The 57,671-nt window shown below is 55.1% G+C and carries 52 protein-coding genes and 1 other RNA gene (1 of these 53 only partly in view); 32 read left to right on the forward strand and 21 right to left on the reverse strand.

From position 1 onward, the window contains the following. A protein-coding gene (locus SIB88_RS10130) for a glycerate kinase (RefSeq protein ID WP_412557987.1) crosses the window boundary here: on the reverse strand, positions 1–593 show its start. It extends 670 nt beyond the left edge of the window; the window shows 593 of its 1,263 coding nt (coding positions 1–593); its start codon is at positions 591–593; its stop codon lies off the left edge, out of view. A 55-nt stretch (positions 594–648) separates the two neighbouring features. Continuing rightward, on the reverse strand, positions 649–1,398 hold the full coding sequence (locus SIB88_RS10135) for a FadR/GntR family transcriptional regulator (protein ID WP_068518147.1): 750 nt from the start codon (positions 1,396–1,398) through the stop codon (positions 649–651). Positions 1,399–1,673: 275 nt separating this feature from the next. Here SIB88_RS10135 and SIB88_RS10140 point away from each other — a divergent pair, with 275 nt between their 5' ends. The 4 genes from SIB88_RS10140 to SIB88_RS10155 all read left to right on the forward strand — a co-directional run bounded on the left by SIB88_RS10140 (position 1,674) and on the right by SIB88_RS10155 (position 4,514). Then, positions 1,674–2,474, forward strand: a complete 801-nt coding sequence (locus tag SIB88_RS10140) for an N-formylglutamate amidohydrolase (RefSeq protein WP_068518146.1) — start codon at positions 1,674–1,676, stop codon at positions 2,472–2,474. 1 nt (position 2,475) lies between these two features. After that, on the forward strand, positions 2,476–3,645 hold the full coding sequence (locus SIB88_RS10145; RefSeq protein ID WP_250283005.1) for a carboxylate-amine ligase: 1,170 nt from the start codon (positions 2,476–2,478) through the stop codon (positions 3,643–3,645). A gap of 100 nt (positions 3,646–3,745) precedes the next feature. Then, entirely contained in the window at positions 3,746–3,991 is a 246-nt protein-coding gene (locus SIB88_RS10150; RefSeq protein ID WP_007090950.1) for a DUF2312 domain-containing protein, read from the forward strand. Between the two features lie 76 nt (positions 3,992–4,067). Next, positions 4,068–4,514 carry an MmcB family DNA repair protein gene (locus SIB88_RS10155; RefSeq protein ID WP_206927332.1) on the forward strand — a complete coding sequence of 149 codons (447 nt, stop codon included), beginning with the start codon at positions 4,068–4,070 and terminating at the stop codon, positions 4,512–4,514. 58 nt (positions 4,515–4,572) lie between these two features. Here SIB88_RS10155 and SIB88_RS10160 read toward each other — a convergent pair whose 3' ends face one another. Next, positions 4,573–8,055, reverse strand: coding sequence for an indolepyruvate ferredoxin oxidoreductase family protein (locus SIB88_RS10160; protein ID WP_412557988.1), 3,483 nt, complete (start codon positions 8,053–8,055; stop codon positions 4,573–4,575). Positions 8,056–8,449: 394 nt separating this feature from the next. On the opposite strand from SIB88_RS10160, the gene SIB88_RS10165 reads away from it, so the two are divergent. The 4 genes from SIB88_RS10165 to SIB88_RS10180 all read left to right on the forward strand — a co-directional run bounded on the left by SIB88_RS10165 (position 8,450) and on the right by SIB88_RS10180 (position 12,607). Continuing rightward, complete coding sequence (locus SIB88_RS10165; protein ID WP_412557989.1) at positions 8,450–8,893, forward strand: VOC family protein; 444 nt, start codon at positions 8,450–8,452, stop codon at positions 8,891–8,893. Positions 8,894–9,078: 185 nt separating this feature from the next. Continuing rightward, entirely contained in the window at positions 9,079–9,741 is a 663-nt protein-coding gene (locus tag SIB88_RS10170) for a Crp/Fnr family transcriptional regulator (protein ID WP_250283014.1), read from the forward strand. Positions 9,742–9,926: 185 nt separating this feature from the next. Further along, positions 9,927–10,790 carry an MBL fold metallo-hydrolase gene (locus tag SIB88_RS10175; protein ID WP_068518285.1) on the forward strand — a complete coding sequence of 288 codons (864 nt, stop codon included), beginning with the start codon at positions 9,927–9,929 and terminating at the stop codon, positions 10,788–10,790. A gap of 44 nt (positions 10,791–10,834) precedes the next feature. Then, positions 10,835–12,607 carry a SulP family inorganic anion transporter gene (locus SIB88_RS10180; RefSeq protein ID WP_412557990.1) on the forward strand — a complete coding sequence of 591 codons (1,773 nt, stop codon included), beginning with the start codon at positions 10,835–10,837 and terminating at the stop codon, positions 12,605–12,607. A gap of 56 nt (positions 12,608–12,663) precedes the next feature. On the opposite strand, the gene SIB88_RS10185 is transcribed toward SIB88_RS10180, so the two are convergent. From SIB88_RS10185 to SIB88_RS10245, 13 genes are all read right to left on the reverse strand, one after another. Next, positions 12,664–13,839 carry a benzoate/H(+) symporter BenE family transporter gene (locus tag SIB88_RS10185; protein ID WP_412557991.1) on the reverse strand — a complete coding sequence of 392 codons (1,176 nt, stop codon included), beginning with the start codon at positions 13,837–13,839 and terminating at the stop codon, positions 12,664–12,666. A 145-nt stretch (positions 13,840–13,984) separates the two neighbouring features. Then, entirely contained in the window at positions 13,985–14,833 is an 849-nt protein-coding gene (locus SIB88_RS10190; protein WP_228195892.1) for a hypothetical protein, read from the reverse strand. A 232-nt stretch (positions 14,834–15,065) separates the two neighbouring features. Then, positions 15,066–16,229: a peptidoglycan -binding protein gene (locus SIB88_RS10195; protein WP_068518136.1), complete on the reverse strand. Its 1,164-nt coding sequence runs from the start codon at positions 16,227–16,229 to the stop codon at positions 15,066–15,068. A 4-nt stretch (positions 16,230–16,233) separates the two neighbouring features. Further along, the gene (locus tag SIB88_RS10200) at positions 16,234–17,418 is read right to left on the reverse strand and encodes a flagellar motor protein MotA (protein ID WP_068518135.1); all 1,185 of its coding nucleotides are present in this window, start codon (positions 17,416–17,418) and stop codon (positions 16,234–16,236) included. A gap of 12 nt (positions 17,419–17,430) precedes the next feature. Next, positions 17,431–18,717, reverse strand: a complete 1,287-nt coding sequence (locus tag SIB88_RS10205) for an OmpA family protein (RefSeq protein WP_412557992.1) — start codon at positions 18,715–18,717, stop codon at positions 17,431–17,433. A 266-nt stretch (positions 18,718–18,983) separates the two neighbouring features. Continuing rightward, positions 18,984–19,793 carry an inositol monophosphatase family protein gene (locus tag SIB88_RS10210; protein WP_412557993.1) on the reverse strand — a complete coding sequence of 270 codons (810 nt, stop codon included), beginning with the start codon at positions 19,791–19,793 and terminating at the stop codon, positions 18,984–18,986. A gap of 53 nt (positions 19,794–19,846) precedes the next feature. Beyond that, entirely contained in the window at positions 19,847–20,413 is a 567-nt protein-coding gene (gene efp, locus SIB88_RS10215) for an elongation factor P (protein ID WP_068518132.1), read from the reverse strand. Between the two features lie 197 nt (positions 20,414–20,610). Further along, a complete protein-coding gene (gene thiE, locus SIB88_RS10220; RefSeq protein WP_412557994.1) occupies positions 20,611–21,252 on the reverse strand; it encodes a thiamine phosphate synthase in 642 nt (213 codons plus the stop codon). Between the two features lie 63 nt (positions 21,253–21,315). Continuing rightward, positions 21,316–21,744 carry a hypothetical protein gene (locus SIB88_RS10225; protein ID WP_412557995.1) on the reverse strand — a complete coding sequence of 143 codons (429 nt, stop codon included), beginning with the start codon at positions 21,742–21,744 and terminating at the stop codon, positions 21,316–21,318. A 13-nt stretch (positions 21,745–21,757) separates the two neighbouring features. Next, positions 21,758–22,480 carry a spermidine synthase gene (locus tag SIB88_RS10230; protein WP_412557996.1) on the reverse strand — a complete coding sequence of 241 codons (723 nt, stop codon included), beginning with the start codon at positions 22,478–22,480 and terminating at the stop codon, positions 21,758–21,760. Positions 22,481–22,604: 124 nt separating this feature from the next. Beyond that, on the reverse strand, positions 22,605–23,612 hold the full coding sequence (gene gap, locus SIB88_RS10235; protein ID WP_068518128.1) for a type I glyceraldehyde-3-phosphate dehydrogenase: 1,008 nt from the start codon (positions 23,610–23,612) through the stop codon (positions 22,605–22,607). A gap of 113 nt (positions 23,613–23,725) precedes the next feature. Further along, entirely contained in the window at positions 23,726–25,708 is a 1,983-nt protein-coding gene (gene tkt / locus SIB88_RS10240; protein WP_412557997.1) for a transketolase, read from the reverse strand. A 122-nt stretch (positions 25,709–25,830) separates the two neighbouring features. Further along, on the reverse strand, positions 25,831–26,061 hold the full coding sequence (locus SIB88_RS10245; protein ID WP_114112609.1) for a hypothetical protein: 231 nt from the start codon (positions 26,059–26,061) through the stop codon (positions 25,831–25,833). A 68-nt stretch (positions 26,062–26,129) separates the two neighbouring features. Here SIB88_RS10245 and SIB88_RS10250 point away from each other — a divergent pair, with 68 nt between their 5' ends. The 4 genes from SIB88_RS10250 to SIB88_RS10265 all read left to right on the forward strand — a co-directional run bounded on the left by SIB88_RS10250 (position 26,130) and on the right by SIB88_RS10265 (position 28,003). Further along, complete coding sequence (locus tag SIB88_RS10250; protein WP_068518125.1) at positions 26,130–26,396, forward strand: hypothetical protein; 267 nt, start codon at positions 26,130–26,132, stop codon at positions 26,394–26,396. A gap of 3 nt (positions 26,397–26,399) precedes the next feature. Beyond that, a complete protein-coding gene (locus SIB88_RS10255; RefSeq protein WP_068518124.1) occupies positions 26,400–26,738 on the forward strand; it encodes a cell division protein ZapA in 339 nt (112 codons plus the stop codon). Between the two features lie 161 nt (positions 26,739–26,899). Then, positions 26,900–27,060: non-coding RNA, 6S RNA (gene ssrS, locus SIB88_RS10260), on the forward strand. 127 nt (positions 27,061–27,187) lie between these two features. Beyond that, positions 27,188–28,003, forward strand: coding sequence for a TIGR00282 family metallophosphoesterase (locus SIB88_RS10265; protein ID WP_068518123.1), 816 nt, complete (start codon positions 27,188–27,190; stop codon positions 28,001–28,003). 112 nt (positions 28,004–28,115) lie between these two features. Here the strand turns inward: SIB88_RS10265 and SIB88_RS10270 are convergent, their stop codons facing one another. Both SIB88_RS10270 and SIB88_RS10275 read right to left on the reverse strand, forming a co-directional pair. Then, complete coding sequence (locus tag SIB88_RS10270; protein ID WP_068518122.1) at positions 28,116–30,338, reverse strand: methyl-accepting chemotaxis protein; 2,223 nt, start codon at positions 30,336–30,338, stop codon at positions 28,116–28,118. A 377-nt stretch (positions 30,339–30,715) separates the two neighbouring features. Beyond that, positions 30,716–32,890 carry a methyl-accepting chemotaxis protein gene (locus SIB88_RS10275; protein ID WP_068518121.1) on the reverse strand — a complete coding sequence of 725 codons (2,175 nt, stop codon included), beginning with the start codon at positions 32,888–32,890 and terminating at the stop codon, positions 30,716–30,718. Positions 32,891–33,377: 487 nt separating this feature from the next. Here SIB88_RS10275 and SIB88_RS10280 point away from each other — a divergent pair, with 487 nt between their 5' ends. The 15 genes from SIB88_RS10280 (at position 33,378) to SIB88_RS10350 (ending at position 48,220) form a co-directional block, all read left to right on the forward strand. Then, positions 33,378–34,124: a YebC/PmpR family DNA-binding transcriptional regulator gene (locus SIB88_RS10280; protein WP_068518120.1), complete on the forward strand. Its 747-nt coding sequence runs from the start codon at positions 33,378–33,380 to the stop codon at positions 34,122–34,124. A gap of 84 nt (positions 34,125–34,208) precedes the next feature. Continuing rightward, a complete protein-coding gene (ruvC, locus tag SIB88_RS10285; protein ID WP_068518119.1) occupies positions 34,209–34,784 on the forward strand; it encodes a crossover junction endodeoxyribonuclease RuvC in 576 nt (191 codons plus the stop codon). Further along, positions 34,781–35,476 (forward strand): Holliday junction branch migration protein RuvA, encoded by a 696-nt coding sequence (ruvA, locus tag SIB88_RS10290; protein WP_101248060.1) that lies wholly within the window; start codon positions 34,781–34,783, stop codon positions 35,474–35,476. The genes ruvC and ruvA overlap by 4 nt, the downstream gene beginning before the upstream one ends. After that, positions 35,473–36,546 carry a Holliday junction branch migration DNA helicase RuvB gene (gene ruvB, locus SIB88_RS10295; protein ID WP_068518117.1) on the forward strand — a complete coding sequence of 358 codons (1,074 nt, stop codon included), beginning with the start codon at positions 35,473–35,475 and terminating at the stop codon, positions 36,544–36,546. The genes ruvA and ruvB overlap by 4 nt, the downstream gene beginning before the upstream one ends. Then, a complete protein-coding gene (locus SIB88_RS10300; protein WP_412557998.1) occupies positions 36,546–37,007 on the forward strand; it encodes a YbgC/FadM family acyl-CoA thioesterase in 462 nt (153 codons plus the stop codon). The genes ruvB and SIB88_RS10300 overlap by 1 nt, the downstream gene beginning before the upstream one ends. A gap of 7 nt (positions 37,008–37,014) precedes the next feature. After that, positions 37,015–37,746: a protein TolQ gene (gene tolQ / locus SIB88_RS10305; RefSeq protein ID WP_068518115.1), complete on the forward strand. Its 732-nt coding sequence runs from the start codon at positions 37,015–37,017 to the stop codon at positions 37,744–37,746. Between the two features lie 2 nt (positions 37,747–37,748). Then, positions 37,749–38,204 (forward strand): protein TolR, encoded by a 456-nt coding sequence (gene tolR, locus SIB88_RS10310; RefSeq protein ID WP_412557999.1) that lies wholly within the window; start codon positions 37,749–37,751, stop codon positions 38,202–38,204. 6 nt (positions 38,205–38,210) lie between these two features. Beyond that, a complete protein-coding gene (locus SIB88_RS10315) occupies positions 38,211–39,188 on the forward strand; it encodes an energy transducer TonB (RefSeq protein WP_206927347.1) in 978 nt (325 codons plus the stop codon). Positions 39,189–39,228: 40 nt separating this feature from the next. Next, on the forward strand, positions 39,229–40,599 hold the full coding sequence (gene tolB / locus SIB88_RS10320; RefSeq protein ID WP_068518112.1) for a Tol-Pal system beta propeller repeat protein TolB: 1,371 nt from the start codon (positions 39,229–39,231) through the stop codon (positions 40,597–40,599). Between the two features lie 129 nt (positions 40,600–40,728). Further along, positions 40,729–41,223 carry a peptidoglycan-associated lipoprotein Pal gene (gene pal / locus SIB88_RS10325; protein ID WP_068518111.1) on the forward strand — a complete coding sequence of 165 codons (495 nt, stop codon included), beginning with the start codon at positions 40,729–40,731 and terminating at the stop codon, positions 41,221–41,223. A 294-nt stretch (positions 41,224–41,517) separates the two neighbouring features. Next, a complete protein-coding gene (ybgF, locus tag SIB88_RS10330; protein ID WP_412558000.1) occupies positions 41,518–42,519 on the forward strand; it encodes a tol-pal system protein YbgF in 1,002 nt (333 codons plus the stop codon). 21 nt (positions 42,520–42,540) lie between these two features. After that, entirely contained in the window at positions 42,541–44,007 is a 1,467-nt protein-coding gene (gene tilS / locus SIB88_RS10335) for a tRNA lysidine(34) synthetase TilS (RefSeq protein ID WP_412558001.1), read from the forward strand. An 84-nt stretch (positions 44,008–44,091) separates the two neighbouring features. Then, entirely contained in the window at positions 44,092–46,035 is a 1,944-nt protein-coding gene (gene ftsH, locus SIB88_RS10340) for an ATP-dependent zinc metalloprotease FtsH (RefSeq protein WP_412558002.1), read from the forward strand. Positions 46,036–46,047: 12 nt separating this feature from the next. Then, positions 46,048–47,163: a dihydropteroate synthase gene (gene folP / locus SIB88_RS10345; RefSeq protein ID WP_288349925.1), complete on the forward strand. Its 1,116-nt coding sequence runs from the start codon at positions 46,048–46,050 to the stop codon at positions 47,161–47,163. 331 nt (positions 47,164–47,494) lie between these two features. Further along, a complete protein-coding gene (locus tag SIB88_RS10350; RefSeq protein WP_228195907.1) occupies positions 47,495–48,220 on the forward strand; it encodes a response regulator transcription factor in 726 nt (241 codons plus the stop codon). 137 nt (positions 48,221–48,357) lie between these two features. Here the strand turns inward: SIB88_RS10350 and SIB88_RS10355 are convergent, their stop codons facing one another. Both SIB88_RS10355 and SIB88_RS10360 read right to left on the reverse strand, forming a co-directional pair. Beyond that, a complete protein-coding gene (locus SIB88_RS10355) occupies positions 48,358–50,388 on the reverse strand; it encodes a 7TM-DISM domain-containing protein (RefSeq protein WP_412558003.1) in 2,031 nt (676 codons plus the stop codon). A gap of 1 nt (position 50,389) precedes the next feature. Continuing rightward, positions 50,390–52,429 (reverse strand): ATP-binding protein, encoded by a 2,040-nt coding sequence (locus SIB88_RS10360; RefSeq protein WP_412558004.1) that lies wholly within the window; start codon positions 52,427–52,429, stop codon positions 50,390–50,392. Positions 52,430–52,674: 245 nt separating this feature from the next. Here SIB88_RS10360 and glmM point away from each other — a divergent pair, with 245 nt between their 5' ends. From glmM to SIB88_RS10380, 4 genes are all read left to right on the forward strand, one after another. Next, the gene (gene glmM, locus SIB88_RS10365) at positions 52,675–54,024 is read left to right on the forward strand and encodes a phosphoglucosamine mutase (RefSeq protein WP_068518104.1); all 1,350 of its coding nucleotides are present in this window, start codon (positions 52,675–52,677) and stop codon (positions 54,022–54,024) included. Between the two features lie 66 nt (positions 54,025–54,090). After that, positions 54,091–54,888 (forward strand): bifunctional hydroxymethylpyrimidine kinase/phosphomethylpyrimidine kinase, encoded by a 798-nt coding sequence (thiD, locus tag SIB88_RS10370; RefSeq protein WP_412558005.1) that lies wholly within the window; start codon positions 54,091–54,093, stop codon positions 54,886–54,888. 49 nt (positions 54,889–54,937) lie between these two features. Beyond that, entirely contained in the window at positions 54,938–55,486 is a 549-nt protein-coding gene (locus SIB88_RS10375) for a DinB family protein (protein WP_412558006.1), read from the forward strand. 9 nt (positions 55,487–55,495) lie between these two features. Continuing rightward, on the forward strand, positions 55,496–55,855 hold the full coding sequence (locus SIB88_RS10380; RefSeq protein WP_412558007.1) for a hypothetical protein: 360 nt from the start codon (positions 55,496–55,498) through the stop codon (positions 55,853–55,855). A 48-nt stretch (positions 55,856–55,903) separates the two neighbouring features. Here the strand turns inward: SIB88_RS10380 and SIB88_RS10385 are convergent, their stop codons facing one another. Further along, positions 55,904–56,779 (reverse strand): AEC family transporter, encoded by an 876-nt coding sequence (locus SIB88_RS10385; RefSeq protein ID WP_068518100.1) that lies wholly within the window; start codon positions 56,777–56,779, stop codon positions 55,904–55,906. A 250-nt stretch (positions 56,780–57,029) separates the two neighbouring features. Here SIB88_RS10385 and SIB88_RS10390 point away from each other — a divergent pair, with 250 nt between their 5' ends. Next, positions 57,030–57,671 (forward strand): D-glycero-alpha-D-manno-heptose-1,7-bisphosphate 7-phosphatase, encoded by a 642-nt coding sequence (locus tag SIB88_RS10390; RefSeq protein WP_412558008.1) that lies wholly within the window; start codon positions 57,030–57,032, stop codon positions 57,669–57,671.

Genomic DNA, 57,671 nt, shown 5'->3' on the forward strand with positions numbered 1-57,671 from the left:
GTCGGTCCCGATGCAATGATCGCCGGATCGTCGCCGGGTACATCTGACACCAGATAGGTAATCATGCGCGCCGGTGCGGCAGCCTTGGCAAGGCGTCCGCCCTTGATCGCCGAAAGATGTTTGCGCACGCAATTCATTTCCGAAATGGTCGCGCCACTGCGCAGCAATGCCTTGTTGATCGATTGCTTGTCATCAAGGGTCAGTCCCGGACCGGGCAGGGCAAGCAGGGCCGACCCGCCGCCCGAAATCATGCAGACCACCAGATCATCGGGGCCCGCCGATTGAACGATTTCAAGAATGCGTTTCGCGGCTTCTTCGCCCGCAGCATCCGGCACAGGGTGCGATGCCTCGACGATTTCAATCTTCTCACAGGGAACAGCGTGGCCATAACGCGTGACAACAAGTCCTTCAAGATCGCCTTTCCATTCCTGCTCAAAGGCGCGCGCCATGTTGGCCGATGCCTTACCAGCACCAATGACAATGGTTTTTCCTTTGGGTGGGGATGGCATGTTGCGGGGGATCTGAACACCGGGATCAGCCGCCTTAAGGGCTGCATCCATCAAAGCCAGAAGTTTCTCGCGAGACGTCGTCATATCGGGGTTCCCTGAATGTATTTTATGATGTTTTCGGCCTTGTTTCGGGGGGCGATCAGGTCGCCTGTTTGTCCGAAGCCGTTTTAAAGAAATCAAGCACCGCCTGAAGGTGATTGGACATTGCCTTTTCGGCGGCATCCGGGTCACGGGCGGCGATTGCTTCGATGATGTCGCGATGGTGGTCCTGAACCATGCGGTCAAAGGACGGGCCGCTCATTGAATTGAAACGGATTTCAGTAAGGGCAGCCTGCAACACGTCATGAAGCATCTTCATCACGTGATAATAAATGATCGACCCGGTGGCACGTCCGATCATCATATGCAGACGATGGTCATCATCGGCGCGATATTTTGCCGCACGTCGCGGGTCATGGGCCTGACGGAAGGCCAGCCGCAACAGTTTGATATCCTCGTCACTGGCATTGATGGCCGCACGCCGTGCCGCCCATGTTTCAAGCGTGCAGCGGATTTCCTGCAAATCGCGCAGGTTATTGATCGAATCGCGCACAAGATCGGTCATCGCCGTATCCATATCGATCCCGGTCGATGACAGAATTTCGGTGCCGCCCCCCTGAACCGCGCGCAAATAGCCGCGGGTCTTAAGTTTTTGCAGGGCCGCACGCACCGAAACCCGGCTGACCTTCATGCTTTCGGCAAGCTGGCGTTCACCGGGCAGGCGGTCCCCGGGCAGGAAGATACCATCGGCAATCTTTTCAAGAATTTGATCAGCAACCTGATCGGCAATCCGTTTGGGACGTTTGGCGTCCTGGTTATCGGATGCCGGGCTTGATTTGGCAGACGGCATGTTGGGTTTACTCCAATCGTGTTCTTCGGCGCCAACGCAGGTGAAAATCTGGTTCTGACCATAATGGTCATACCACTTTACGGGATGTTGGGGGCCGACGCAAAGCGTCGATGTGTGAAGTGATGCGATATTGCAGGGCTATCTTGTCTCTTGGGCGATAAATTGATAGTTCAACAAGTGCCTGAACGATTGCCAGTACCGTTTTCACCCTGTCTGGAACTGTTCAGCCTGACCTGCCACCTTTACCCAAAATACTGACTTTCAGGAGAATACGCGTGTCTCACCATGCAGGGGCCCTGTTGGGCCAAGATGATCCGGCCCCGTTCGAAGTTCTCAACGAAAATGGCAAAGGGCATTCGCTTTTTGTTTGCGACCATGCATCGCGCGCTATTCCCAAAAGTCTTGGCACCCTTGGCCTGCCCGAAGAGGAACGCAAACGTCATATCGGTTGGGATATTGGTGCGCGCAAAGTGACCGAAATTCTGGTTGAACGGTTCGATTGCCCGGCTGTTCTTGGCGGGTATTCCCGTTTGGTGATTGATTGCAACCGTCAACTTTGGGATCCGACCGGCATGCCGGAAATCGCCGATCAGACGGTTGTTCCGGGCAACAAGAATGTCTCGCCGACCGAACATATGAAACGCATCCGCGAGATTTTCCTGCCCTATCACGGTGCGATCGAAGAACGCATTGCGAATTTCCACGCGCATAAAATCGTCCCGGCCCTGATTGCGATCCACAGCTTCACCCCGGTGTTCCAGGGCTTTGAACGTCCGTGGGAAATCGGTGTTTTGTGGGATCAGGATGATCGTATTCCGGTACCGCTTCTGGCCAAGCTGCGTGAACAGAACCCGGATCTGACCATTGGCGATAACGAACCCTATTCCGGGCAGCACATGGCCGATTACACCATTGACCATCACGGCGAAGCCGGCGGGCTTCCCTGTGTGTCGATTGAAATCCGTCAGGATCTGATTGATACTGACGAAGGTTGCGAGAAATGGGCAAAGATCCTTGGCGATGCCTTTGTCGATATTCTTGCCGACCCGAACCTTTACAAGATTCGGAGAGATTGATTTGGTTGGGTCCAGTGCGCGCGAACCGGGATTTTCCATCGGGATCGAAGAAGAATTCTGGCTTGTTGATCGCCAAAGCCGCGATCTTGCCAAAGACCCGCCCGCCGATTTCCTGAAAGACGCCAAGGCAGAACTTGGCGATCAGGTTTCCAGCGAATTCATGCGCTGTCAGATCGAAACCGGAAGCACGGTCTGCAACAGTGCGGCCGAGGCCCGTGCGCAACTTGTCCATATGCGTTCCACCCTGTCCGGGGTGGCTGCGAAATATGACATGGCGCTGCTTGCGGCCTCGACCCATCCGTTTGCGCAATGGGACAGTCAGAAACATACCGACGGTGAACGCTACAACACGATTGCGCGTGACCTGCGTACCGTGGTTGATCGTTTGCTGATTTGCGGGATGCATGTCCATATCGGGATCGAGGACGATGATCTGCGGATCGAACTGATGGCGCAGGCAAGTTACTTCCTGCCACATCTTTTGGCCCTGACGACAAGTTCACCGTTCTGGCGGGGCAGGGATACCGGCCTTCAGACATTTCGTTTGTCGGTGTTTGACAACCTGCCGCGCACGGGCCTTCCGGAAGTTTTCGGGTCGTGGGCGGAATATCGCCGCCATGTCGATATGCTGATCCAGGCAGGCGTGATCGAAGACGGCACCAAGCTATGGTGGGATTTGCGGCCCTCTGATCGCTGGCCGACGCTTGAAATGCGCATTGCCGATGTTTGTACCGATCTGGAAGATGCGATTTGCGTGGCATCGATTACCCGTTGTGTGATGCGCATGCTGTATCGTTTGCGGCGCAATAATCAGCGTTGGCGCATTTATTCGAACATGCTGGTGCGTGAAAACCGCTGGCGGGCCTGCCGATATGGCAGTGATGCCGGGGACAAGGCGGGACTGATTGATTTCGGGCGCGGGGAAATCGTGCCCTATGCCGATCTGGTCGAGGAAATCCTTGAACTGATCCGCCCTGATGCCGAGTATTTCGGCTGTGTTGCCGAGGTCGAACATGCCCGCGAAATCATCCATCGCGGCACCAGTGCACGCCGTCAGCGCGAGATCTATAATGCCGCCATCGAACGCGGGGCCAGTGTCAATGATGCCTTGCTGGCGGTGGCAGATTGTCTGATCGAACGAACCGTGCCGGGATCAGGCAATCTGTCCTGATGGCACTTGTCAGCGGCCAGTGCATTGAGTATCGTCGCGCCGCATTGAAAATTTCGCGCACCGGGTATCCGCTGTGCAATCCATCATCGGAGAAGAATTGATGACCGAAGTCGGTGGTATCGCAGCCGATCAGCTTGCGAGCTATGTTGAGCGTATCGAACGTCTCGAAGAAGAAAAGGCCAACCTGATGGCCGACATCAAGGAAGTCTATGGCGAAGCCAAGGCCCTTGGCTATGATGTGAAAATCTTGCGCCAGATCATCCGTCTGCGCAAAATGGAAGACCACGAGCGCACCGAACAGGAAGAAATCCTCGAGGTCTACAAACGCGCACTGGGAATGAGCTGACAGTTCCTGTCAGGAGACATTCGCGATCCCGAGAAGCCCGCTTTCGAGCGGGCTTTTGTTTTTGTAGGATTTCGTCATGGAAACGCAAACCCGTCCCCAAATCACTGCCGAAGTCACCAATGGCGTCTGTCGGCTTTTGTATCATCATCAGATGTCCTGTCTGACCGAGCTTCGGTTGGGGAATGGTCGTCGGCTGGATGTTTTGGCATTGGGGGCCAAGGGGGAATTGTGGGCAGTCGAAGTCAAATCCTCGGTCGAGGATTTCCGGGCTGATCAGAAATGGCAAAGCTATCTTGATTATTGTGACCGCTTCTTCTTTGCCGTGCCGATGGATTTTCCGCGCGATCTGATACCTGATGATGTCGGCTTGATTGTCGCAGATCGATTTGAAGCCGCGATTATTCGACAATGTGAGGAATCCTCACTTTCGGCGGCGCGACGTAAAAAGCTTTTGATTTCGTTTGGTCAAACGGCGGCGGCCCGTCTTCAGGGCGGGGGCAGTGACGCGGTGTTTGTGACCTGAGCGGCATAAACAAAAGGCCCCGAAGATTACCTCGGGGCCTTTCGTCGATTGCAGGGATTTACTCCGCTGCCTTGAGGTGCTCTGGCGGGTTGCGGAACTGTTCGATCAGTTCGGCTTCGCGTTTCTTGACCTTGGCGATATTGGCGTCCTTGACATGTCCATAACCGCGAATTTGTTCCGGAAGCGCCAGCAACGCATTGGCAATGCGGAAGTTATCCGCAGTCAGGCCGTCGATAACTTCTGTAACGAGCTTCTCGTAATCGGCAATCAGCTGGCGTTCCATCTTGCGTTCATGTGTACGGCCAAATGGATCAAGCGATGATCCGCGCAGGAACTTGAATTTCGCAAGTATGCGGAAAACACTCATCATCCAGGGGCCATAGGTCGATTTTTTCAGCTGACCGCTTTCCGGGTCCTGGGTCGCAATGGCCGGCGGGGCAAGGTGGAAGTTGATCTTGTAATCACCGGTAAAGTTTTTCGCCAGTTTGGCAAGGAACCTTGGATCGGTGTAAAGACGCGCGACTTCGTATTCGTCCTTGTAGGCCATCAGTTTGAAGTAATATTTGGCAACCGTGCGGGACAATTCATCACCACCACCAAGCCGCTTTTCAGCAGCAGCAACCTTGTCAACCAGGGCAACAAAGCGATCCGCATAAGCAGCATTCTGATAGTCGGTCAGGAAAGCCCGACGTTTGGCAACGATGTCGGAAAGCTCGGTTGCGATCGGATGGGCTTCGGCTTCGTTCGGGCCGACCACATCAATTACCCGTTTGGGATCGTGGGCATAAAGGCGGCCCCAGTGGAAGGACTGCTTGTTCATGTCCACACCAACACCGTTAAGCTCGATCGCCTGCATCAGGGCTTCTTCACTGATCGGGATCAGACCGCGCTGCCAGGCAACACCCAGCATGAACAGGTTGGTCGCAATCGAATTGCCCATCAGGCGGGTTGCAATGTCACTGCCTTCGACAAAATGCACCGCATCCGCCCCACACGCATCATTGATGACTTTCATATGCTCGTTGGTCTTGAGCTGGAAGTCCGGATTGCGGGTAAAGGCACCGGTGACGGTTTCATGGGTGTTGATCACCGCCTGTGTAAAGTTGCGGCGCATCTTGGCAAGGCCTTCGTAACTTGCCGCAACCAGAAGATCACAGCCCAAAACCACATTGGCTTCACCGGCCGGAATGCGGGCGGCATGCAGTTTGTTCTGGTCATTGGCAAAGCGGATATGACTGACAACCGCACCGCCTTTTTGCGCCAGACCCGCCATATCAAGCCCGACAATGCCTTTGCCTTCGATATGGGCTGCCATGCCAAGCAACGCACCAATGGTCACAACACCCGTACCACCAACCCCGGTGATCAGAACCGACCACGGATCATCAATATCGGGCAGGGTCGGACGTGGCAGGCTGGCAAATACCGCATCACCTGATTTATCGCCTTTGGCCGCGGCTTCGGGCTTGCGCAAGGAGCCGCCTTCGATGGTGACAAAGCTTGGGCAGAAGCCATTCAGACAGGAGAAATCCTTGTTACAAGCCGACTGGTCAATCGCACGTTTGCGGCCAAATTCGGTTTCGACCGGCACAACCGCAAGGCAGTTGGACTTTTCACCGCAATCGCCACAGCCTTCGCAAACCAGATCATTGATGAAAACGCGCTTGGGCGGATCGACCATCAGTTTGCGTTTGCGACGACGGCGTTTTTCCGCAGCACAGGTCTGGTCAAAGATCAGGATCGAAACGCCTTCGATTTCACGCAGTTCTTTTTGGGTGCTATCAAGCTCATCGCGGTGGCGAATATCAACACCCGGCGCAAAGTCCGATCCCATCGGATATTTGTCAGGTTCGTCCGATAGAACAATGATGCGTTTTGCACCCTCGTCATACATTTGCCGGGTGATTTGCGGTACGGTCAACGGACCGTCAACCGGCTGTCCGCCTGTCATGGCGACCGCATCGTTAAACAGAATCTTGTAGGTAATATTCACACCCGACGCGACGGCGGCACGCACGGCCAAAGACCCGGAATGGTAATAGGTCCCATCGCCCAGATTCTGGAATACGTGCTTTTCATTGGTAAAGGGTGCCTGACCGATCCAGGTCACACCTTCGCCGCCCATATGGGTAAAGGTTTCGGTCGAACGGTCCATCCAGTTGACCATGTAATGGCACCCGATACCGGCCATCGCACGGCTTCCTTCGGGGACCTTGGTTGAACTGTTATGCGGGCAACCCGGGCAGAACCACGGAATACGTGCCACATCCGGGCGTGGTTCGGCGATTTCCTTTTCCTTTTCGGCCAGCCAGTCGATGCGTTCATGAATGGCCGGACTGTCATAGAACCGCTTGATACGTTCGGCCAGAACCACGGCAATACGTGCCGGGGTCAGTTCATCCATCGATGGCAGGATCCATTCGCCTTTTTCATCGAATTTGCCGATCACGGTCGGGCGGACATCTTCGCGCCAGTTATAAAGCTGTTCCTTGACCTGGTTTTCCATCACCGCGCGCTTTTCCTCGACAACGATGATTTCTTCCAGACCCATGGCGAATTCACGTACATCGTCACGGTTGAGCGGCCAGCTCATCCCGACCTTTAGAACCTTGATGCCGATCTTTGCGGCGTCTTCCTCGGAAATGCCAAGATCGTCAAACGCCTGCATAACATCAAGATATGCCTTGCCGGTGGTAATGATGCCAAGCCGCGCATTCGGGCTGTCGATCACGGTTTTATTGAGCTTGTTGGCACGCGCATATGCCAGTGCGGCATACAGCTTGTACTTCATCAGGCGGTGTTCCTGCTCCTTTGGCGTATCGGGCCAACGGATATGAAGCCCGCCTTCGGGCATGACAAAATCGGTCGGGATAACGGGCGTGATGCGGTCCGGGGCAACATCAACCGCGGCCGAGCTTTCAACGGTTTCGGCGATGGTTTTCATCGCGACCCAGCACCCGGAATAGCGGCTCATGGCCCAGCCATGAATACCGAAATCAAGAATATCCTGCACACCTGACGGGTTCAGAACCGGGATCTGTGCGTCAATAAACGCATATTCGGTCTGATGGGGCAGGGTGGATGATTTGCAAGAATGGTCATCCCCGGCCAGAACCAGAACACCGCCATGTTTGGATGTACCAGCATGGTTGGCATGTTTGAACACGTCACCGGACCGGTCAACACCCGGGCCCTTGCCGTACCACATACCAAAGACGCCATCATATTTGGCGTCCTTGTACATATTGACCTGCTGGCTACCCCAGACGACGGTTGCGGCAAGGTCTTCGTTTACACCGGCCTGAAATTCGATCTGTTGTTTGGTCAGGAACTTCTTGGCCCGCCAAAGCTGCTGATCCAGTCCGCCCAGCGGCGATCCGCGATACCCCGAAATACAGCCTGCCGTATTCAACCCGGCGCGCGCGTCAAGCTGGCGCTGCATCAGGGGCAGGCGCACCAGGGCCTGAATGCCTGTCAGGTAAACCCGACCCTCTTCCAGGGTATATTTGTCGTCCAGACTGATTGCCGCCAATTGTGCCATGACCGGTCTCCCTTGGGATCTCTCTGATATTCGGGTCATTCGGGTCTTACGCACTGCATTTTATTATATGGGATGTGGTGCAGTGTTTCGGTATGACCTGTTCTCTCATTCATTCGGGTCGGTTTGCGGGACCATCACCGAATACAAGAATGGTAATGAATACTGACCTTTTTTCAAAATGAACTCGCATCGCAATGCGTAAAACGCCCGATTGCATCGGTTGACGTTGGGTCAACTTATTATTTACTTATTCCGGTACCGATTTGCGCGCAATATAATTGCGTCTCTGTTGCGATGCGATATTCCAGCGATGATCGAGTCTGTCTTCTGGCCGGGAAAAACAATGTGTTATGGTCAGACAGATTTTAATGCAGCAATCAGTGGGGGGCATAAGATGGAACAGCGTGTTTCGCTGATTACCTTGGGCGTTGCCAATCTGGATCGTTCGCGCCGGTTCTATGAAAACGGCCTTGGCTGGAAAATGACCGAAATGGTCGAAGGGCAGGTGGTGTTTTACCAGCTGTCCAATGGTCTTGCCCTTGGCCTGTTCGGGCGTGATGCGCTTAAGGAAGACGGCAAGTTCGATGATGATACGGGGGCCAGTTTTGCCGGTCTGACCCTGGCCTTTAACGCGCGCAGCGAAGAAGAAGTCGATCAGGTCATGGCCGAGGCCGAGAAAGCCGGGGCCAAAATCCAGAAGCCGGCCGAAAAGGTGTTCTGGGGCGGGTATTCCGGATATTTCCGCGACCCGGATGGGCATGCCTGGGAGGTTGCCTTTAACCCGTTCTGGGAAATCGATGATCGTGGCAATCTGATCATCCCGACCAACAAGGAATGATCAGATTTTCCGGGCGACCCCGTATTTGGTTGTCGTAAAGGCGGAAACTGGCCGCGGGTTCCGGGGCTGCCCTCCATCCCCGGATTTGGGTTCAGTTCTTTGGTCTTGCATTTGCGGGGCCAAGAAGACAAAACACAAAAGGTTTTTGTTGTTTTGAATGGTGCGGGAAACAGACAGGATAAAATATGTCGCACGCAGACTGGATCATGCAGTTTCCCGGATTGTCGCGTTTGTCGACGGAGCTTCGCCAATATCTGACCGATAACAGCCGGGTTATTGATATTCCGGTCGATACCGTGATCTTTGGCCCGGGAAAGCCACCCGAACAGTTATTGTTGCTGCTAAGTGGCACGGTGCGGGTTCAGAAAACATCTGAAACCGGTCGTGAAATTGTTCTGTATCGTGTGCATGCCGGTGAAAGCTGTGTGTTAACCACAGCCTGTCTGATGGCGTATGAAGATTATTCCGCCGAAGGCATCGCAGAAACCGGATTGCAGGCGGTGGCCATTCCCCGTGATGTGTTTGATCGCATGGTTGCGGATTCACCGGAATTTCGCCAGTTCGTCTTTATGGCCTATTCGCGCCGCATGACCGATCTGTTTGCAGTGGTCGAAGAAATCGCGTTTCGCAGGCTCGATATCCGACTGGCGCAAAAGCTGATCGAATTGTCATCCGAACAGCAAACCATCCAGACAACCCACCAAAAACTTGCAGGCGAGCTCGGCACCGCGCGCGAAGTCATTTCCCGCCAGCTTGCCGAATTCCAGCGTCGGGGCTGGATCGAACAGGCGCGCGGAGTCATCCATATTCTTGACCGCGATCAGATCAAGGCGTTGGCAAAACAGTAAAGGCACCTGCTTTCAGGCTTCTGTTTCATCAATAAAATCAAAAAATTATAATATTTGAATGTGTTTGGTGACTTGGTCACAGACGCGCTTCACCATGACTGGGTAGGATGATCTCAACAGTGTTTAACGGCGCCGGATCTGTGCGCCTGACCGAAGGAGATACCATGTCCCCGTATCCGGTAAATATGTCTGTAAAGCCAGACGTTCGCGCATTCTTTGACGACGCAACCAACACCATCAGCTATGTGGTCAAGGACCCGGAAAGCAACGCCTGTGCTGTGGTCGATTCCGTCATGGATATCGACTATGCCGCGGGCCGCATCAGTTTTGATCACGCAGACGCCATCATCAAGGATATTCGCGAACGCGAACTTGATCTGCAATGGATCATTGAAACCCACGTTCATGCCGATCACCTTTCCGCAGCCCCCTATATCCAGCAACAGCTGGGCGGAAAGCTGGGCATCGGGGCCAATATCCGGGTTGTTCAGGAAACCTTTGGCAAGATCTTCAACGAAGGGACCGAGTTTCAGCGCGATGGCAGCCAGTTCGACAAGCTGTTTGAAGATGGCGATACCTATCAGGTTGGATCCATGACCTGCTTTGCGATCTTTACCCCGGGCCATACGCCGGCCTGCATGGTGCATGTCATGGGGGATGCCGCCTTTGTCGGCGATACGCTGTTCATGCCTGATGGCGGTTCGGCGCGCGCCGATTTCCCGGGCGGGGATGCCGGTGTTTTGTATGACAGCATTCAAAAGGTGCTGTCACTGCCCGACGAGATGCGCCTGTTCATGTGCCATGACTATGGCCCCAATGGCCGTGACATCCGCTGGGAAACCACGGTTGGTGACGAACGCCGGTTCAACATTCATGTTGGCGCGGGCAAGACACGCGAAGAATTCATCAAATTCCGCACTGAACGTGACGCACAGCTTGATATGCCGCGTCTGATCCTGCCATCGCTGCAGGTCAATATGCGTGCGGGCCAACTGCCCAAGGATCAAAGCGGTCGCCTGATGCTCAAGGTTCCCCTGAACGGGTTGTAAGGCTGCGCCTTTAACCTTTGCAATATGATCGAAAGTCACCAAACATGACCTTGCCGCGTCTTGGGAAATATATCCCCGTCCTTGACTGGGGCCGCAGCTATGACCGGACTGCGTTCGGCAATGATATGGTTGCCGCCATCATTGTGACGATCATGCTGATCCCGCAATCGCTGGCCTATGCGCTTCTGGCGGGATTGCCGCCAGAAGCCGGGCTTTACGCATCGATTGTCCCGATCATTCTTTATGCCATTTTCGGCACAAGCCGCGCATTGGCCGTCGGGCCGGTGGCCGTGGTTTCGCTGATGACGGCCGCGGCGATCGGCAATGTGGCCGAGACAGGTACGATGGGCTATGCGGTGGCGGCCCTTACACTTGCGGCGCTTTCCGGGGCGATCCTGCTTGCGATGGGGGTGTTCAAGCTTGGTTTCCTGGCCAACTTTCTGTCCCATCCGGTGATTGCCGGATTTATCACCGCATCGGGCATTCTGATTGCGACAAGTCAGATCAGGCACATTCTGGGCGTGGATGCTGGCGGGCATAATCTTTGGGAAATGGTGACATCCCTTGTTGCGCATCTTCCGCAAACCAATCCGATGACCCTGTTGATTGGCGGGCTTGCAACGCTGTTTCTGTTCTGGGTGCGCAAGGGGCTTAAACCCGCCTTGCGCAAGATCGGCATGGGGCCACGAATTGCCGATGTCGTGACAAAGGCCGGACCGGTTGCCGCGGTCATGGTGACGACATTTGCGGTTTGGCAGTTTCATCTGGCCGATGGTGGCGTCAAAATTGTCGGCGACGTGCCCCAAAGTCTGCCGCCGCTGACCATGCCCGATTTTTCGGTCGGACTGGTGTCGGATTTGCTGGTGCCGGCCATTCTGATTTCTGTAATCGGATTTGTTGAATCGATCTCGGTTGCGCAAACCTTGGCGGCCAAGCGCCGCCAGCGCATCAACCCGGATCAGGAACTTATCGGCCTTGGTGCGGCAAATATCGGGGCGGCCTTTACCGGTGGCTATCCTGTGACCGGTGGTTTTGCCCGTTCGGTTGTCAATTTCGATGCCGGTGCGCAAACCCCGGCGGCCGGTGCCTTTACCGCAATTGGTTTGGCGATCGCGGCTATCGCACTTACGCCGCTTGTCTATTTCCTGCCCAAGGCAACGCTTGCCGCTACGATCATTGTGGCCGTGCTGTCGCTGGTCGATTTTTCGATCCTTAAAACCAGCTGGCAATATTCAAAGGCCGATTTCGTCGCGGTGCTGGCAACGATCCTTTTGACGCTGGGCTTCGGTGTTGAAGTCGGGGTGACGTCGGGTGTTGTGCTGTCGATCGGGTTGTTCCTGTATAAAACGTCACGGCCCCATATTGCCGAAGTCGGACTGGTGCCAAGCACCCAGCATTTCCGCAACATCAAACGTCACAAGGTGATTACCGATCCATCGATCCTGACGATCCGCATTGACGAAAGCCTGTATTTTGCCAATGCCCGTTTTCTTGAGGATTACATCTTTGATCGTGTGGTCGGGGATGACCGGCTCAGGCATGTCATTCTGATGTGTTCGGCCATCAACGAGATTGATCTGAGCGCACTGGAATCGCTTGAAGCCATCAATCACCGGCTTGATGAAATGGGTATTGCCCTGCATCTGTCAGAAGTCAAAGGCCCGGTGATGGACCGTCTGAAATGCGCCCATTTTCTTGATGATCTGACCGGAAGGGTTTTTCTGTCGCAATATGACGCCATGCGCGAGCTGCTTGGCAAATTATCGGTGTCTGATGCGATTGACACGAATGACAATTCATCTGCCAAAACCGGCTGAAAACATAAAAAAAGCCCGGCATTCGATTTGCCGGGCTTTTTCGCAATTCAGAATATCTAGCGGTTTCTGAGATGGGTCAGAAGATAAATCAGACCACCGGCAAGCAATCCCCAGAATGCCCCGGAAATTCCATAGAATGTCAGTCCGGCGGCCGTAACGATAAAGGTCACGGCGGCGGCCTCGCGGGCGTCTTCCTCGCGAAAGGCGGCAACGGCTGATCCGGCAAAGGCGCCAATCAGGGCCAGACCGGCAACCGCTTCGATCAGGATACCCGGTGCAAGACTGATAAAGGCCGTGACAAGACCGGCAAGCAATCCGAACACGATATAGAAAACACCGCCCGATACAGCCGCCCAATACCGTTTGGTCGGATCAGGATGGGCATCCTTGCCCGCGCACAGGGCCGCGGTGATGGCCGCCAGATTGACCGCGTGACCACCGAACGGGGCCGAAAGCAGTGAAAAAATACCTGTCACGGTAAAAAGCGGGCCGGGCGGGGTGTCATAGTCATTGGCGCGCAAGACCGCCGTGCCCGGAATGTTTTGCGATGCCATGGTGACGATAAACAATGGAAGCGCAATACCGACCAGACCACCAAGCGTGAAAACCGGCATCACAAATTCGACCGGCGGGGCGATCGATCCGCTTAAATCCGACAGCGCATTTTCCGGGAAATCGACCCCGAAAATCATGACGGCGATAAAGGCCAGCAAAGCTGCAGGCACCGCCAGAAGACGATTAAATCGCCCGACCACCAGCCAGGCAATCGCAATCGGCAGGCCAAGCAACGGATCAAATGCAACCGCCTTGACCGGGGCCAGACACAGGCCCAGCAACACCCCGGCCAGCATCGCATTGGCAAGGGGCGCAGGAATGCCGGCAACGGCCCGGCCCAACGGTTTCCACACGCCGCTTATGATGATCAGGATTGCACAGACGATAAACGCACCGACCGCAACCGCAAAGCCGCCTTCGATCGCACCGGATGTGGCAAGCAAAGCCGCCCCGGGCGTTGACCAGGCGATGCTGATCGGAAGACGGGTCTTGAGCGACAGCACAATCGCACACAGCCCCATGGAAATCGAAAGCGCCATCAGGCCCGACGCGGCTTGTTGCGGTGTTGCACCAACCGCACTCAACCCCTGAAGGACGACAGCAAACGAACTGGCAGACCCGACAAAGCCTGCCAACAGGCCCATGAAAATACTCTGGGGCGAAATATCGCGCAGCATGGTGGCTCCGGAATATGGATGTTTTGATATCAAGGTGACGCGGTTTTCGACCCTAGCGGGAAGTCCTTGATCCCACCAGAAAAATTAAGGCCCTGCACCATGAGGTTGCAGGGCCAGATTCGGTGTTTCGGATTTTTCAGGTTATTCACGAACGCAGTTCAAACTGCACTCTGCGTTTTTCGGTGTCCGATCCGCTTGCGACAAAGTTTTGTCCTGGGCGGTTCGTCCAAATGCCGTCAGCGTGAAGGCCATTTGTGCATTCCAATTCCCAGCTACCTGTCAGCGTCGTTTTCTGTGCATTCACCGCTGTTCCTGTGCATTGCGCACTTTCATCTGGGAGCGAGAATTTAAACTCGACTTGCGCTGCTGTTTCGCGGGTAACGGAGCCAGAAAATTCATCAACCAACCCGGCCCAGGAACCATTGATTGTTGTTAGTGGCAATTTTTTCGCGCCCGGCAGCGGGTTCACATCGGAAAATGCAGACGCAATGTTCTTTTTGTCATTATCAGTAATCAAGTCGATTTTCTGCACAAGTTGCTCAGGCGATGCGATCAGCCGGTCACCGCACGTACCGAACCGAACGATAGCATCGGGAAGGCCACGGTCATTGTCGTATGGAGTTGGGCCCTTAAATCGCTTGGCAAAGCCGCCAACGCTACATTTTTCGTTTTTGGCAAGCCATCCCCGTGTTCGCGGAGAAATCACATCAAGTTCAGTGAAATCTTCTTGGGAAACCGGATATCGTTTCGCCAGTTTTGTGAAAATTTCCACATCCGCCAAACGTCGTTCGGTACTGCTTGAAAACCAAGCGACATTTATAAATTCAATCGAAATGAATGAGCGCCCTGAATCCCAGTAGACAGATTCCATCCAGCCTTGACCGTTATTACGCTCACTTGCTTCTGTTATGTAGTCGCTGGCGGGCTTTAAAAACGCGAAGGTATTAAACCGGCTTTCTGTTGGCGTAAATGAACCCTTTGTGTCGATTTTCAAAGATCGACCTTTTACATCTGTCGGCCCATCAGTTGTGACACATGCGGTCAATGAAGCGGACATTATAAACGCAAGACATATTCTTGAGAGCATCCCTAATATTTCTCATTCTGTTTAGTTGCCTGCAATTAAACTAAGATATTTTATGGATGCATTTCCATCATAAATTGTTCTCCCCAAAGCAAAACAGCCCGCAATTGCAGCGGGCTGTTTAAGGATTTGAGCAGGGCGTTTATCGTTCAGTAATCTTGAACTCGATGCGCCGGTTACGGCGATAGGCGATTTCATCGTCGCGGTTATCAAGGGGCTGATATTCACCAAAGCCTGCTGCTACCAGCCGGTTGGGCGGGACGCCCTGATCGATCAGGAATTTGACCACCGATATGGCACGTGCCGATGACAATTCCCAGTTCGATGCGAATTTGAGGTTACGGATCGGAACCTTGTCCGTATGACCGTCAACACGCATGACCCAATCGATATCGTCGGGAATTTCCGATGCAATCGTCGTCAGGGTCTGACCAAGTTTTGCCAGCTGTTCCTGACCTTCTTCGCCAAGATCGGCCGATCCCGATCCAAACAGAACTTCGGACTGGAACACAAAGCGGTCACCGACAACGCGGATATCCTGACGGTCGCCAAGAACTTCGCGCAGGCGGCCAAAGAACTCCGAACGATAACGCTGCAACTCGGCAACCTTGGTGGCAAGTGCCGCATTCAGGCGCTGTCCAAGATTGACGATCTGGGCTTCCTTGTCGGCATTTTCGCGCTCGGACGCCTCAAGTGCGGCTTCGATCTTCTGCAATTGCTGGCGCAGGGCAAGCATCTGCTGATTAAGGGCAGCGACCTGTGCCTGTGCTTCTGCGCTCAGATTTTTCTGGGTTTCAAGTTCTGATGCCCGCGAGGCGAGTAGTGCAGAAAGTTCTTCGATGCGGGTTTCCTGATCGGCGATCTTTTCTTCGCTGTTGCTGCGCAGTTCCGAAAGCTCGGTTTCCTTGGTTTCAAGGGTCGCCAAAGCAGCAAGAAGCTTCTTTTCGATCTCGTCAGCCGAAAGTTTGGCATCGGCAAGCTGGGTCGCAAGGGCGGCTGCGCGGGACTTCAAGTCGTCACGCTGGTCGCTGGTATTGGAAAGCTCGGTGGTCAACTGGGTCAGTTCCAGTTCCATCCGCTGATTGTTTCCACGTTCAAGCGACAAAAGATTGGTCAGCTCGTTGACCTGGGCGGTCAAATCGCTTAGTGCCTCGTCACGTCCCGAAAGCGCGGCACCCAGATAAACCTGCGCAATGACAAAGATCATCAGAAGAAAGATGATCACCATCAAAAGCGTTGCCAGCGCATCAACGAAGCCCGGCCAGGTATTCACATCGCGGTTACGACGGCGCGAAAGCCCGATCATGCGATCAGCCCTCCTCGGCGATGGCGGCGATGGTACGGGCCAGAAGCTTGATCTCGCTTCTGATTTCCTGTGTGGATTGCTGGCGGCCGACGGTCAGTTCTTCGGCAACACGGCCAAGCTGGTTATCAAGCGAACGGATATGGGCGCGCGTGTTGTCGTCAATCCCGAAACTGCCCATTTTCATGGAGTCCGCCAGCTGATCAAGCACCGGTTTCAGGTGCATCTGGTTTTCCGCCAGCTTGACCATCAATTGCTGCTCGGCCTTCATCTGATCGGTCAGGGTCGACAATTTGTCGGCCAGATCAATCAGGGTATTGTGCGACTTGATTTGGGAGCTTTCCGAACGCTGGATAGAATTTTGCAGTCCTTCCATATTGTCGGCCATCTGTTCGATCAGTGCCGAAAGATAGGCCGGAACCGACTGTTCGCCATCCGAAAGCGCGCTTCCCGAACCCAGACGGGTGAAGCTTGACAGCCATTCTTCAAGATCGTTGAAGAAACGGTTCTGGGCCTGACCGGCCTGCATATCCAGAAGACCAAGTGCCAGCGAACCGGCAAGACCAAACAGCGAGGACGAGAACGCCGTTCCCATGCCGCTCAGCGGCTCTGACAGGCCTTCCTTAAGATCAGAGAACCACAGATCCATGTTCGATCCGCTGCCGACATTGACATTGCCAATCACATCGGCAACCGAGTTCACGGTCTGAAGCAGGCCCCAGAAGGTACCCAGCAGACCAAGAAACACCAGAAGACCAACGATATAGCGCGACAATTCGCGGCTTTCATCAAGGCGCGACCGGATGGAATCAAGGATGGTACGGGTCGATGTGGTCGAAAGTTGTGGGCGATCGCGGCGCTGTTCGGCCATCATGCTGGCCATCGGGGCCAGAAGTTTCGGCGGAACCTGTGATGTCAGACCGGGGCGCGACCGACGGAAATCCTCGATCCAGGTGACTTCCGGTGACAGGCTGGCGGCCATGCGGAAGGTATAAATCACCCCGACGACAAATACGCCAAGGATCAAGCCATTAAGAACAGCATTGGCCATAAAGGCATCAGACAATGCAGGGAACAGCAGGGCGCCGACCCCGACGATGATGGCAACAAAGATCGCCATACGTGTCAGATAACTTCCGGGTTTGGTAATGGGCAGGAGCGTACCTGCACCATTGGCCGATTGACTGCTCATGATGGATTAATCCTAGCGTTGAACGGTTTTGATATCGACGCGATCGGCAGGGCCGGACGGAACATTCGCACCCAGGGCACGAACATCAATGCGCGTTGAACGCACGCCCTGATCAATCAGATAGGAACGAACCTGAAGCGCGCGCGACAGCGACAGGCGGCGCGCCTTGGATGCATTGGCACCATCGCCCTGGGCATAGGCCTGAAGCTGGATGCGAAGACTGTCATCCTTGTTCATTGCCGAAATCACCTGATCAAGCGCGCTTTTGGCCTGACCGGTCAGCTCAAAGCTGTCTGCGGCAAAGCCAAGGCTGTATTCGTCACTGCCAGCAGCCGGCATCGGGCCCGGTGCGGCCTTGTTTGCCGGGGGAATGGCTGCTTCCTCGGCGGCCGGTTTCGGTGCCGGTGTCGGTTCTGCTTTCACTGCCGGGGCTGTTTCCGCCATGGTGGCGGCTGATTGTGTGGTGTCGGGTGACGGTGCCGGCGGCGGGGGAACTTCGTTGCCCTTGGCAATCGGTTCAACGACCGGTGCACTTGGTGCCGACGATGGGCCACTGTCATCGGACAAAAGCGGCGGGGCCTTTGGCGGTTCGACCATCTCGGCTGTTTCTGTCGTCGGGGCAGGTGCCGGTGCTGATACAGGTGCAGATGTAGACGCCGCTGCGACCGGTGTTGCCTGTGCCGGGCTCGAAGCCGGTGCTTCGGCCATGACCGGTGCGGCTGGTGCCGGTGTCGGTGCCGGGGCAGATGCCGGTTTGGTCAGCGGTGTTGGCGCATTTGCATTTGATGTGCTGCTGGCAACCGCGACCGGCGCGGCAGGCTTGCTGCGCGGCGCAGACGTCGGTGCAGGCTGTTCAAGGGCGATGACCTGATTGGCACCATCATCCATTGCGGCTGACGGGTTTACACCCGGAACACCATAAAATTCTGATTGGGTCGGAAATGCGCTGCCGCCAGCCGAACCATCGATGACAACCGTCTCAAAGTCGCTGTCATAGGTGCCTGCACTGCCGGTTTCGGCAAACTGGTTGCTGGCAAGAAATTCGGATTTCGGTTTGGTTTCCGGAAAGATCAGATCACCACCGGGCATCACGATATGTTCGCGTGACACGGACGGTGAAAGATATTGCGGGACGGTTGGCTGATCACCAAAACCGTCTGCGACGTCCCAGTTTACCTGGACGCTATTGTCAACCGAGACGGGGGAGTATTGCTGTGCGGATGCGTTCGCAGCAAAGAACACGGTGGTTCCCAGTGCAGCCGACATCGCAAGCACGGAAATCTTGGAATACCCCTTCATCAAATCGCAGGCCCCTTAATACCCTGTGTTTGAAATCGTCTTATAACGTTTTTCTTTTTTACACAGTTTTGTGTCGATCGTTAGGCACCCGGAAAATTTATCGAATGCCACCCCTGTTGTCTGGCAGCCCGTCAAATGGCTACGCAGTACCATGCACCATAGCTTAGAGACAGATAATGGACAACCGCTTTGACCGATAAAGCAAAAGGGGCACTTCGGTAAATTCCGAAGTGCCCCTTTCAAAAAACGGTAATAAAAGCGGGATGTTAGTCCGTGATCGCTTTCTTAAGCGTTTTGGCCAGAACCGGCTGGACATAGTCGTTGGCTGCAACCACGCTGCCGGTACCAAGCATGTTGGTGCCGCCATTGGCGTCGCGGACATAACCGCCGGCTTCGGTCACGATCAAAAGACCTGCTGCAATGTCCCAGGCATTGAGATGTGCTTCCCAATAGCCGTCATAACGACCGGCTGCGACATAGGCCAGATCAAGGGATGCGGCACCCATGCGACGAACACCCGCACAACGGTCCATGACCGAATGCAGCTGTTTTTCGAATGCAGCATGATCACCATGACCAAGATGCGGAACGCCACAAGCCAGAACACATTCGTTCAAACGACGGCGGCCGGAAACACGCAGGCGACGGTTGTCAAGAAACGCACCAAGGCCCTTTTCCGCCCAGAAGCACTCATCCTTGGCAACGTCATAAACCATGCCAGCGATGATTTCGTCACCCTTCTGAAGGGCAACCGAAATGGCAAAATGCGGAATGCCATGCAGGAAGTTGGTGGTGCCATCAAGCGGATCAATGATCCAGCGATGTTCCGGATCGGAACCCTTGACCTCACCGCCTTCTTCAAGAAGGAAGCCGTAACCCGGACGGGCACGTTCAAGTTCTTCACGCAGGCGTTTCTCGGCACGGTGATCAGCCGCAGATACGAAATCTGCCGGGCCTTTCATCGACACCTGAAGGTTTTCGACTTCACCGAAGTCGCGTTTCAGTCCATAGGCTGCCTTTTCGACAGCCTTGTACATAACGTTGATATTCGCAGAACGACGGGCGGCGCCTCGCACGGCATATCTCCCGGTGTTTGAATTAAAGAAAAACCGAAGGGCAGGGAACGCCCTTAGTCCTTGGCACGCTCGATATAGGTGCCTTCAACCGTGTTCACGACAATGCGCGTACCCGATTCAATATGCGGGGGCACCATCACACGAACACCGTTTTCAAGAACGGCCGGTTTGAAAGAAGAAGACTGGGTCTGACCTTTGACAACAGCATCGGCTTCGACAATCTGGAAGACGACATGTTCCGGAAGGGTCACGCCAAGCGGCTCACCTTCGAAGGATTCGATGGTAACAACCATGCCATCCTGAAGATAAACAGCGGGTTCTCCAACAAGGTCGGAATTGATCGTGATCTGATCATAGGTTTCGGTGTCCATGAAGGTGATCATGTCACCATCGGCGAACAGGTAGGTGTATTCTTTCTGCTCAAGGCGAACCTTTTCGACGGTTTCCGATGCACGGAAACGCTCGTTCAGCTTGGTGCCGGTACGAATGTCTTTAAGTTCAACCTGGTTAAAAGCACCGCCTTTACCCGGCTTTACAGCCTGGCATTTTACTGCACGCCACAGGGCACCTTTATGTTCGATAAGGTTACCCGGACGGATTTCGTTGCCGTTGATTTTCATGGCACCAACCGTTCTTTCAGATCACAGATTCACAATGCAATAGGGGGCACTCGCCCCATTTAAGGGGCTCTAACTATCAGTTTGGCTGTTTTGCTGCAAGCAGATTGATCAGGGTTATCGCGCATGACAGCCCGTCATTCCCGCATGGCTGGGGCCAAGCTTTTGCCACCCCTGACATTTTACGATGTCAGTCTGTCTCAGGCCTCGGTTGCGGCAATTGCCGCCTTGATGGCCCTGGCACCGGCTTCGGGGCCGTCCGGATGGTTCCAGACCCCGCCGGTCACGGCGACAAAATCCGCCCCGGCCAGAACAATCGGGGCGACATTTTCCGCGGTGATGCCGCCGATGGCAACACATGGCACCGTGGTAAAGGTCGTCCAGATTTCAAGAATTTCCGGCGTAACGCTGGTTTTGGTTTCTTTGGTCTGGGTCGGGTAAAACGCGCCAAAGGCAACGTAATCCGCACCCTTTTCACCAAGGATCATCGCGCGATGGCGGCTGTCATAGCACGATACACCAACGATATGTTCCTCGCCCATGATGGCGCGTGCCTCGTCATAGCTGGCGTCTTCTTCGCCAACATGGACACCGTCACAGCCGGACTTTTTGGCAATGTCGGGGCGGTCATTGAGGATCAGCGGAATGTCGCGGTCGTTACACATCGGCAGGATGGTATCGATCGCCTTGCGGATTTCATCATCGCTGACATCTTTCAGGCGAAGCTGCAGGCAATCAACCGCACCGGTATCAAGAACCGACTTCAGCGTCTCGCCAAAGGATGCGAGTTCGATTTTCGGCGGGGTCAAAAGATAAAGACCGGCAAGTTCGTCAGTGTTCACGGTGATAATTCCTGATGATTTCCTGCGTGTTATGTAACGCCTGGCGCTGCTTTTGGCAATTGCCTAGCCAAGGCTGGCACCAAGGCGCCGGTCAAGTTCACGATCGGGAAGCCGGTGGTCTTCCATCTCGTATATCGCATCGGACGGGGGCGGGGCTGTGAAAACCTGACATCCGCGTTGCCGACCCATGTCGCGCAGGTTTTCGGTTTGTTTGTCGCCCGGCGGATCAATGATCACGCCATCCAGACCGATTTCAAGTGCCGCCAGAGCCCCGGACATGCGCCCGCGACAATCAAGAATGGCGCGAAAGGCCGCAGTCGGAAACTCATCGCGTGTCAGCCCGACCAGATCGGCAAACCACTGTGCCCCGTTGATTTGGGCGGCATGTTCAGGCGACAGCAAAACAAATGGCCGGTCGGCCAACACACGGCAGGCCGATCTGGCACCTTTGATGCCATGAATACGAACGACCGGATCGTGAAATACCGTCATCGGCAGTTCCGTCTTACGATGCTTTGCGTGCGATATAGACCGTATTGATATCTTCACGGTCAATCAGCGGATGGCGGAATGTAATGACCTCGGCGCGAATGTCGTCAAAGGCCGCCGCCAGATTTTCTTCAAACCAGGGTTCGGGCAATTCTGTGGACCAAAGGGCAAAGACCCCGCCCGGCACCAGATGTGTTGCAAGTTTCTGCAAGCCGTCCTTTGTATAAAGGCGGTTGTGATCGTCATGCAAAACATTGCCCGGTGAATGATCAACATCAAGCAGAATGGCATCATGTCTGGTATCGGGGCGTTGCGGGTTCATGCCCGCAATATCGGAAAGTGATGCGCCAAAGAAATCCGCATGAACCAGTTCGCAGCGCCGATCACCCGAAAGCTGTTCACCAAGTGGCAGCAATCCCTGCTGGTGCCATTCGATGACTTCGGGAAGGGTATCAAGAACCGTAAGCTTTCCGGTCTTCGGATTGTCGAGTGCCGCCTTTGCGGTATAGCCAAGACCCAGCCCGCCAACCACAACGTCAAGATTGTCACCGGCAAGGTCCGCCAGCCCAAGGTCGGCCAGCGCGATTTCAGCATCGGTAAACAGGCTCGACATCAGGTATTCGTCATCAAGCTTGATTTCATAAACATCGATATCAAGGCTGAGCTCGCGACGTCGGCGCAGGCTCAAAACCCCCATCGGGGTTGGGCGATAATCGAGTTCCTTGAACAATAGGCTCACGGTCTGGTTCCTTTGCGTTGACCGGGCGGGCAGGGTGACGGCAAGACTGACCGATTGGCCGCCAAAAGAAAAGAGCCCGAAGCAGAATACTTCGGGCTCTTTCCAAATTCGGATCAAACGAAGCTTAGAGGAACTTCGCCATGGCGACAGCGGTGTCGCTCATACGGTTGGAGAAGCCCCACTCGTTGTCATACCAGGACAGGATACGAACAAAGTTGCCATCCATGACCTGGGTCTGGGTCGCATCAAAGGTCGAGCTGTTCGGGTTATGGTTGAAATCAACCGAAACCAGCGGTGCTTCGCAAACGCCAAGAACGCCTTTAAGCGGGCCGTTTGCAGCTTCTTTGATCGCTGCGTTGACTTCATCAACGGTGGTGTCACGGCCAGCAACGAAGGTCAGGTCAACCATGGAAACGTTCGGGGTCGGAACGCGGATGGCGGTGCCATCGAGTTTGCCCTTGAGTTCCGGAAGAACAAGACCAACAGCCTTGGCTGCACCGGTCGAGGTCGGGATCATCGAAAGCGATGCCGAACGTGCACGGCGCAGGTCCTTGTGCAGGCTGTCCACGGTGTTCTGGTCGCCGGTGAAGGCGTGAACAGTGGTCATGAAGCCTTTGGTGATGCCAACGGTCTTGTTCAGAACGTCTGCAACCGGTGCCAGGCAGTTGGTGGTGCACGAAGCGTTCGAAACGATGACGTCATCAGCCGTCAGGGTGTCAGAGTTAACACCGTAAACAACGGTCTTGATATCGCCCTTTGCCGGGGCCGAAATCAGAACGCGTTTTGCGCCAGCGGTCAGGTGTTTGCCTGCGCCGGCTTCGTCAAGGAAGATACCGGTGCATTCAAATGCGATATCAACATTGAGCGCTGCCCACGGCAGGTTCGCCGGGTCACGCTCGGAGCAAACCTTGATGGCTTTGCCGTCAATGACCAGGTTGTCGCCTTCGGCTTTGACTTCGTTGGCAAGAACGCCATGAACGGAATCATATTTCAGAAGATGTGCGTTGGTGTTGACGTCACCCAGGTCGTTGATGGCAACAACTTCAACGTCGGTGCGACCGCTTTCAACGATAGAACGCAGAACAAGACGGCCGATACGACCAAAACCATTAATCGCTACGCGAATAGCCATTCATCCCTCCAAAATTATAATGATTGGTACCTGGGGAGTATCAATCACGGCTTAGGGTTCAAAACCCATAGAAAAAAGGCCGGATCGGCATGTTACCGATCCGGCCCTGTAAATTAAACCAGTTCCTTGGCTGCTTTGACCAGCGCGTCGGCAGTGATGCCGAAATGCTCGTAAAGAACCGGGGCCGGAGCCGAAGCACCGAAACCGTGCATGCCGATAACCTTGCCGTTATCGCCAACATATTTTTCCCAGCCAAACACCGACAGGGCTTCGATGGCAACGCGCGGTGCGCTGCCCAGAACGTCCTTGCGGTATTCCGGCGACTGGGCGTCAAACAGTTCCCAGCTCGGCAGCGAAACAACAGCGGCATTGATGCCGTCTGCTTTCAGCTTGGCCTGCGCATCAACTGCGATCTCGACTTCGGAGCCGGTCGCAATCAGGGTAACCTGACGATCACCATCGCAATCGGAAATCACATAACCGCCACGTGCGACAAGGTTGTCTTCACGATAATCGGTACGCAGCGTCGGCAGGTTCTGACGGGTCAGTGCCAGAACGGTCGGGCCGCTTTCATTGGTGATGGCCATTGCCCATGCTTCTGCCGTCTCGACTGCGTCCGCCGGGCGGATCACGGTGACGTTCGGCATCGCACGCAGCGACGCAACATGTTCGACCGGCTGGTGGGTCGGGCCGTCTTCGCCAAGACCGATGGAATCATGGGTCATGACATAAACAACGCGCTGGTTCATCAAAGCCGACAGACGGATCGACGGGCGGCAATAATCGGTAAAGACCAGGAAGGTCCCGCCATAGGGCAGAACGCCACCATGCAGGGCCAGACCGTTCATGGCTGCTGCCATGCCGTGTTCACGGATACCGTAATAGATATACGCACCTTCATAACCGCCTTCGGCAGTGATCGGTGCCTGAACGCCGGTCTTGGTGTTGTTCGAACCGGTCAGGTCGGCAGAACCGCCGATCATTTCCGGGATCGCTTTGGTCAGAACTTCAAGAATGTTCTGCGAAGCCTTACGGGTCGCGACTTTCGGCTGATCAGCGGTGATCTGTTTTTTGTAGTCGTTGAACGCTTCGATCCAGTTTTCCGGTAGTTTACCTTCGACGCGGCGCTCGAACTCGTCTTTCAGACCAGCTTCAAGACCTTCGAAACGTGAACCCCAGGCATTGAAATCATCCGCACCGCGGCTACCTGCTGCAAGCCATGCATCACGGATGTCGGCCGGGATTTCGAAGGGCTCGTAATCCCAATTCAGTTTCTTGCGCATGCCGGCAAGTTCTTCGGCGCCAAGGGCAGCACCGTGCGTTGCCGAACTACCAGCTTTGGTCGGTGCGCCAAAACCGATCTGGGTTTTGCAGGCGATCATCGACGGGGTGTTGGTGGTTTTTGCCTTGGCAATGGCGGCTTCGATGGCGACCGGGTCGTGGCCGTCAATTTCCTGAACATCCCAGCCAGCAGCTTCGAAGCGCTTGGTGTGATCTTCAGATGTCGAAAGCGACGTCGGGCCGTCAATCGAAATGCCGTTATCGTCAAACAGAACGATCAGTTTCGAAAGTTTCATGTGTCCGGCCATCGAAATGGCTTCCTGCGAGATGCCTTCCATCAGGCAACCGTCGCCCGCAATCACATAGGTGTAGTGATCAACAACATCATCGCCAAAACGGGCATTCATGATGCGTTCGCCAAGTGCGAAACCAACCGAGGTCGCAATACCCTGACCCAGCGGGCCGGTGGTGGTTTCGATGCCTGCGCCATGGCCGAATTCCGGGTGGCCGGCAGTGCGGAAGCCCATCTGACGGAAATTCTTGATCTGATCAAGATCGAAATCTTCGTAACCGGTCAGGTGCAGAAGCGAATAAAGAAGCATCGAGCCGTGACCAGCCGAGAGGATGAAACGGTCACGGTCCGGCCAGTTCGGGTGCTTCGGATCGAATTTCAAGAATTTGGTGTAAAGAACAGTCGCAACGTCTGCCATGCCCATCGGCATGCCGGGATGTCCGGAGTTGGCTTTCTCAACAGCGTCTGCCGAGAGGAAGCGGATGGCATTGGCCATGCGGTTGTGTTCTACTTGCGTCGTCATGTGATGCGGTTCCTGGGGGTTTCGCGGTCGGGCGATGAAAACACTTTAAATACGGTTATTCCATAATTAACGGAATTCGCGCGGAAGATGCCCTTATGGGGGGCATCCGTCAACCGCTTCTGTCAAAAAACGACGCCTGTTACCCGGATTCCGGCTAACAGATGTGTCGGTTGTGCATGGCTGCGGTTCGCCATGCTGACCGGTTTGTGATTGGCACCCCGTGTTTTCCTGATGTTATCACCAATGTCGGCTTGTGGTGTTTTTGCCGTCAGCCGGGCAAAAATGTTGTTGATCAGGGTGTCGGGTGTTAAAGCCATGATCATGACATCTTCACAGGTCTTGATAAGGCCCATAGTGATTCGTCACAGATCAATTCGTTCTGTGGTCTAGGGAAAAACAGCAAACAATCGGGTAATAATCCATGTCGCGGTTGCAACAGGCAAGTGATCGACTGAAATCAGCATTGGACCGTCTGGAACTGGCAGCGGAGTCGGCCATCAGTCAGAAAAATCAGTCCGCCGTTTCAGACACCCAGGAAGTTGAAGCATTGCGTGCGCAACTTTCGGCGATGCGCGCGGATTATGATCGTCTGACCGAGGCGACCGAAACGGTTTCCGCCCGGCTCGACGGTGCAGTAGATCAGCTTAAATTCGTTCTTGCCGAAGACCCCGTAAAGAAACAGGCGTAATCCATGGCACAGGTATCCATCCGCATTAATGGTCGCAGCTACGACATCGCATGTGATGACGGGCAGGAAGATCGCATTCACGCCCTTGCGGGTTATGTGAATGACCGTGTTAAGGAAATTGCCGATGCGGTCGGCCAGATCGGGGAACAGCGTTTGCTGGTCATGACCAGCCTGCTGATTGCCGATGAACTTGGTAATGCGCAGGAACAGCTCGCAAACCAGACCCCGCAACAGCCACAACCGGTCGGTTTGTCCGATGCGCAAAGTGATGAACTGGCTGAAAATATCGAAACAATGGCTGCCCGGGTCGAAGCCATCGCCGACAAGCTTGCACAAAGCTGATTGCCGATTATCGGCGATCCGTGATCGCGCGATGGTCAGATGCGGGGTGGGGGACGCTGACAAATGCGTGTAATCCACTTGAAATTCCAATGACCGGGGACTAAGTTCCCGTCGCTGACCGTTTGCGATGCGCCGTACGCGGCGATCAAGAACCCAGCATAAGGGGGCTGCCCTGTTCGTCAGGTTCGCTAATTCCCGGGGCCGATGCTCATTTCTCTAGGGAGCTGTCCCTTGCCAGGCCGTGGTCTGGTTATACGGCGCCCACCTGCACCTGCAGGTCACGAGGAATTACCACATGGCCAACGGCAGCGGCGGCTCCCGCTTATCTTATTGAACAAATCCCTTCTCCTTTGCGTAATGCAGTATGCGGTGCGTCCCGGATCAGGGAGCATTGCTAAAATCATGCCTGCAAGTCGAGGTATGTAAAAAACAAAAACACAGGAAAGAATATGCGTTTACTTCATCTTGGCGACGTTCTCGGCCAAACCGGCCGCAAGGCAGCGCTGGAAGCATTACCGATGCTTCGCGATCGCCTGTCTGTTGATATCGCTGTGGTGAATGTCGAAAACGCGGCCCATGGTTTCGGTGTGACCGCCAAAATCTGCAAGGAATTCTACGCGGCGGGGGCGGATGTCCTGACCACCGGCAACCATGTCTGGGATCAACGCGAAATCATCGCCTATATCGACGAGGATGAAAAACTCCTGCGTCCCTGGAATTTCCCTGATGGGACGCCGGGCAATGGCGATTACGTGTTCAAAACCAGATCGGGCAAGAAGGTCTGCGTCATCAATATGATGGGCCGTCTTTTCATGGATCCGCTTTCCTGCCCGTTCCAGGGCGCGGACAAGCTGTTTGGCAAGCACAAGCTGGGCAAGAATGTCGATGCGATCATTCTGGATTTCCATGCCGAAACCACGTCGGAAAAGATGGCGTTTGGCCATCATTGTGACGGGCGGGCATCGCTTGTGCTGGGCACGCATACCCATGTGCCAACGGCGGATGCGCAAATTCTTCCCAATGGTACTGCCTATCAGACCGATGTTGGCATGTGTGGTGACTTTGATTCCGTCATCGGTATGAAAAAGGAAAACTCGGTTCGCAAATTCCTGACCAAAATGCCGTCCGGGCGTTTTGAACCGGCCGAAGGCCCGGCGACCGTGTGCGGTGTGTTTGTCGAAACCGATGACAAGACCGGCCTCGCCAAACGTATTGAATCGGTTCGCATCGGCGGACGCCTTAAAGGCAGCTGGCCAAGCGCCTGATCGCCCCTGCAATCAGATTGCATATACGGATCAACCGGATCCGCGATGAAAAAAAGGCCCACCAACCGGTGGGCCTTTGTCATTCAGATTGGAACCGTCGGACAGGGCGCGATCATGCTGCGCGATCACGGGCCTGCTGACGCAGATCTTCAAGGATGCTGGCGATACGATTGCGCATTTCGCCAACTTTTTCCGATGCAGCACGCGACGTGGTCAGAACTTCGCCCGACAACTGACCGGTACGACCGGTTTCATTGGCGACCTCGGTGATCGATGCCGATACCGCACGGGTACGATCGGCAGCACCACGAACGTTGCGGCTGATCTCGTCGGTCGCGGCACCCTGTTCCTCAACCGCGGCGGAAATCGTCGTGGCAATCTGATTAAGATTATCAATGATTGTCCCGATTTCACCGATTGCGGTCACGGACTCACCGGTGGCCTTCTGAATACCGGAAATCTGACCTGCAATTTCTTCGGTCGCCTTTTCGGTCTGGTTGGCCAGGTTTTTGACCTCAGCGGCAACCACGGCAAAGCCCTTGCCGGCATCACCGGCGCGGGCGGCCTCGATCGTCGCATTCAGTGCCAGCAGGTTGGTCTGTTCGGCGATGTCGGTGATCAGAGCGATCACTTCGCCAATGCGGCCGGCCGATTGCGACAGGCTGACAACCAGCTCGTTGGTGTGTTGGGCCCGCTGGGCGGCTTCGTTGGAAATACGGGTGGTTTCCGCCATCTGACGGTTGATTTCCGCATTCGAACTTGAAAGCTGCTCGGTCGCGGCGGCAACGGTTTCGACATTGCCGGTGGCTTCCTGTGCCGATGTCGACACGTCTTCGCTCTGGCTTGAAACCAGTTCGGCACTTTCGGTCATCTGACCGGAAACACCCTGAAGCTGTTCGCCAAGGGCGGCGATTTCGTTTACTGCGGTTTCCACTTCCCCCTGAAGGGTATCGGCAAGGCCAAGCAGCTCATCACGAAGGGCCTCGTTGCGTTCACGGTTAAGGCGCTCTTCCTCGGCCTGCATGTCGCGGACCTTGATGGCGTTTTCCTTGAACACGTCAACCGCGCGACCCATGGCGCTGATTTCGTCATTGCCCTTGGACGGGACATCAACCGCAAGATCCCCGGCTGCCAGCGCAACCATGGTTTTCTGCAAACCGGCCAGACGGCGCAGAAGATTGCCCCGCACATAGAATACAAAGATCAAAAGCGGCAACAGAACCGCCAGCGCACCGACCGCATACATCACATAGGTGCTCTGGATGCTAAGCGTGTTGGCCGCACCGGCAGAACGGTCAACACCGGTCTGCAAGGCCTCGACCAATGCATTCACACCACTTTCCATAGTGGTTGCGTAGTCGGCGCTTTCAATAACAACTTCACCCTGTTCCTTGATCAGTTGCAGTTCGGCCAGACGCAATGCCGGAATGCTCTGATCCCCGACGGCAAGCGTTTTGATGTCGCCCATCAGGTCGGAATAATATGTCTGAAGTTTCTTGTTTTCGAGATTCTTGATCAGGGTCTCGATGGTGCCGATCGCCCCGTTGACCTGCACGCCGATGATTTTCAGGCGGGTTTCATCCGTGCTTGATGCCGCGGCCAGAATTGTGTTGGCCATATCACCGCCAAGTTTCGACAGCTCAAGAATCGGTGCACGTTCGGCAATCGTCTGATCAAGCTTGACCAGAAGCTCTGTGCCCTGGGTCTTCTGATCCAGCGTCAGGAAAGAACCGCTTTTGCGGATGTCTTCAACCTGGGTGCCGATGTTGGAAATCTGGTTCTGCGACATTGCCAGCAATGGCTTGAGCATCGAACCAAACCGGTTATTGAGCTGCTGAAACTTATCAAGACTTTCTGCCAGCTTGTTGGCGGCTTCAAAACGGCGAAGCGTGGTGTCGTGCAGTTTCTCAAGATTATCGGCAAGGTTTTTGCCGTTGGTTTCAATATGAGACAGCGATGCGGGCGGCAGGCCGGACTGGGAAAGCTGTTCAAGTTTCTCGCGCAGACTGTCAAGCAACATGTCCAGTTCGATTTTGACGACCTGTTCTTCTTCCGGGGACGTGGCGGCAACGATGCGCGGTGCGGATGCGACAACCTTTACGCTATCGGTGGCCAACTGCTGGGCGGTGAACATTGGTGGCAGCTGGGCATGGGTGATTTCGTCAAGCTGGCTGCCAAATTTGTTGAATGAAAAGACCGAAACAGTCGCGGCAAGCACAGCGATCAGACCGACAAGAAAGAACGCACCGGCAAGCTTTTCACGGACACCAAGTCCCGATGTTTTTGTTTTACTGGATGGCGACGGGGAGCTGCCGCGCTTGAATTTAAGTCCCATAGTTCATGATACCCCATAGACGAATGAGTCCCGTGCCGACACACGTGCTGTGTCGACCTGCTTATTGTGGGTCTCTCAGATGTAGCTTCCCTGGATATGTCACTTTAAGGGTAGGGCCGGTCTGCCAGGTTGTGGGGCGGCTTGATCGGAAAAAGCGACTTTTCTGTTATAGTTAAAGCCCATATAGCACATTGCACGCAAACTAAGCATGAGTTTTTATGCTTAAACAGACGTATAGGTTGTGCGGTTTTGCTACGGGTTTTTACGGGCGTTTCTGCCGAATTTTCAACAAATCGGATGCCCGGTCAAAGGGGCAAAACGAAAAAGGGCCCGCCGGACGGCGGACCCTTTCAGTCAGGATGGTGTCGATTCTTCGATCAGGAAGCAGCCCGATCATGCGCCTGTTTGCGCAAGTCATCGAGAATGCCGTTGATCCGCGACCGAAGGTTTTCAACTTTTTCCGATGCGTTCTGGGCTGTGGCCAGAACCTGGCTGGACAGTTCGCCGGTTTTACCGGTTTCACTGGCAACCTCGGTGATTGACGCCGATACCGAACGGGTGCGGTCCGCAGCACCGCGCACGTTGCGGGTGATTTCATCGGTTGCTGCACCCTGTTCTTCGACCGCGGCCGAAATGGTGGTGGCGATTTCATTGATGTTTTCAATGATGCGGCCAATGTCACCAATCGCGTTAACAGATTCACCGGTGGCTTTCTGGATACCGGCAATCTGACCCGAGATTTCCTCGGTCGCTTTTTCGGTCTGGTTGGCAAGGTTTTTGACCTCGGCGGCAACAACGGCAAAGCCTTTGCCGGCATCACCGGCACGGGCGGCCTCGATGGTCGCGTTAAGGGCCAGAAGGTTGGTCTGCTCGGCGATGTCGGTGATCAGGGCGATCACTTCGCCGATGCGATCAGCTGACTGCGACAGGCTGACAACCAGTTCGTTGGTTTGCTGTGCGCGGGTCGATGCTTCGCTCGAAATGCGGGTTGATTCCGCCATCTGACGGTTGATTTCCGCATTCGATGCCGAAAGCTGCTCGGTTGCGGCTGCAACGGTTTCGACATTGCCGGTGGCTTCCTGTGCGGAATTGGCAACATCTTCGGTCTGACCCGATACCAGTTCGGCGCTCGATGTCATCTGACCGGAAACACCCTGAAGCTGATCACCAAGGGCGGCGATCTCGTTCACGGCACTTTCAACTTCGTTCTGCAGCGTATCGGCAAGACCCAGAAGCTCGTCACGAAGGGCTTCGTTACGTTCACGGTTAAGACGCTCTTCCTCGGCCTGCATTTCGCGAACCTTAAGGGCGTTGTCCTTAAAGACTTCAACTGCACGGCCCATGGCGCTGATTTCGTCATTGCCCTTGGCCGGGACATCGACGTCAAGATTGCCATCCGCCAGCTGAACCATGGTTTTCTGAAGACCGCCAAGACGACGCAGAACGTTGCCGCGGACATACAGAACATAGATCAGAAGCGAAATGATGATCGCGATTGCGGCGACTGCGGCAAGGGCGGTCAGACCCTGCTTTTCAACAATACCGGCTTCGGCGGCGGCTTCTGCGACTTCCTGGTTCAGACCGGCAACCAGTTCGGCAACGCTTGCACGCATCGCATTGGCATATTCGCCACTCTGCACAACCAGTGCCTGGCTTTGTTCGCTGGCTTCAAGTTCGCGTTTGCGAAGATCCGGAAGGCTGCCTTCGCCGACCGAAAGCTTCTGCATCTTGTCGATCAGATCGACATAAAATGCCTTCAGACGGTCATTGCCGATGGCATCAAGCTGGCTCAGCGCGTCGCTATAGGTGCCGCGAATACGCACCGGAATGATCGAAAGACGCACCGCCTGGGTTTCCGTGGTGCTCGAAATGATCATGTTCGACGCAGACGATCCAAGACGCTCAATGTCAAGGATCGGGGTGCGGGTCTCGATGGCAGAAGAATATTTCTGGAAGACTTCAAGAATTTCTTCCTTGTCGGTGCTGAATTTCTTTGCCGGGTCATCTTTAAGCGATGCGGCGAACTGGCCACCCTGGGAAATATCATTCTGCGTATAGGACAGAACCGGTTTCAGGGTATCTGCATACCGTTTGGACAGGTTCTGGAATTCCGTAAGTTTTTCAGCTTTTTCGTTGGCAATCTGGAAACGTTCCTGCGTTACCGCATGAAGCTTTTCAAGGTTGTCCTGCAAAAGACCGCGATTGTCATTGATGCTTGCAATGACCTCGGGCATGAAGCCGGTGGCTTCGATTTCGTTGATTTTCGAAACCAGCGCCTGAAGACGGATAGCAAGTTCGTCATTGATCGCGTTTTCTTCATCCGTGTTTGCGGATGCAACGATACGCGGTGCAATAGCGACAATTTCTGCACTTTCGGTCGCCAAGGCCTGTGCCGCAGCAATAGGCGGAAGCTTTTCTTCCGTGATGGTCGTAAGAGCATCACCGAATTTGTTGAAGGATACAGCGCCGACAACAGCGGAAATAACCGCCATCAATCCAACCAGAGCAAATGAAATCAGTAACTTGCTTTGGACCCCGAATTTAGTTCCCATTCTATCTAACCTTTGTTTCCTGACTGTTCCCGTATGGCTTCTGTGTCCATTCGGGTTGTTTCGGCCGCCTGAAAAGAAAATGGTCTTTTCAACCAGGCCGGCATCTTGGACCCCGGAGAGTGTTCTTCTTTAGTTTAATAAGTTACATTCGTATTATTAATGAAAGAATATCTTTGCGACTGCAACATCTAACCAAACCGAAGCTGTAAAATGCAAGAAAATTGCCACCTGGATAGGTGGTGTGATCGGCGGTCCGGGGCGGTTCGTTCCCGGTGATCTGGGTAGCGATACCAAGCATCGCTGGACCTTGGCAGGTAAACAGGCTATAGGAGCGGTCGAAATTTTCGTTCGTACCTGCTGCAAACGACACAAAGCATTGTCTTGCAGATGTCCGGACGGGCTGGTCTGACAGGGAACTCCCGCATGACCGGCGTGGTATCACCCGATACCGTTCCACATCGAGTTCAATGAATACAGGTTTTAGGTTATGGCCGGCCATTCCCAATTTAAGAACATTATGCACCGCAAAGGTGCCCAGGATAAAAAACGCGCCAAGATCTTCACCAAGCTTGCCCGCGAAATCACGGTTGCGGCAAAAATCAGCGAAGACATTGACAGCAACCCGCGTCTGCGTGCTGCGATCGCGGCGGCCCGCGGTCAGAACATGCCCAAGGACAACATCGAACGCGCCATCAAAAAGGCGACCGGTGCAGGCGAGGGCGACAATTACGAAGAAGTCCGTTACGAAGGTTATGGCACCGCTGGTGTTGCCGTCATCGTCGAAGCCCTGACGGATAACCGTAACCGTACCGCGTCCGAAGTGCGTGCTGCCTTTGCAAAAAGCGGTGGTAACCTTGGCGAAACCGGTTCGGTCGGCTTTATGTTCAACCGTCTTGGTGAAATCGTCTATCCGGCGGATGCCGCTGATGCTGACGAAATCTTCGAAGCGGCCCTCGAAGCCGGTGCGGCAAACGTTGAGTCTGATGAAAACAGCCACGTTGTTGATACCGAACTTGAAGACCTGAACGCTGTTCGCGAAGCGCTGACCGAAAAGTTTGGCGATCCGGAAAGTGCGAAAATGGTCTTCCGTGCCGTGACCGAGGCCGAAATCAATGTCGAACAGGCCCAGAGCATCATGAAGCTTGTTGATGTTCTTGAAGACAATGATGACGTCCAGAACGTCTGGACCAACGTTGCCTGGACCGACGAAATCGTCGCTGGTCTCGATAACTAGACTTGTTTAAAAACCACTCCCCCGAATATGGTTGCAAACGCCATCATGTTCGGGGGCGGTTTGATGCCCGCCCTTCATGTTTGAATGGCGGGTGTTTTGTATCTGGCTTCCGGGAAATGGGGTGACATAGTGGTCCGCGTACTTGGAATTGACCCCGGTCTGCAACGCACGGGCTGGGGGGTGATCGACCTTCAGGACAACCGGATGCGCCATGTCGCCAACGGCATTGTCACATCCACCCAGTCGCTAAGCCTTGCCGAACGCCTTGATCAGCTGCATTCCGGCCTGATCGAGGTTATCCAGACCTGGGACCCGGACGAGGCCGCGGTCGAAGAAACCTTTGTCAACAAGAACCCGGTATCCACCCTTAAACTCGGTCAGGCGCGTGGTGTTGCCTTGCTCGCACCGGCGCGCAATGGCATTCCGGTAACGGAATATACACCCAATGCCGTCAAAAAGACTGTTGTCGGTGCCGGTCACGCCGCCAAGCAACAGGTCGAAATGATGGTTTCGACCCTGCTTCCGGGATGTGAAATTGCCGGGGCGGATGCGGCCGATGCGCTTGCGGTGGCGATCTGTCACGCGCAACATGCCGGGAACCGGTCGCTTGCGGCAAGCATGGCGGCCAAACCAACAGGAAACGGGAGACGATACAGGTGATCGCGAAACTGCGCGGAATTGTCGATTTCATTGGCGAAGACAGCGTCATCATTGATGTGAATGGCGTTGGCTATCTTGTGTTTGCTTCGCGCCGCACGCTTTCCATGTTGCCGCCAAAGGGCGGGGATGCCGGTTTGATGATCGAAACCCACGTTCGCGAAGATCACATTCACCTGTATGGCTTCGCCGATAACGCCGAAAAACAGTGGTTTTCGTTGCTGACCACCGTACAGGGGGTGGGGGCCAAGGTCGCCCTTGCCCTGTTGTCGGTGCTGAGCCCGACCGATCTTTTGCGCGCCCTTGCCGCCCAGGATACGACGGCATTGTGCCGTGCACCGGGCATCGGGCCCAAGGTCGCAACCCGGATTGTTGGCGAACTCAAAGACAAGGCCGCAAAGCTTAATCTTGGTCCGGTGGCCGCACCGGCAAGCCCGGCCGCGGAACCCGCCAAGCCGGAAGCCAAGGCAAAGAAAACCGCAAAATCCAAAACAGATGTGAAAATCGACACAGCCCCGGCCGAACCGGTTGTGGATGATAGTGTCGTAATGGCGGATGCCGTATCGGCACTGGTCAATCTTGGTTATGGCCGGTCCGAGGCATTTGGCGCGGTGGGCAAGGCCGCCCAGCAGGCCGGCGATGACAAGACAATCGATACCCTGATCCGTCTGGGACTGAAGGAGCTTAGCGCGTGAGCGAAGAAGAAGACCGTCTGCTCAGTGGTGAGCGCCGCGAAGAAGACCATCAGGAAGGATCGCTGCGTCCGCGCCGGCTCGATGATTTCACCGGCCAGAAAGAAGTGCGCGAAAACCTTGATGTCTTCATTCAGGCGGCCCGTGCGCGTGAAGAGGCCATGGACCATGTCCTGTTCTTTGGTCCGCCCGGACTTGGCAAAACCACGTTGTCGCAAATTGTTGCCAGTGAACTTGGCGTCGGTTTCCGCGCAACCTCCGGTCCGGTCATTGCCAAGGCAGGCGACCTTGCCGCTCTTTTGACGAACCTTCAGCCGCGCGATGTTCTGTTCATTGACGAAATTCACCGTTTGAACCCGGCGGTCGAAGAAATTCTGTATCCGGCGATGGAAGATTTCCAGCTTGATCTGATCATCGGCGAGGGGCCGGCAGCCCGTTCGGTCCGTATCGATTTGCCACCCTTTACCCTGGTTGGCGCGACCACGCGTTCGGGGCTTTTGACCACGCCGCTGCGTGATCGTTTCGGCATTCCGCTGCGTCTGCGGTTCTATGAGCCTGAAGAACTGGTTTCGATTGTGTCGCGCGGTGCGCGGTTGTTGAATTTCGACATGACCGAAGAAGGTGCGATGGAAATTGCGCGCCGGTCGCGCGGTACGCCGCGTATTGCCGGGCGTTTGTTGCGACGTGTGCGTGACTTTGCCGCTGTGGCTGAAAAGTCACCGGTTGATAAATTTATTGCCGATGCGGCGCTGACCCGGCTTGAGGTCGATAACCTTGGTCTGGACAGTCAGGACCGTCGCTATCTTAATTGTATTGCCGGAAATTACGGTGGTGGACCGGTCGGGGTTGATACCCTTGCCGCGGCCCTGTCGGAAGAACGCGACACCATCGAAGACGTGATCGAACCATATCTGCTTCAGCAGGGCCTGATCCAGCGGACCCCGCGCGGGCGCATGCTGGGCATCAAGGGGTTCCAGCATCTTGGTCTGACGCCGCCGCGTGAAGCGGGCGGAATGCCGATGTCCGATCTTTTTGACAGTCAGGGTAATGGATCATCAAGGAGCGATTCCTGATGGTACAGGACACGCATGATGCCCTGTTGGGCTACATGGACGGCAAACGTCACATTTATCCTTTAGTCGTATTTTATGAAGATACCGATGCCGGCGGCATCGTGTATCACGCCAACTATCTTGCATTTGCGGAACGTGCGCGTACAGCGATGCTTAACCTGTTGGGCTTTACCAATCGAAATGTTGCAGAACGCCACAAAGTTGCCATAGCCGTTCGACACTGTACGCTCGATTTTCGTCGCGCCGCTCAGTTGGAAGACCGCCTGACGGTGGAAACCAGGGTGATTAAGCTAGGGGGCGCATCACTCGGGTATGAACAAAAGATCATGCGCGGCGAAGAAGAACTTGTGGTGATCGAGATTTATCTCGCCTGCATGTCGTTGGAAGAACTTCGGGCACAAAGACTGCCCGAAGAATTAAGAACAGTATTTAGTCGATATCTGGATGTGAACAAGGACTAACGGGAATATGGAAAATCAAGTGGTCGACGCGGTAACGCTGGGGCAGTCGGTCATGGCGCATGACATGTCTCTGTGGGGACTGTTCATGCAGGCTGGACTGGTCGTCAAAACGGTGATGATCGGACTGTTGCTGGCATCTGTCTGGGTATGGGCGATTGTCATCGAAAAGCTGATGCGCCTGCGCAAGTTGCGCGCGCAAGCCAGCACATTCGAAGAAGCATTCTGGTCGGGCGGTTCGCTTGAAGACCTGTATGACCGGATTGCGGATAAGCCGCGGGATCCGATGTCGGCAATCTTTGTTTCGGCAATGCGCGAATGGCGTCGTTCGAATGCGCGCGGTGTTCATGGTGATACCATGCGCGCCCGTTTGCAGCAGCGCCTTGAAAAATCCATGGAAATTACGCTGGGTCGTGAAATGGATCGCGTCGAACGTTACATGACCTTCCTGGCTTCGGTCGGCTCGACCGCACCGTTTGTCGGTCTGTTCGGTACTGTCTGGGGGATCATGGTATCCTTCCAGTCGATCGCCGCATCCAAAAACACCTCGCTTGCGGTTGTCGCACCGGGGATCGCAGAAGCCCTGTTTGCAACCGCCATGGGTCTTGTTGCCGCAATTCCGGCCGTGGTTGCCTATAACAAGATTTCCAGTGATCTCAACCGCTACAGCAACCGTCTTGAAGCCTTCGTGGACGAGTTCAGCTCGATCCTCTCGCGCCAACTTGACGATACGAGAGACTGATTATGGGCGCTCAACTCGCATCCCGATCTGGTGGAGGACGCCGTCGCGGACGTCGGAGCAACCGACGCGCAGCGATGAGCGACATCAACGTCACGCCGATGGTGGACGTCATGCTGGTGCTGCTGGTGATCTTCATGGTCGCAGCCCCCCTGATGACGGTTGGTGTCGAAGTCGATCTGCCCGAAACCAGTGCTGCACCGATGACCGGGAAGGACGAGCCGCTTGTCGTCTCGGTTTCGCGTGAAGGCACCATCTATATTATGGATAGTGAAATCGCGCAGGACACCCTGACCGAAAAGCTCGCGGCCATTACCGATAACAAGGCCGACACCCGCATCTTTGTGCGCGGTGACAAGGCCATTGATTACGGCCGGGTGATGGAAGTTATGGGGCTGATCAAGGATGCCGGCTTTACCAAGGTCGCCCTGATCGCCGAATTGCCCAACAAGGGTTCGTAACAGACTATGCTGCGTTACGCTCTCATATCGCTTGGTTTGCATATTGCGCTGTTTCTGATTGCGTGGTTGGGCTTGCCTGACCTGTTTGATGAAACGCCGCTGGAATTGCAGTCCATTTCGGTCGAAGTCGTGACAGTGGACGAGTTTTCCGCTGCCCCGACCAAGGCATTGCCAAAGCCCGAACCGAAAAAGGAACCAAAGCCGGCACCCAAGCCCGAGCCGAAACCAAAGCCCGAGCCAAAGCCTGAGCCGAAACCGGAACCAAAGCCCGAACCGAAACCCGAGCCCAAACCGGAACCGAAGCCAGAGCCAAAGCCCGAGCCGAAACCAGAGCCGAAGCCCGAACCAAAACCGGCGCCAAAGCCGGAACCGGTGCCCACGCCCGAGGTTAAAAAGCAGCCTGAACCCAAACCGGAACCACAGCCGACCGAACTGGCTGCGGTAAAGCCCGACAGCAAGCCACAGCCGCCCAAACCCGAGCCGGTCAAAAAGCCGGAACCGAAAAAGGAAGAACCCAAGAAGGAAGAGCCGAAAAAGCGCGACCTGATGAGTGTTCTCAAGGATGTGAGCAAGCTGAAGGAAACGGCACAGGCAACCCCGGAACCGCAACCTGATCAGGTACCCGAAGAAAACGCCAGCGAGGTCGTGGCAACCAGACTGGATGCGAATCTGACCATGAGCGAGCTTGATGCCGTAAAGCGCCAGATTGAAAAATGCTGGAGCCCGCCGGCCGGTGCCAAGGAAGCCGGGAGCTTTGCCGTTGAAATTCACGTCAGCGCAAACCCTGACGGAACCGTTCGACAGGCACGTATCAGTAATCTGAATGACATACAGGGCGATTCTTCTCGCCGTACGATTGCAGAAAGTGCTTTGCGAGCAGTGCTAAATCCGCAATGCAGTCCTCTAAAACTGCCGCTGGATAAATATGAAATGTGGCGCACATTCACGTTTAATTTCGACATGCGTGAAATGCTGGGCCTTTAATGATAAGTTCTTGAACACGCGTGGAAAATAGCGAGGCAGGATGACGATCAAGACCAACGCAGGAAAACGATTTTGGGTAAGAAGCAGTGTCGCGACACTGTGTGCCCTTGCCGTTGTCGCTGGCCTGAATGTCGGTTTCATGTCGCCGGCAAAGGCGGAGCTCCGGATTGACATCACCCGGGGTGAACTCAAGCCAATGCCAATTGCCGTCACCCGCTTCCCGGGTGAAGGCGTTGCCGAAACCGAGATCGGCCAGAACCTGACACAGGTGATTGCTGCCGACCTCGAACGTTCGGGGCTGTTTGCACCGATCAATGAAAAGGCATTCATCCAGAGTGCCGCATCATTGGCGGTCAATCCGAACTTCGCCGAATGGCGCGCCATCAGTGCCCAGGCACTGGTCAATGGTCGCGTTGTTACGGAACCAAACGGATTGCTTCGTGTCGAATTCCGTCTTTGGGATGTGCTGGCAGAAACCCAGATGTCTGGTGTTGCCTACCGTACACAGCCCAATAACTGGCGCCGTATTGCGCACAAGATCGCTGACGAGATCTATAAGCGCATTACCGGCGAAACCGGATATTTCGACACCAGAATTGTGTATGTGTCTGAATCAGGCCCGGCCGACAAACGTGTAAAACGTTTGGCGATCATGGATCAGGATGGTGCAAACCACCGGTTCCTGTCGGACGGTCGGTTCCTTGTGCTGAACCCGCGTTTCTCGCCGACAGCACAGGAAGTGGTCTATATGTCGTATTTCAACGACAAGCCACGCGTCTATGTTTTGGATATCGATACCGGCGAGTTGGAATTGCTGGGCGATTTTCCGGGGATGACTTTTGCGCCCCGATTCGCGCCAGACGGGAACTCGGTTGTCATGTCGCAAGCGCTTGACGGGAACAGTGAAATTTATGAACTGGACCTGCGCACGCGCGAAAAGCATCAGCTGACGCGTCATGCCGCCGTGGATACCTCGCCTTCCTATTCGCCTGACGGTTCGCGCATTGCGTTCAACTCTGATCGCAGTGGGTCACAACAAATTTACGTGATGAATGCAGATGGTGGTGGCGTTCAGCGTATCAGTTTTGGTGGGGGTCTTTACGCCACACCAGTCTGGTCGCCACGCGGAGACCTGATTGCATTCACCAAATCACAAGGAGGTAGGTTCTATATCGGTGTCATGCGGCCAGACGGCAGTGGTGAAAGGCTGCTGGCCGAAGGGTTCCTCGTAGAGGGACCAACATGGGCTCCGAACGGAAGAGTGTTGATGTATCACCGCCAGCACCCGTCCAGGGACGGGACCAAGGATCGCTATCGTCTGTATTCGATAGATCTCACAGGTTATAACGAGCGAGAGATCGTTACACCTGCGGATGGGTCGGATCCAGCATGGTCACCCTTGATTCCCTGATATCTCAAGAGTATAGTCATCGCGAAGCACTGAATGCGATTCGCTTTTATCGCGGGCATTTTCGGTGTCGCGAGACATGGAAAACACCAACCTCGGGCGAATGCGTCCGGTGTTAAGGGGAAAACTTAAATGAAACTTCGTATTCTCAGCGTTTTTGCTGCTGCCGCTCTTCTGGCTGCATGTGAAACTGCACCTGATAGCTCTGCGACCACTGGTGGCGAGGGTGTATCGACTGTAAACCAGCCGTCCACCAGCACGTCGCTGTCGGAAAGCAGCCCAGAGTGGTTCGCTGTTAACGTTGGTGACCGCGTCTTCTTCGGCTTCGATAAATACGATCTGGCTGGCGAAGCACGTCGCACCCTCGAACTGCAGGCCGCTTGGCTGAAAAAATACCCGCAGTACAAAGTTGTTGTTGAAGGTCATGCCGACGAGCGCGGCACCCGTGAATACAACCTTGCACTCGGCGAACGTCGCGCGAACTCGGTTAAAGATTACCTGATCGCTCTGGGTATCGACCCGTCGCGCGTTGAAACCATTTCTTATGGTAAAGAACGTCCGGTCGCTCTTGGCCATGACGAAGAAAGCTGGGCGAAAAACCGCCGCGCTGTATCGGTTATCCGCTAAGCGCGTGCAGGTGAAAGCCTGACTTGAATACCAAGGCGCCTGTCCCGTCCGGGGCAGGCGCCTTATTTTTGCCGCCTGAAAATGTTGAAAATGTCATCGTGTCCTGTTCATAGTGACGCAACAAAGACAGCATTGACGACAAAGGACCTGATAATGATCCGAGTTCGACCCACCACTGAATCGCACCTTGCTGCCTGTGCCGCGATCCGATCCGATCGGGCCAGTGCCACGGGTTCACGCGCAACAGGGGCCGCAACTTCGCGTAAAGGCCGCCGGATTCTTGTGGCTTTGGCCATGGGTACCGTGTTTGCCATGACGTCACTTGGATCAGGAACGGTCCACGCCCAGGACGCCAACATGTCCCGCCAGGTCGAACAACTGCGCAAGGATCTCGATCTGTTGCAGCGTTATGTCTACCGCGAAGGGACCGGTGGCGCAGGTGCGGCTGCCGGTGCTGCCGCATCTGGTGCCGACAGCGCCTCGACCCCGGCAGCAGCCCGCCAGCAGGTTCAGATCAATGAACTTCAGCGCAATGCGTCGCAACTGACCGGGCAACTCGAACAGTTCGATTTCCGTATTCGCAAGATGGAAGAACGTCTGGAACGTCTGGTTGCCGATATCGATTTCCGTCTTGGCCAGCTTGAAAATGGTGGTGCCATGTCCGGTGCGGCCCCGTCCGGTGCTGCGCCGCTGGCTGCGGGGGCTGCGGATGGTCCGGCGCCAACCGGTGATGCGGTCGCATCAAGCGAATTGGGCGGGTCGGCAAGTGGCGAACGTCTTAACGAACGCGGCACCAAGCTGTTTGGTGTGATCGAAAGCGAAGGGCAGCCACCCAAAATTCCGTCCGGTCCGTCGGGCAATGTGTCTGCGGCATCGACACAGTCCGCATCGGTATCGGCATCGATCGGCACCCCCGAAGAACAATATCGCGAAGCCTTTGGCCTGTTGCGCAAACAGGATTTCCCGGCTGCGGAAAAGGCTCTTAGCAGTTTTGTTGCCGAACATCCCAATGACCCGCTGGCGGGTAATGCGCAATACTGGCTGGGCGAAACCTATTATGTGCGCGGACAGTATGAAAATGCCGCCATCGCCTTTACCGAAGGTTTCCAGACCTATCCCGACAGCACCAAGGCACCGGATAATCTTTTGAAACTCGGCATGTCGCTGGCCAATCTTGGCAAAAACGAAGATGCCTGCACCGCATTCGGCCATCTGATTGATAACTTCCCGAATGCATCGAATGTGGTCCTTGATCGCGCCCGTCAGGAACGCAAAAGCCGCGGTTGCGCGCAATAGGCCATTGGCAACAGGCATGTCATGACCGACAGTGTCCCGAACAGATCCGAACATGCTGCGGCGTCCAGTGGAACTCCACTGGACGCCGTTGTCTTTGAAAAGCTGATGGCCGAATTTGCCCCGTTCGAAGCAGCCCCGGTTGTAGGTGTCGCGGTTTCGGGGGGCGCAGACAGCATGGCATTGGCGTTGCTGACCCATGAATGGTGTCAGGCGCAGGGCGGGGCAATCCTTGCAATCACTGTCGATCACGGGTTGCGCGCCGATTCCGCCCAGGAAGCGCAATGGGTCGGCGATCAGCTTTCCGAACACGGGATTGAACATGTCATTTTGCGATGGCAGGGCACCAAACCGTCGCGTGCGGTTCAGGAACAGGCCAGACGCGCGCGCTATGATCTGATGGATCAGTTGTTGGCCGATCGCGGTATTTTGCATTTATTGGTGGCCCACCATGCCGGTGATCAGGCCGAAACAATTGCCATGCGCGAAATGCGTGGGCCAACCCCGCTGGGGCAGGCAGGAATGTCGGCACGGCGCTTTATGAAACATGCCCGTGTGCTGCGCCCTTTTTTGGCTGTGAACAAGGCCGATCTGGTCGCAACCCTTCAGAGCCGCCATCAAGCCTGGGTCGAAGACCCGTCAAATCGCAATGAAAAATTCGAACGTGTCCGGGTGCGCAACCGGCTTGCCGATAACTGCGGGCCATCATCATGCCGCGCGGATATTGCCAGGGAACGACGGACGCTTGAACAGTCGATCGGACGCCTTCTGGCCGGGTTTGTTACCCTTCATGGCAATGGGGTTGCGCTTTGCGACCGGTCCCTGTTTGTGACCGGGCATCACGATGATACCGCACGCATTTATGCCGTGGGGCAGGTGGTTCGAACGGTTGGCGGGGCGGGCTATATGCCGGCTTTTGACAGTCTGGCGGGTGCCTTGGCGCGAATTGCTGAAAATCCGTCCGCACGTCTTAGTTTGGGCGGATGCGTTTTGCATGCGCGCCGCGATCAGGTTTGCGTGTATCGCGAACGGGGTCGACTTGATGGTGCGGCAGTGCATCAGGCGGTGACAATGGATGCGCCTGCGGATGTCAAAACCGGATCGGTTTGTTGGGATAACCGGTTCGAATTGCTGCTAAATCGCGCCGATTTCGGGGGCTTGACCGATCCGTGGATCGGGCCGCTTGATCTTTGTGATGTGTTTCACACAAAGGCATTTCGGGCTGCATTGCGCGAAATCGTACCATTTATTGGCAATTTGCCGCGGGCGGCCCTTGCATCCATGCCTGCACTCTACGATAAAGAAGGCTTGCGATCCGTTGGCGGGCTTGAGGTTTCGGAGCTTTCCGACGTATTATCCGCCGCCGACTGTGAACCGCCTTCGGGCAGGGGAAAATTTGCATTTGGCGGGCGATGGCGGTTTGCACCACCAGTACCTTTGTGGGAAAGTGGTTTCAAATCGTCGCCGAAACCCGACAACCTACTTGCGTAAGCAGGGCTTGTGACTATCTGATGATCAAGCCTTGCGCAGGAAGTTTTGCGTCACGGCACACATAATTGCGACCAGTAGCTTGGAATGAATATGGGAAAAAATCTCGCACTGTGGGTTATCATTGCCATCCTTTTGGTGGCCTTGTTTAACCTGTTTCAGTCGCCCTCCGGACGGTCCGGCCAGTCGTCGCTGGCATTTTCGGACTTCCTTGCCGAAGTTGATACCGGCCAGATTTCGGAAGTCACCATCCAGGGCAATAATCTGACAGCAGAAACGCGCGACGGTCGCTCTGTTAATGTTTACACCCCCGATTATCCGAACCTTGTCGAGAAACTGAACGACAAGGGTGTTCGCATCATCGCACAGCCGGAAGAAAGCCTTTCGCCGCTGATGAGCGCACTGATCAGCTGGTTCCCGATGCTGCTGATCATCGGTGTCTGGATCTTCTTCATGCGCCAGATGCAGGGCGGCGGCGGCAAGGCCATGGGCTTTGGCAAGTCAAAGGCCAAGATGCTGACCGAAAAGTCCGGTCGCGTGACCTTTGAAGACGTTGCGGGCATCGAAGAAGCCAAGGGCGAACTTGAAGAAGTCGTCGACTTCCTGCGTGATCCCCAGAAATTCCAGCGTCTTGGCGGTAAAATCCCCAAAGGCATGCTGCTGGTTGGTCCTCCGGGTACTGGTAAAACGCTTCTGGCACGTGCAATTGCCGGCGAAGCAAACGTTCCGTTCTTCACCATTTCGGGTTCGGACTTTGTGGAAATGTTTGTTGGTGTCGGTGCATCGCGTGTCCGTGACATGTTCGAACAGGGCAAGAAAAACGCACCTTGCATCATCTTCATCGATGAAATCGACGCGGTTGGTCGCCATCGTGGCGCCGGTCTTGGCGGCGGTAACGATGAACGCGAACAGACCCTGAACCAGCTTCTGGTCGAGATGGATGGTTTCGAAGCCAACGAAGGCGTGATCCTGGTTGCTGCAACCAACCGTCCGGACGTTCTGGACCCGGCATTGCTGCGTCCGGGTCGTTTTGATCGTCAGATCGTTGTCCCGAACCCTGATCTTGAAGGCCGCGAACATATTCTTGGTGTTCATGCCCGCAAGGTTCCGCTGGGTCCGGATGTCGATCTGCGCACGGTTGCACGTGGGACGCCGGGCTTCTCGGGTGCTGATCTGGCCAACCTTGTCAACGAAGCGGCCCTTCTTGCGGCCCGTCTTGGCAAGCGCGTCGTCACCATGGCCGATTTCGAAAATGCCAAGGACAAAGTCATGATGGGGGCGGAACGCCGTTCGATGATCATGACCGATGACGAGAAAAAGCTGACCGCCTATCACGAAGGTGGCCACGCACTGGTTGCCCTTCATACCCCGGCATCCGATCCGATCCACAAGGCAACCATCATCCCGCGCGGTCGTGCACTGGGGATGGTCATGCGCCTGCCGGAACGTGATCAGGTTTCCAAATCCTATGAACAGCTGATCTCCGATCTGGCTGTTGCCATGGGTGGCCGTGTTGCCGAAGAAATCATCTTTGGCAAGGACAAGGTCACCACGGGCGCATCTTCGGACATCAATATGGTGACCCAGTATGCCCGCAAGATGGTGACCGAATGGGGCTTCTCGGACAAACTGGGTAACGTCAAATACGTTGATAACCAGGAAGAAGTGTTCCTTGGTCACAGCGTCGCACAGCATAAAAACGTGTCCGAGAAAACGGCACAGCTGATCGATGACGAAGTCCGTCGTTATTCCGACGAGGCCTATGAATTCGCCAAGCGTGTTCTGACCGAACATCTTGATGACCTGCATGTTCTGGCCAAAGGTCTTCTGGAATATGAAACCCTGTCGGGTGATGAAATCAATGCGCTGCTGCGCGGCGAGGAAATCAACCGTCCGGGCCATTCGACCGGCGGCGGCAAGGATGCGGGTGGTGGACGTCGTTCCACCGTGCCGAGCACCGGTGGTGCCCGCAAAGACACCCCTGGCGAAGGTGGCGGGGATCTGTCCCCGGAACCGCAACCGGGAAGCTAACGAAAGAGACTGATGGACGAGATCAAAAGATCGGTCCTGCGAAGCCCCGCCGATGTGCGGGGCTTTGCTGATTTTGATGGACCGCTTTACTACGCACCTACGGGTTTCATTGACCACGCCGATGACCCCAACACGCTTCCGCTGGCCGGATCGCGCCGTGGCTTTTCTGCGCTTGAGATCATCCGCCGCCGCGATGGTGGCGGGGCCGAAAGCATGATCCTGCCGCTGCTCGCCCTTGAAGGCTGGGTTCAGAACAGCGGACGTGTCGATGAAATCAACAATGTTCTGGATCGCCTGATGGCCAAACGTCCGGAATATGCCGGGCTTGATATGGCGACCTGCCATGTCATGGGCATCATCAATGTGACGCCTGACAGCTTTTCGGACGGTGGGGATTACAACACCACGTCCGATGCGGTTGCACGCGGTCGTGCCATGGCAAAGGCCGGGGCATCGATCCTTGATATCGGCGGCGAATCAACCCGCCCCGGTGCAGCCGATGTGTCCGAAGACGAGGAAATTAACCGTGTGGTTCCGGTCATTCGGGAACTCGCAGCCGACGGTCATGTGATTTCGATCGATACCCGTCATGCCTCGGTGATGGAGGCCGCACTCGACGCCGGGGCCGCGATCATCAATGACGTTACCGGGCTTGAAGGCGACGAACGGTCAATGGAAGTCGCCGCTGCATCGGGCAAACCCGTCATGCTGATGCATATGCAGGGCGAACCGGGCACCATGCAGGCCGATCCGCAATATGATTGCGCGGTTCTTGATGTCTATGACTATCTGCTGGATCGTATCGAAAGCTGCGAACGGGCAGGGATCGCACGTGACCGTATCTGTGTTGATCCGGGCATCGGTTTTGGCAAAACGCTGTCGCACAATCTTGAACTGCTGTCGCGTCTGGCGATCTTCCATGGTTTGGGCTGTCCGATCCTGTTGGGGACGTCGCGCAAATCCTTCATCGGCAAGATTGACCCTGATGCAGATCCCAAGCAGCGCCTTGGCGGTTCTATTGCATCGGCGGTCAATGGCTGGCGCCACGGGGTTCAGATGATCCGCGTCCATGATGTTCAGGAAACGGTGCAGGCACTTTCAGTGTCCAGCTCTACCTCTATGGTATAGCCGGTAAGACCTTTACACTCACTGGCTGTATAGCTTGTGATTTTTAACGTTTCGATTAAAAGGCAAGATCATTCAAAAGGTTGGGGACTTCTTACCCAACCTGATGTGGTCTTGCCTTTTTCTGTTTGGATTCTGGCATTTTCTGACCTTTGACGGTTGGGGCTTGCAGAATAGGGCACATCGTCACATACCAGATATTGAATGAATACAAGTGGCACAAAGCCACAACTCTTGGTTGGCACAAAAAAGCAAACGCGAAGGTCTTTGTATGAACGGAATTGGCGGCCTGACGCAGCCTGATTTCAGCAGCGTCACATCCGGCCGGGATGCTATGACACAGTGTGTATTTGTCGTTGAAGACAACACAGACCTGAACAAGGATCTGTGCGAGTATCTGGAAATGTGCGGGTTTGACGTCGTGGGATGTGAAACCGGCGCAGCCTTCTATCGTGCATTGGAAACCAAGCAACCCGACGCGGTCATTCTTGATATCATGCTGCCGGATGCGGACGGCTATGAACTGGCAAAACATGTCCGCAAGACGATTGATTGCGGGATCATGATGCTGACATCGCTTTCGGGCATGGATAATCATCTGACCGGTTACAAATCCGGCGCGGATGTTTACCTGACCAAAGACAGCCCGCTTTCCGTGATCGAAGCCGCCCTTAAACCGTTGATGCGCCGGACAACCCGCAGCGATGTCGACTCCGGCCCCGAACAGGCCGGACTTGAAGGCGGTTGGGTTCTCGACATGCTGAACTGGACTTTGCGCAATCCCAACGGGGATGAAGCAACCCTGACCGCGACCGAACGCACGATCATCAAATTGCTGATCGAAGCAAACGGTGCCTGGTTGACCCGCCCGGAAATCGTCATTGAACTTGGCAAGGCCGATACGGCGGAAAATTGCCGTAACCTTGATACCGCCATCCGTCGTGTCCGTCAGAAAATCCTCAAGGAAATCGGCGAAGAACTGCCGGTCAGAACGGCCTATGGCCGGGGGTATGCCTTTACCTCGACCGCAATTGTTCAGGGTGCGGCTGACGCGTCCTGACTTTTCGGGCATATCGCCCCGTTCTGGCGTCCGATAACTTGCGCTGGATAGCTTGCGCCCGATGCCGGCATTTTGCTGTGCCGGACCTCTGGGCGTTGTTGGCGGCAGTGATGGCGGGGGGGGGTAAATGGCCCGTCTTACGGTTCGCCCGCGCCGGTTTCTTCACAGGGCAGCAATAGACAAAGCTCGATCCCCAAACGTCCCTGATCTCGCAATTTGATCGACCCGCCATGGGCATCGACGATGCGTTGGGAAATATGCAGGCCAAGGGCACTGCGCATGGATTTGGCTTCCATGTTCTGACGAAACAGCGCATCGCCGATCAATCTGATTTCATCATCATTCAGTTCCGGTCCGCTGCACGGAATGGCGATTTCAACCATCGCGCTGCTATGACGCACCACCTGGATGTGCAGTGGGCGACCATGGGCAAACCGGCGCGATGTTTCGATCAGATTGGTAATCGCAAGCCCGATCAGGGTTTCATCAATAAAGGCCTCGAACCCGTCGGTATCGTGGCAGGTCACAAAGATTTCCGCCCCTTCGCGGGTGGTGTTGGCAACGAAATCTTCCATGAACCGGTTAATTGCGACCAGTTCACGCGCCAGCGACAATTCCTGATTATCAATGCCATCCTTGCTCAGGAAAATATCAACCAGGCGGGCAAGTTTGCGGGCCTGTAACTGGATCCGTTCAAGGCGATCCATCACGTCACGCGTCCCGCCCTTAAGGCGCAGCATCAACATTTCGGCCGACCGCTGAATGACGGCAAGCGGGGTGCGGAATTCATGGGACAGCATGGAAATCAGTTTGCGCTGTTCTTCGACAAGCGTCGTGGTTTCCGATGCCTGCCGCGAAACCGACAGGCGTTCGCTGTTCATATGAAACAGCCGCACCGCCATCAAAATGCCCATGCCGACAAGATGCAGCACAAGGGTATATTGATGCAGCCCGATACGCAGCGGTGTTGCATCAATCCAGCCGCTATGAACAAGCTGAAGCGTGATCCCCGCTGCGGTCGGAATGGCTAGAACAACCAGATAGCCCCAGTTGATCCAGGAATGGATATCCTCGATCAACCGTTTGACCAGAAACAGGCACATCATCGCCATGAACAGCGCATGACTGGGAACGACATAGGTCCCGAACCACGTGTAATAGCGCCCGCCACCAGTCAGGGTAAAGGCCAGGACAAACAGGGCATAACAACATGACAGCTTGAAAATCAGTGGATGGCGTTTTCGAATGTCGGTGATGTAAAGCCATAAAAACGCAATTGCCGCATGCGACAATATGTTGGTTTCACTCAACAGGAAATCATTGAGCCACGGTATTTCCGGGCTGATTTCGCTTAAGACGAGCCCGTTGACAATCGCAACCACGGCCCCGACCGTGACAATCCAGCAGCCATAAAGCGACACCACATAGTCGCGCGCAATCAGACCGAACGTGAAATAGGCAATGCCAAGTGTCACCACCAGCCCGAAAAACACATTGGTCGTCAAATTCCGATAGGTCAGGGACGTGATCAGGGCGTTGCTGGGCCAAAGCTTCAACTGCATCATATTGGTGCTGTTGCTTTGCACCCGGATATACATCTCATACTGGCCAGATATCAGCGGCGGCAGGGCCGCAATATGGGTGCCGCCCTTGTACGGGCGGGCACTTGCCGGAATATTGTCACCAAGATTTACCGTCCAGACAGGCTGATCGTCGCCCTTGGCGAACAAAAACACATCAATGAAATCCAGGTAGGTCGGCGCAAATTCAAAAAGCGCCTGATTGCTAACCGGCGCATCGATGGAAAGCGCCATCCGGTACCAGATGATATCCTGCGTATAGCCAAATGACGGGATATGTTCGGATGGCTCGAAACTCTGATCGGGCAGGGCAAGGATCTCGCGCAATGAACGATGGCGCGATTTGTCTACATAGGACCGGATAAACGGTGTCAGGTCGATTGCTGTTTCAAGACGCCCCGAAAGAACCACCGCACCATTTGGGGATGCGGACCCGGTTTGTGCAAATGCGGATCCGGAACCGCCGATAAATCCGCCTCCGATCCCGAAGGGCAGGGCGCAAACAATCGCAAATATCACCGCACCAACCATCATCGCGATCTTGTGCAAACGGTCCGACAGGTGACCTGGCATCATTGTTTTGCGCATGTTACCGGTCCTCCCCGCGGGATTTGGGGCGAAATTTGCCGGGAACGCCAAGATATATTTCGTTGGTGCGCGCAATCGTTGCTTCGTGGTTATAGGGAATTTTTAGCAAAATGGTCGTGCCGCCGCGTTCACCGACACTGACCGATAATGTGCCCTCATGGGCTTCGACAATCTGGTTGGTGATATGAAGTCCCAGACCAACCCCCTGGGTGACTGAAGATTCCCGGCCACGATAAAACGCATTAAGTACATTGCTGAGATCTTCCGGGGGAATGCCCGGTCCTTCATCCAGAACCCGGATATAGACAAACCCGTTTGCCGCCCGGTTACACGCAATCCATACCGGTGACCCCGGTGCATATTTTCGGGCATTTTCAATCAGATTGACGATCGCCCGTTCCAGAAGAATGCGATCAACCTCGACAATTGCGAATTCCGAATTGATCAGATTGACGTTCTGTTCGGGGACTTCCCGGGTGCGCCGCGCGATCAGTTCGCTCAGGAAAAGGTCAATGGCGACCGGTTGGCGCGATGTCGTAAAGGTCGCGCTATCAAGTGTTTCCTTTGTCAGGAACGCATCGACCAGTCCCGATAACTGTCCGGCATTGCTGCGGATGGTGGCCAGCCGGGTATGGACCGCTTCCTGTTCGTCACGAAGATGCAGGCCAAGAATTTCCGCCGACCGCTGAATGATGGCAAGCGGGGTGCGGAATTCATGCGACAGCATCGTGATAAAGGTGCGCTGTTCCCCGGCAAGCTGATTGGCGCGCTGGCTGTTCTGAAATGCGTCCAGGCGCCGGTTGGCAAGCGCATAGGTGCGATACCCCATGGCAAGGGCCACCATGACAAGGTGCACCGTCGAACTTGCCGAATAGATATTGCCGGTAAAGGCATTGATCGGCACAAGCCCCATCAACATCAACAGATGCACAATCACCGCAAGCGTCGGCACGCCAAGCGCCACCAGAAGGAAACTCAACCGCGCCAGCCGCTTCTCGCGATAGCCGATCATCACAAAATAGACCAGCAACACAATCAGCAAAAAGATGTCGGGAACGAAGAACAGTTTGGCAAAATAGATATAAAGATCGGACGTCGATGTCAGGAAACCGCACATCGCCACACCGGCAAAACACATCATCACCCGGTACAGAACCCGGTTATGACGGTCAAGCTCGACAATCGATGCCCACATCGCAAGACTGGTTCCAAGCGCAAGTGCCGTCCCCGTTCCGGTAACGAAATCACTGGCAAGCGGCCAAAGATCTTTGAAAATCAGCTGCGCATAACCCGACGTGCCAAGATTGATCAAAAACAGCGAAAGAATATAGCCCGCATACCAGTTGATCGCGCGGTCACGGGTCAGAACCCCAAAGGTCAGATAAACCCCGAACGCCACCAGCAAAATGCCGAGATAACTGCCCTTGAGATAACTTTCAGAACCGGCATCGGCGATGACAACGGATTCTGGTGATAGCGTCACTTCGAAAACATGCGAACTGTTGGTTCTGACCGCCATCACCAGCCAGTAATGGCCCGGGCCCAATATGGGCCATTGCGCCATATGCTTTAACCCGGCAATCGCATCGGGCCCATTGGGGATGCGATCGCCAACGCGTCCCTCCCAGATGGTGCGACCGCTTTCTTCCGACAGCACATACATCTGGATGTCATTCAGATAGGTCGCGCCAACTTCAAGATAGGATAACGCCTTGCTGTCGCTGTCATCAGCCTCGACAAGGAATGATGCGCGATACCAGATTGTCCTGTCGGTATAGCCGGGACCCGGTGTGCCAAACACCTTTTCGAATTCGGAATCGGGAAGATTGACGACATCGGATGGGATGATGATCGACCGGTCGGTGATCATCCGTTCAAGAAACCGGTTCAGATTGACGGTGTTTTTCGGGCCATTGCCATCGAGAACAAAATGCTGGCGCAGTTCATGGGCATGGGATGGCGCTGTCCGGGAAACAAGCACACCGCAACCGATTGCCACGATCATCGCAAGCAATGCCAGATTTGTGCGGAAAGCCCCCAAAATTCCCCCGGTTTCAAGCCTTTAAAACATGTCGCTTTGTGATAGCCGGTTTTTGCCATCAGGTCATTGCTTTTATCGGCCGACAAAGTACCAGGCGCGTTAACGGATTGGTGGGTGAGTTGGGCTAAAATGCGCGCTTGCCGAACACATTGAACAGTAGCATTGAAACGTCACTTTGATATAACCGGCAATCAGAATTCATAGGACGGGCATGACCGCCCGTTGAAGAAACAGAGAAAAGAAGCATGAGCCGCAAATATTTTGGTACCGATGGAATTCGTGGAACGGCCAATACGGCCCCGATGACTGCCGAAGTGGCACTTAAGGTCGGGATGGCAGCAGGCCATTATTTCACGCGCGGCAACCATCGCCACAAGGTCGTCATTGGCAAGGATACCCGCCTGTCGGGCTATATGCTCGAACCTGCACTTGTGGCCGGTTTTACGTCGATGGGGATGGATGTGATGCTGGTCGGGCCGATGCCGACGCCTGCGGTTGCCATGCTGACCAAATCCATGCGTGCCGATATCGGCGTCATGATCTCTGCTTCGCACAACCCGTTCCAGGATAACGGTATCAAGCTGTTCGGGCCGGATGGTTTCAAGCTGTCCGACGAGGTCGAACTCGAACTCGAACAATTGATGGAAAGCGACCTTTCAAGCAAACTGGTGCCGGCCAATGCCCTTGGTCGTGCCAAGCGTATTGATGATGCGCCGGGCCGCTATATCGAGGCGGTCAAATCTTCCTTGCCCGGTTCGGTGACGCTCGAAGGTCTGCGTATCGTCCTTGATTGCGCCCATGGTGCGGGCTATTCCGTCGCCCCCAAGGTTCTGCGTGAACTCGGCGCTGATGTGATTGAAATCGGCACCAGCCCGAATGGCCTGAACATCAATGACAAATGCGGTTCGACCTATACCAAAACCATGTGCGACCGCGTTCTGGCAGAAAAGGCCGATGTCGGGATTGCACTGGATGGTGATGCCGACCGTGTTCAGATGTGCGACGAAAAAGGCCAGCTGATTGACGGGGACCAGTTGATGGGCCTTGTCACCACCCATTGGAAACGCACCGGACAGTTGCGCGGCAATGCGCTGGTGGCGACCGTGATGTCGAACCTTGGTCTTGAACGCTATCTCGAACGCAATGATGTGCGTTTGATCCGCACCAAGGTCGGCGACCGCTATGTGGTTGAACAGATGCGTGCGCTTGATTGCAATGTCGGCGGCGAACAGTCCGGCCATATCGTGCTGTCTGATTTTGCATCGACCGGTGATGGCCTGCTTGCCGCCCTTCAGGTGCTTGCGGTTCTTGCCAGCCGCGAAGGCCGCGTTTCGGAAATGAGTCGCGTGTTCGAACCGCTGCCGCAGATCCTTAAAAATGTGCGCTATTCGGCCGGTTCCGATCCGCTGTCTGACAGCAGTGTAATCGAAGCCATTTCCTCGGCCGAAAAGGCCTTCAATGGCGATGGCCGTGTTCTGATCCGCAAATCGGGGACCGAACCGCTGATCCGTGTCATGGCCGAAGGCGACGACGCCGCCAAGGTCGAAAAAATCGTCGACGGGATTGTGGCCCAGATCACCGCTGTTGCCGGCTAAGCCGTGACCGGTTGCCGGTTGGGCGTTAAACAGAACATCGTTTTGCACGGATAAAGGAAGTCGATCATGAAAGGTCGCGTCTTGATTATTGCCGGGTCCGATTGCTCGGGCGGGGCTGGTATTCAGGCTGATATCAAGTCGGTCACAGCACTTGGCGGCTATGCTGCGACGGCCATTACCGCGCTTACGGTGCAAAATACGACCGGAGTCTTCGACGTTCTGGGCATCGCACCGGAAATGATCGTCCATCAGGCAACGGTAACGATTGATGATATCGGTGCCGATGCAATCAAGACCGGGATGCTGCACTCTGCCCCGGTGATCAATGCGGTGGCGGAATTCATCAAGGCAAAAGCAGAAGGGATTCCTGTGGTTGTAGATCCGGTGATGGTTTCACAAAGCGGTTCAAAACTGCTCGAAGATGACGCGGTTTCGGCATTGATCGAACAAATGATCCCGCTTGCAACGGTTCTGACACCAAATATTCCCGAAGCCGAAGTACTGTCAGGCATGAAAATCGCCGACGAAGGTGATATGATTGCTGCGGCGCACAAAATTGGCGATCTGGGCGCGCAGGCTGTCCTGATCAAAGGTGGTCACGCCGAAGGGGATAAAATCGTCGATATCTTGTGGCGCCGGGACGGTGATGTCGAAGGCTTCGAAGGTTCTCGCATTCCGTCTGAAAATAATCATGGTACGGGCTGCTCGCTTGCAAGTTCGATTGCAACCGGGCTGGCACAGGGCATGGGATTGAGTGATTCTGTTGCTCGCGCACGGGCTTATGTCCGTGAAGCCATCCGAACCGCACCAAATTACGGCAAAGGAAACGGTCCGCTAAACCATGCGCACCCTGTGACCGGATAGACATTTCTGTCAAACGTCGCCGGGTGCCAAAAATTGGGACACTTGCGGTATGCCGGGAACTTCGTTTTTTCATCAGGCGCGAAACAATGCCTGGTCCAATCATCGTCTGTTTGGTGTGTGTCAAAAGCTCACACCGCGTGAACTCAACGCCAAACGGACACGTTTCACCCCTTCGATCCTCGAAGCCCTGAACCAGACCCTGACGGTCGACAGCTATTATCTTGATGCCTTGCTGGATGGCGGGCACGGGCAGGGGACCCTGTATTCGGGCCGTATGACACCCTTTTCCGACATCGCCGGTCTGGCGGCGGCCCAGCGCGATGCCGACCATAAACTGATGGCATTTTGTGATCAGCTCGGGGAAAAGGATGCGATGCGTGATGTTGAAATTGAACGTCGCAACAATGTGGTCACACATGAAACTGTTGCCGACATCCTGTCGCATCTGTTTGTCTATCAAACCCATCAGCGCGGGCAGGTTCACATCCTGCTTGCAACCACCACACAGTCGCCACCACCGATGGATGATTACCATCTTGAATATGATGCCCCGTTTCCGGCAATCGATTTCACGTTGCTGGGTGGCAAAGGGGCCTGAAGGAAGAAGATGAATAAACGAATGCTACGTCGTGCGGTTCTTGCACTGGCGATTGCCGGTCTTGCTGTCGCAAGTTTTGCCAATCCCGAACGCCATATCGCCGACCTGTTCTGGTCTGATGATGCCGCGCCTTGGGAAAATGTCACCGCAGTCTATACCCCCGATCGGTCCGAACCGCGCAAAATCCAGATTACCGAGGCCGTCTTTGCCGATGTTGCCGCCTGCCGGGATCACGTGATGGAACTGGCCGCCGAAAAAGGCGACCCTGATCTTCAGAAAGGAAGCTTTGAATGCGCGGTCGGATTTTACCCCGATAAAAGTGCAGCGGACGGCACTGTTTCGGGGGACTATCGCCTGATCATCCGCTAGTGCAAGTTCCGTTTGGATTGAAACGGAACCTGCTCAAGGGCGCGGGCCTTACAGCACGTACCAAAGAAGGGCCGGCAGTGCGATGGCGGCAAGGAAGCTTGAACTGATGACCACGCCCGCGACTTCTTCGGGTTCGCGGTTGTAAAGCTGCGCAAACAGATAACAGAAAACAGCAACCGGCATCGAGCATTGCAAAATCACCACACCGCGCTCGATCCCGGTCAAACCCATGACTTCCGAAAGACCAACCCCAACCCCGAAACCCATGCCAAGGCGCAACAGGCTAAGCGCTGTACTGCGTGCAAGGCTGACCGGGCGCAGCTTGGCAAGCGATACGCCAAGGGTAAACAGCATCAATGGAATGGTCAGTTGCCCGATCAGGTTGGTGGTATTGTAAAGCCAGGCCGGGACGTCGGTATCGGTGGCAAGAAAGATGGTGGCGATCAGGGTTGCCGGAATGATCGGCATCTTTGCCAGCGATTTCAGTGAAAAGCTGCCGGAAACAAAGGCGACCCCGATGGTCAGCTGAAGCACCACATAGGTGGCAAAAAACGCCACCGAAAGCGCCAGTCCCTCCTTGCCATAGGCCAGCATGCAAAGCGGCAAGCCGACATTGCCGACATTCGGCCAGGTCAGCGACTGCAAATAGGTGCGCGGCGACAGCTTGAAAACCTTCAGGATCGGCCATCCGATCAGGGCGAAAAGAATATTGGCCGCAAGTGCTGCTGTCCCCATCAGGATCAGTGTATCCCCACCCAGTTCGACCGTTGCAAGGGCGGCAAATGTCAAACACGGTGTCGCAAAATAGGTGACGATGGATGTCACAAGATTGGTGTCAAAATGCTTGCCTGCACGGGCCCAGAAATAGCCAAGTCCAGCGGTGATAAAGACGGGCGCCAGAATGGCTAGGATATCGGCAAACATTGGATACGTATTCCTGATCAGGTTCTTTTAACCAGAACCTGTCATGGCAGACGGCCTTCCTGCAAGTGAATAATGGTAATACCACTTTGTTTTTCGCGCTGCGGAATGCGGGGTGGCTTTTCCCGGCGATCTTGCCATATTGGCTTGGGGCTGAACCTGATTGACTGTTTAAAATGGGCTCAGGCCCCAAGCTTGCAGTATTGTTACTTGCGGTATTGTTGCCCCAGATTGATTGCGTAAAAGGTTCCTGATGCAAAACCCTTCCGATGATCCTGTCAAACGTCACCTGATTGATCCGGCCCCGCGGTTTCGCGACCGCCGCAATCTGTTGCCGGCGGTTTTTCTGGATCGGGACGGCGTGATCAATGAAGAAGTTCATTACCTGTCACGCATCGAAGATTTGCGCCTGATTGATGGTGTCGCTGACGCCATTCGCAAACTGAACGATGCCGGCATTCCGGTGATCGTTGTGACCAACCAGTCCGGTGTTGCACGCGGCTATATTACCGAAGACCAGCTTCTTGATATTCACAAGGTGATGGTTGCGATGCTTGCCCAACAACATGCATCCCTTCAGGGGATTTTCTATTCCCCCTATCACGAAAAGGGCGAAGGCGATTACCGTCGCGAAACGACCTGTCGCAAACCCGAACCGGGCATGTTGCTGGCCGCGGCCGATGAATTCGCGATTTCACTGCCTGACAGCGTGCTGGTGGGCGATCGCATCAATGATATCCGCGCCGGTCATGCCGCGGGGGCGCGTGCCATCATGGTGCGAACCGGGCACGGGGCCAAGGAAACCAGACAACCGGAATCATCAGAAGCCGACTTCATCGCCGATGATCTGGCGGCTGCTGTTGATGAAATTCTGCGCTCAATGATCGTCCGTTAG

It is taken from the genome of Thalassospira sp. MIT121401 (genome assembly GCF_047125595.1).
Lineage (GTDB): Bacteria > Pseudomonadota > Alphaproteobacteria > Rhodospirillales > Thalassospiraceae > Thalassospira > Thalassospira povalilytica.

What these genes read in the sequence shown, in the direction of transcription:
- SIB88_RS10135 (WP_068518147.1), bottom strand. Translation starts at nt 1,398, where the DNA reads ATGCCGTCTGCCAAATCAAGCCCGGCATCCGATAACCAGGACGCCAAA.
- SIB88_RS10150 (WP_007090950.1), top strand. Translation starts at nt 3,746, where the DNA reads ATGACCGAAGTCGGTGGTATCGCAGCCGATCAGCTTGCGAGCTATGTT.
- SIB88_RS10155 (WP_206927332.1), top strand. Translation starts at nt 4,068, where the DNA reads ATGGAAACGCAAACCCGTCCCCAAATCACTGCCGAAGTCACCAATGGC.
- SIB88_RS10160 (WP_412557988.1), bottom strand. Translation starts at nt 8,055, where the DNA reads ATGGCACAATTGGCGGCAATCAGTCTGGACGACAAATATACCCTGGAA.
- SIB88_RS10165 (WP_412557989.1), top strand. Translation starts at nt 8,450, where the DNA reads ATGGAACAGCGTGTTTCGCTGATTACCTTGGGCGTTGCCAATCTGGAT.
- SIB88_RS10170 (WP_250283014.1), top strand. Translation starts at nt 9,079, where the DNA reads ATGTCGCACGCAGACTGGATCATGCAGTTTCCCGGATTGTCGCGTTTG.
- SIB88_RS10175 (WP_068518285.1), top strand. Translation starts at nt 9,927, where the DNA reads ATGTCTGTAAAGCCAGACGTTCGCGCATTCTTTGACGACGCAACCAAC.
- SIB88_RS10180 (WP_412557990.1), top strand. Translation starts at nt 10,835, where the DNA reads ATGACCTTGCCGCGTCTTGGGAAATATATCCCCGTCCTTGACTGGGGC.
- SIB88_RS10185 (WP_412557991.1), bottom strand. Translation starts at nt 13,839, where the DNA reads ATGCTGCGCGATATTTCGCCCCAGAGTATTTTCATGGGCCTGTTGGCA.
- SIB88_RS10195 (WP_068518136.1), bottom strand. Translation starts at nt 16,229, where the DNA reads ATGATCGGGCTTTCGCGCCGTCGTAACCGCGATGTGAATACCTGGCCG.
- SIB88_RS10200 (WP_068518135.1), bottom strand. Translation starts at nt 17,418, where the DNA reads ATGAGCAGTCAATCGGCCAATGGTGCAGGTACGCTCCTGCCCATTACC.
- SIB88_RS10205 (WP_412557992.1), bottom strand. Translation starts at nt 18,717, where the DNA reads ATGAAGGGGTATTCCAAGATTTCCGTGCTTGCGATGTCGGCTGCACTG.
- efp (WP_068518132.1), bottom strand. Translation starts at nt 20,413, where the DNA reads ATGAAAATCAACGGCAACGAAATCCGTCCGGGTAACCTTATCGAACAT.
- SIB88_RS10225 (WP_412557995.1), bottom strand. Translation starts at nt 21,744, where the DNA reads ATGACGGTATTTCACGATCCGGTCGTTCGTATTCATGGCATCAAAGGT.
- gap (WP_068518128.1), bottom strand. Translation starts at nt 23,612, where the DNA reads ATGGCTATTCGCGTAGCGATTAATGGTTTTGGTCGTATCGGCCGTCTT.
- tkt (WP_412557997.1), bottom strand. Translation starts at nt 25,708, where the DNA reads ATGACGACGCAAGTAGAACACAACCGCATGGCCAATGCCATCCGCTTC.
- SIB88_RS10245 (WP_114112609.1), bottom strand. Translation starts at nt 26,061, where the DNA reads ATGGGCCTTATCAAGACCTGTGAAGATGTCATGATCATGGCTTTAACA.
- SIB88_RS10250 (WP_068518125.1), top strand. Translation starts at nt 26,130, where the DNA reads ATGTCGCGGTTGCAACAGGCAAGTGATCGACTGAAATCAGCATTGGAC.
- SIB88_RS10255 (WP_068518124.1), top strand. Translation starts at nt 26,400, where the DNA reads ATGGCACAGGTATCCATCCGCATTAATGGTCGCAGCTACGACATCGCA.
- SIB88_RS10265 (WP_068518123.1), top strand. Translation starts at nt 27,188, where the DNA reads ATGCGTTTACTTCATCTTGGCGACGTTCTCGGCCAAACCGGCCGCAAG.
- SIB88_RS10270 (WP_068518122.1), bottom strand. Translation starts at nt 30,338, where the DNA reads ATGGGACTTAAATTCAAGCGCGGCAGCTCCCCGTCGCCATCCAGTAAA.
- SIB88_RS10275 (WP_068518121.1), bottom strand. Translation starts at nt 32,890, where the DNA reads ATGGGAACTAAATTCGGGGTCCAAAGCAAGTTACTGATTTCATTTGCT.
- SIB88_RS10280 (WP_068518120.1), top strand. Translation starts at nt 33,378, where the DNA reads ATGGCCGGCCATTCCCAATTTAAGAACATTATGCACCGCAAAGGTGCC.
- ruvC (WP_068518119.1), top strand. Translation starts at nt 34,209, where the DNA reads ATGGCGGGTGTTTTGTATCTGGCTTCCGGGAAATGGGGTGACATAGTG.
- SIB88_RS10300 (WP_412557998.1), top strand. Translation starts at nt 36,546, where the DNA reads ATGGTACAGGACACGCATGATGCCCTGTTGGGCTACATGGACGGCAAA.
- tolQ (WP_068518115.1), top strand. Translation starts at nt 37,015, where the DNA reads ATGGAAAATCAAGTGGTCGACGCGGTAACGCTGGGGCAGTCGGTCATG.
- tolR (WP_412557999.1), top strand. Translation starts at nt 37,749, where the DNA reads ATGGGCGCTCAACTCGCATCCCGATCTGGTGGAGGACGCCGTCGCGGA.
- SIB88_RS10315 (WP_206927347.1), top strand. Translation starts at nt 38,211, where the DNA reads ATGCTGCGTTACGCTCTCATATCGCTTGGTTTGCATATTGCGCTGTTT.
- tolB (WP_068518112.1), top strand. Translation starts at nt 39,229, where the DNA reads ATGACGATCAAGACCAACGCAGGAAAACGATTTTGGGTAAGAAGCAGT.
- pal (WP_068518111.1), top strand. Translation starts at nt 40,729, where the DNA reads ATGAAACTTCGTATTCTCAGCGTTTTTGCTGCTGCCGCTCTTCTGGCT.
- ybgF (WP_412558000.1), top strand. Translation starts at nt 41,518, where the DNA reads ATGGGTACCGTGTTTGCCATGACGTCACTTGGATCAGGAACGGTCCAC.
- tilS (WP_412558001.1), top strand. Translation starts at nt 42,541, where the DNA reads ATGACCGACAGTGTCCCGAACAGATCCGAACATGCTGCGGCGTCCAGT.
- ftsH (WP_412558002.1), top strand. Translation starts at nt 44,092, where the DNA reads ATGAATATGGGAAAAAATCTCGCACTGTGGGTTATCATTGCCATCCTT.
- folP (WP_288349925.1), top strand. Translation starts at nt 46,048, where the DNA reads ATGGACGAGATCAAAAGATCGGTCCTGCGAAGCCCCGCCGATGTGCGG.
- SIB88_RS10350 (WP_228195907.1), top strand. Translation starts at nt 47,495, where the DNA reads ATGACACAGTGTGTATTTGTCGTTGAAGACAACACAGACCTGAACAAG.
- SIB88_RS10355 (WP_412558003.1), bottom strand. Translation starts at nt 50,388, where the DNA reads ATGCGCAAAACAATGATGCCAGGTCACCTGTCGGACCGTTTGCACAAG.
- glmM (WP_068518104.1), top strand. Translation starts at nt 52,675, where the DNA reads ATGAGCCGCAAATATTTTGGTACCGATGGAATTCGTGGAACGGCCAAT.
- thiD (WP_412558005.1), top strand. Translation starts at nt 54,091, where the DNA reads ATGAAAGGTCGCGTCTTGATTATTGCCGGGTCCGATTGCTCGGGCGGG.
- SIB88_RS10375 (WP_412558006.1), top strand. Translation starts at nt 54,938, where the DNA reads ATGCCGGGAACTTCGTTTTTTCATCAGGCGCGAAACAATGCCTGGTCC.
- SIB88_RS10380 (WP_412558007.1), top strand. Translation starts at nt 55,496, where the DNA reads ATGAATAAACGAATGCTACGTCGTGCGGTTCTTGCACTGGCGATTGCC.
- SIB88_RS10385 (WP_068518100.1), bottom strand. Translation starts at nt 56,779, where the DNA reads ATGTTTGCCGATATCCTAGCCATTCTGGCGCCCGTCTTTATCACCGCT.
- SIB88_RS10390 (WP_412558008.1), top strand. Translation starts at nt 57,030, where the DNA reads ATGCAAAACCCTTCCGATGATCCTGTCAAACGTCACCTGATTGATCCG.